The organism is Senegalia sp. (in: firmicutes) (assembly GCF_052088025.1).
GTDB lineage: Bacteria > Bacillota > Clostridia > Tissierellales > SIT17 > Anaeromonas.
Genome location: NZ_JBQCYD010000001.1, coordinates 1 through 57,671, shown reverse-complemented (window position 1 = coordinate 57,671; position 57,671 = coordinate 1). Strand labels below are relative to the sequence as shown.

Here is a 57,671-nt window from a genome sequence, read left to right as displayed (position 1 = left end):
GATTACTTAGAAGAAAGAACTCAAAACTTATATTATGAATTCACTTCAAATTCAAAAGAATATAATCCTAATTTATCAGAAACAGAAAATAGAGAAAAATTTAGAGAGATATATAAAACTCAAATTGATAATATAAAAAATGATATGATTGAAGATGATTTAAAAGAGTTTAATAATATAAAAGAAAGATTAAATAATAAAGATGGTTTAATATACTTTGCCAAATATGGCGAAGAAATTTTTAAAAACAGTAATAATATTACTAGCGATAGCTTTAAAAATTATCCTTCATATGTATTTATAGAGAATAATTATGTTAGTGGATATCCAGAACAATTTGAAGAAAATAATTCTAGAGGCTTGTATAATCTAACTCATTATATAGAAGATTCAAGTAGTAAAATATATTTAGGATTTACAGATAGTTACTTGCAACCACAAATTGATGAATGGCAAGAAGATAAAAAAGCAATTGAAGCTGTAGCAAATAAAGTATTAATATTACTTGTAATATTTTTAGTATCATTTATATATTTAATTTATTCTGCAGGTAGAAAACCAGAGGATGATGATATTCATCTTTCATTTATAGATAAAATATATACTGATATAAATATCATATTGGAATTTATACTTATTGCTCTATGGCCATTACTTGGTATATTACCCTTTAATAATATGTCAATGGCAATAAAATTGTTTATACCAGTTACAGCTCTAATATCAACTATAGGATTACTTTTATTATTGTCACTTATAAAACATATAAAAAATAAAACAATAATAAAACATTCTGTGATTTATATAATAGGACATAAATTATTTTCGTTTTTTAAAGATGTATATAATAATGGGAATGTAGCAGTGAAAGTAGTATTGCTTGTAATAGGATACCCTCTATTTGTAGTTGCAACATTCTTTATGTTTCCCATAACAATTGGATTAGCTGCATATTTAGCTCTTAGAAAAGTAAAGGAATTTAACTCTATAAAAGAAGGAGTTAAAAAGATTAAAGATGGAGATTTAGACCATAAGATTAATGTTTCAAGTAATGGAGAATTTAATTCACTTGCAAATGACATAAATAGTATAGCAGATGGATTAAATAGTGCAGTAGAAAATGAAGTAAAAAGTGAAAGATTAAAATCAGAGCTTATAAGTAATGTTTCCCATGATATAAGAACTCCTTTAACTTCTATCATAACTTATGTAGATTTATTAAAAAGAGAAGAGCATGATGAAAAGACAAATGAATATATAGATGTATTAGATAATAAGTCACAAAAGTTAAAAGTACTAACAGATGATTTATTTGAAGCATCAAAAGCAAATAGTGGTAATATTCCTGTGAATTTAGAAAAGATTAATTTAGTTTCACTTATAAGTCAAGGAATTGGAGAATTAGATGATAGAGTACAAGAATCAGATTTAGAGTTTAAATTAAATACTAAAACTAAAGATATATATGTATTAGCTGATGGGAAACTTTTGTGGCGTGCTATAGAAAATCTATTTTCAAATGTGTTTAAATATGCATTAAATGACTCTAGAGTTTATATAGATATACTAGAAAATAAAGAAAATGTATCTCTCACTATAAAAAACATATCAGCATATGAACTAAATATATCTCCAGATGAATTAATGGAGCGATTTAAAAGAGGAGATGAATCAAGAAATAGTCCAGGAAGTGGGCTAGGTCTATCAATAGCTAAAAGCTTAATAGAACTTCAAAATGGAGAATTTGACATAGAAATAGATGGAGATTTATTTAAAGTGACATTGAAATTAAATAAGTCTGAATAGATAAATTTATCAAAAATTCAATCTTTGATTAGAAAAAAATTGCTGGGGTAAGATAGTAAATAGAGACAATAAGAAAATAATTGAAGGGAGAATGTATATGAATAAAACAAAACTTGCTATAATTTATTACAGCATGACAGGAATAAACACTCAATTAGCAGAGTGGGCAAAAGAAGCTGGGGAAGATGCAGGAGCAGAAGTTAAACTTTTACAAGTAGAAGAACTTGCCTCAGAGGAAGCTATTGAAAAAAATCCAGTTTGGAAGGGTAATGTAGAAAAAACTAAAGATACACCTATAGCTACATCAGAAGATTTAGTTTGGGCAGATGCGATAGTATTTTCAACTCCAACTAGATTTGGAAATGTAGCAGCACAAATGAAGCAATTTTTAGATTTACAAGGTGGAGTATGGTCTAAAGGAAAACTAATCAATAAAGTAGTAACAGCTATGACTTCAGCACAAAATCCACATGGAGGTCAAGAAGCTACTATAAAGTCATTATACACTACTATGATGCACTGGGGTGCTATTATAGTACCACCGGGATATAGTGATGATTCTGTCTTTGCAGCAGGAGGAAATCCTTATGGTACATCAGTAACTCAAGGTCAAGATGGTAAGATGGTTGAAGATGTAGAAGCATCTGTAAAGCATCAAGTTAAAAGAACCTTAGAAGTTGCTAGTTGGATTAAAAATGGAAAAGAAAAATAAAATAAAGCAAAAAAAGATATGGATTTGAATTATCCATATCTTTTTTATGATGAAAAACACATATTTCAGGGTAAAATAAAATATAAACATAAAAAATTCAAAGGAGAATTAAATATGTCACAATATATCAAAAATTAAAACACCAAAGATAAGTATTGCTCCTATGGTAGATAGAACAGATAGGCATTTTAGATATTTCACTAGGTTATTAACTAAAAATACCTTATTATATACAGAAATGATAACAGCTCAAGCTATAATACATGGAGATAGGAATATGTTACTTGATTTTGATGAATTTGAAAGACCTTTGGCTTTACAAATTGCTGGGTGTGATTCAAAGAATATAGGTAAAGCAGTAAAGATAGCTGAAAAATGGAATTATGATGAAATAAATTTAAATGTAGGTTGTTCTTCAGATAGGGTATCTGGAAATGATATGGGAGCATATCTTATTGCATATCCTGAATTAGTAAGAGATATGGTTTGTCAAATGAGAAAAAATACTGATAAACCTATTACTGTAAAACATAGAATAGGCATAGATGGAAGCGGAATATTACCTGATAGCTTTGATAGAAAGATAATAGACAAATATGAAGATTTAACAAACTTTATAGATATAGTAGAAAAGGCCAAAGTAGATAGATTCATTGTACATGCTAGAATTGCAATATTAGCTGGACTTAGTCCTAAAGAAAATAGGGAAGTACCACCTATTAGATATGAAGATATATATAGGTTAAAAAAAGAATATCCATATTTAAATATAGATATAAATGGAGGAATTAAAACAGTAGAAGAAATACAAACCCATTTGAAGCATGTTGATGGTGTAATGATAGGAAGAGCAGCTTATGATAATCCATTTATGCTTACTGAAGTAGAGAAGTTTTTTAAAGGTGGAAAAGTGAATAATATCTCTAGAGGTGAAGTTATAGAAGAACTTATTAAATATATAGAAAAGTTAGATGAAAACATAAAAATTCAAAATGTATTAAAACATACAATGGGTTTATTTCACGGAGTTAAAGGAAGTAAAAAATGGAGACAAATTATAACACTACCTTGGGATAAAGATCCAGTTGACATCTTAAAAGAGGCTTTAGAAATATTACCACAAGAGCCACTTAATATAAAAAAGTATTAATAAATATTTAAAAGGTAATAATAATACTGAATTAGTTATAAAAAAATTAATTTAGTATAGGAGGTATTAGAGTGTTAGTAGGAAAGATGGCACCTGAGTTTAATCTTGAAGCATTTGTAAATGGGAGTACAAAAAATATATCTCTATCTGACTATAAGGATAAGTGGGTCATTTTATTTTTTTATTCTGGAGATTTTTCATTTGTTTGACCAACTGAATTATCGAGTCTAGCGGTTCGCTATGATGAATTTGTAAAATTAAATACAGAAATTTTAGCTATAAATGTTGATAGTGTCTATTCTCACAAGGTTTGGAATGAAGTTGAATTATCAAAAATGAGTGGAGTGGATATCCCGTATCCAATGCTGTCTGATGGAGTAGCAAATGTAGCAAAATCATATGATGTATTTGATGAACAAAATGGTAAAACTTTAAGAGGAACTTTTATAATTGGTCCCCAAGGAACTATACATGGGATGGAACTACTTACAAATTCCATAGGAAGATGTCCAGAAGAGATACTAAGACAACTAAAAGCTTTTCAAAATTATGTAGAAAGTGGGGAAATGGCTCCTTGTAATTGGAAACCTGGTGATAAAACACTCTCAGCAAATATAAATGATGCTGGTCAGGTATGGAAAAAATGGAAAGCTAAAAAATAATAATAAAACCAAGTTCAATTATGAACTTGGTTTTATTATTATTTTTATATTATAAACTCTCTTATTCTATCAGATACTATATCTGCAAACCATACTAAAACTATATAACATAGGAGTAAGAGTGTTACTTTTGTATAATGAAAGAAACTCATACTTAGTTTAAATTCTTGACCTAGCCCCCCTGCTCCTACAAAACCTACTACTATCGTAGTGCGAAGAATTACTTCCCATCTATATATAATATATGTTATAAATTTTTTCATTATAGATGGTATAATCCCATAAAATAATTGCTCTATACTATTTGCACCAGTAGTAGAAAGGTTTTTAATTGGATCTAACTTTAAATCTTCAATTGACTCTGCACACAGCTTTCCAAGTATACCAAAATTATGAAGGGCTAAAGCTATAGCACCAGGCAAGATTCCTGGTTTAAATATAAAAATAATAATCATTGCCCATATTAATTCAGGGATTGCTCGAGAAAATATATAAAATATTCTTATCACTGAAAATAATAATTTATTGTACCATCTACCGCCTATTCCTAAAGCACCACTTGCAACATTATGTGCTGCTGGAAACACAGTAATAAATACTAGTATAGATGCAAATCCTATAGCCAATATGCTCATTTTCAAAGTATCATAAGTTAATAAAAGAGCATCTTTTATATATGAAATATTTAAATAAGCTTTAGATTGGTTTATACCCAATAAATTTTTCAAAAAATCTTTTGCATAATTATAGTTTTCATAAGAAAAGTTTGAAAAATAGACTAATAATGCCACCAATGGCAACAGAAAAATCAGGTGATGATGGAAACTTAAGTAAGGGAATTATAGATTATTATGAAGAAAAGTCAGCAAGTGGTTATATTTCATTAATAATAATTGAACATAGCTATATTTCTAATGAAGGAAAGGCAAGTAAAAATCAACTGTCAATAGCAGATGATAATATGATTGATAGTTTAAAAGCATTATCACAAACAATTCAAAAAAATGGGTCAAAGGCTGTAATGCAAATTAATCATGCAGGCAGTGCATCAAAGCAAGAAGTAACAGGAGAAAAACCAGTAGGACCATCGGCTATAGCGCATCCAGGAAGAGAATTTATCCCCCATGAACTTAGCAAGGAAGAAATCAAAGAAATAGTAAATAAATTTAAAGATGCTGCAATTCGTGTAAAGAAAGCAGGTTTTGATGGAGTAGAAATTCATTCAGCTCATGGTTATCTTTTAAGTCAATTTTTTTCACCATTAACTAATAAAAGAGAAGATGAGTATGGGGGAGATGTTAAATCAAGAATTAAAATACACTTAGAAATAATAGATGAAGTAAGAAAAGCAGTAGGAGATGATTTCTTAGTATTACTTAGACTTGGAGCATCAGATTATACTGAGGGAGGAGTTACATTAAAAGACAGTTTACTAGCTTCAAAAGAATTTGAAAAGGCTGGTATAGATATACTAGATATCTCAGGTGGATTTAATGGATATAGTGTTGAGGATAAATTTAAGCAGGGATATTTTTCAGAACTTACACGTTCTATAAAAGGAAAAGTTGATATTCCTGTTATACTTACAGGTGGTATAACAAATGCTAATGCTGCAAATGAACTTTTAGAAAGTGATAAAGCAGACTTGATAGGTATAGGTAGGGCAATACTTAAGGATTCAAATTGGGCAAAAGATGCAATAGAATCTTTAAAATAAATATTTGTTTATAAAAATAAGATTGCGAAAACTCGCAATCTTATTTTAAATATTGATCAGAATTTTTAAGTTCTAAATTTTCATCTACTTTTAATTCTTGTCTTTGAGATTCAAATTCACTATATTCCATAGGACCATAGATTTTTTTGTTATTTGGATTTATAATCCAATATACTTCTTTTTTTTCTTTGCCTAATTGAATTATTTCAATTTGTTCAGCTAATATAAAATCGTCATTAGAAGATATTTTTGATACATTTTCAAGTATTAATTTTGGATCTTCATCATCAGGATTTTTAACCAAATCAAATCTATTAGCATCTGTCTTATATAAGAAAAAGTCATTTGATAGATCATATGAGTCTGTAGCTTCTTCTATTGGACCTGTTTCAGCGCATCCTGATAAAGTAAATGATATAAGTATAAAAATTATAAGTAAAAAGTTTTTATTTTTCAATTATATTCCCCCTCAAACTAATTATATCATTTAATATTAAAAATGTATTTTATGCAGCTACTTTTTTAGCAGAAAATTCTTCTCCTTCAGGAGCTTTTAAAATAAATGTTAATCCAGCACCTATTAGAGCCAGTATAGCTGCTATTAAGAATGTAGGTTTTAAACCACCAGCATTTGCAACTATTATTGGACCAACTAAAGCAGCTAATCCATAAGCTTGATAAACTAAACCATAATTAGCTCCTAGATTTTTTATTCCATAGTATTCTCCAGTAATTGTAGGGAATACTGCTAAAAATCCTCCAAAACAGAATGCAATACCAGATAAAGAAATAAAGAAAGTAAAGTAATTTAAGGTTACGACACTCATAGAAATCATAGCTACAGCATTTGCCGCTACAGAAGCTTCTAATCCAGCTAATTGCATTCCAATATCTTTAGCAAGTCCTATAACTAAAAGTCCACTCATACATGCAAATAAGTACATTACCATAATTAAATAAAATGATTTAGTTTTAATCATTTCTCCAACTGTGAAATTAGCCTCTTTGATTTCTAGATTATTTTTAGAAATCGATTCCTCTTTAACTTGAGGAAGTACTAAAAATTGAGAACCAATTAAACCTAAAACAAGATAAATACCACCTAAATATAAAAATGTTTCAGATACACCACTATTAGTTATAAAATATTGAATTACAGATTTAAAAACTAAACTACCAAGCCCAAAGGAACCGACAGCTATACCTGTAATAAATCCTCTTTTTTCTGGAAACCATTTAATACAAGTAGATAGTGGACAAACATAAGCAAAACCTACTCCAGCTCCGGCTATAACACCATAATAAATATATAACTGCATGAGAGATGTAGCAGTAGAAGCTAACATTAAGCCTGTAGCATATAGTATAACTCCTATAGTAGCTACTTTTTTTGGGCCTATTTTATCTTGTAAGCTACCTGAGAAAATAGTTGAAAAAGCAAATACAAAAACTGCTATTGAATAAGTAAGAACTACATCACCTTTTTCCCATCCAAACTTGTCCATAAGTGGCTGATTAAACAAACTCCATGTATAAATAGCACCTATACACATTTGCACTAATACTGCACCCAATACAACATACCAACGATTAATTGTTTTATTCATTTATTATTCTCCTATCTAACTTACTTTATTAATTTTCCAAGAACTATCAAACAATACATTAACTTTATTAACCTTCCAGTTTTCATCAACCCATAAACCAATAACTTCAACATCTTCATTCCAAGATTTCACATTTAAAACTGAAGCTTTGATTTGTTCTTTTTGAGTATATTCATTAGCCAGATTTCCACCACAATCGTAATGTCCAACTATAGCTATAAGATTCGAATAATGCTTTCCAGTTGAAACTTCCACCCTAGACTTGATTGATTCAATGATAGTAGTTTCTTCATTTTCAGCTAAGATTTTATTTGGACCAGCCTCCGTTACCATATCAACATAATCTGCACTATATTGATTTTTCAAATACTTGATAATAGGTTCTTGAGTTCTACCATCCATACAATTAATAGATGTTACAAATTTTGTGCTCTTATCCATAAATTCATCATTCCTTTCATATTTTTTAAAAATAATATATATAATTACATTAAACAGCAACATCCATTATATGTTTTATTTTTAAAATAGACAAGGGAAATTTATCATTATTTATCTAATTTAAGCCTTGTAAAACATTTTCATAATATAATGAGAATAAAAGATAACTATTAGTAGACAATACTATTAAATAGGATAAGTAGGTGATATTATAATGGGTTCAAACTTTTTTGACTTAACCATGGAATTAGTTATTGGATTTTTTGCACTATTGGCAATAACTAAATTTTTAGGGAAAACGCAGATAAGTCAGATAACACCTTTTGATTTTATATCATCTTTAGTATTAGGAGACCTTGTAAGCAATGCCATATATAATGATGATACGAAAATAGGATTTGTCTTATATGCGATCTTTTTATGGGCATCTTTAATATTTATTATAGAAAAGGTTACTCAAAAGTTTAGACGAACTAGAAAATTCTTTGATAGTGATCCAGCTATAATAATTAGGGATGGGCAGGTTGACTTTAATGTGGTTAAGAAACAACATCTAGATATAAATGAATTATTAGGAATGCTAAGACAAGAACAGGTTTTTTCTGTAAGAGAAGTAGAATATGCAATATTAGAATCCAGTGGATCACTTAGTATTTTAAAAAAATCCAAATATTCTAATCCAACAATTGAAGATTTAAATTTAACAGAGAAGCCTAGTTATCTTCCTGTTAGTCTCATATTAGATGGGGAAATTATGTATGATAATTTGAAAATTATAAATCATAATGAAAAGTGGTTAAAAAATCAAATACATGCTTTTGGAATGGAAAAAATTAAAGATGTTTTTTATGCAGAATGGAAACAAGATGAAGGTATGCATGTTGTAAAAAGGAACAATGGATTAAAATAAAACCTAAGCTCAAATAAAATGAGTTTAGGTTTTATCAATTATTTATAGGGTTATATTTTTTAGAATATTTATGGTAAAATTGTATTATTAATTATATTTTAGATGGAGGTCAATATGAATTTTACAGTAATAGATTTCGAGACAGCAAATAGTAAAAGGGCCAGTGCATGTTCAATTGGCATTGTTAAAGTAGTTGATGGGAAAATAGTTGAGAAAAACTCATGGTTAATTAAACCTAAGGAGTTAGATTTTAATTATATGAATATAGCAATACATGGTATAAGACCAGAGCATGTAAAAGATCAGCCGGAATTTAACAAATTGTATGATGAAACTTTTAAAAAGTACTTTGAGGATCAGTTAATCATCGCCCATAATGCAAGCTTTGATATGAGCGTGTTGAGAAAAACTCTTGATTTATATAATATGGAATACCCGTCCTTTGAATATGTATGTACAGTTAAAATAGCGCAGAAAACTTGGCCTGAATTATACAATCATAAATTAGACACTCTCTCAAATTTTTTAAAGTTTGAATTTAATCATCATGATGCTCTAGATGATTGTTTAGCATGTGCTAATGTTTTAATCAATGCATGTAAAAAAGAAAAGGTTAATTCTCCGTTACAATTAGTTGATAGATTAGGTATAAAGCAAGGAAAAATTTATCCAAGGGGCTATAGTCCTTGTAGTTTAAATAGAAAGGCATACAAAAGCTTTATTTAATAAAAGTATATTTCAAATAAAGCTAGAATATAGAGCTAATGAAACTAACAACATTATATAGATATAAATAAAACCAAGTTTAATTAAACTTGGTTTTATTGTCTCCATTTCATATATTTTTTTTCAATTAATGCAACTCCTTGATACATTAGGGCAGCTAGTAGGGCAAGTATCATTACACTCATCATAACTAAGTCTAACTTAAATACTTGACCACCATACACAATCAAATAACCTATACCAGCTTTAGATACTAAAAATTCTCCAACTATAACTCCTACCCAAGAAAGTCCTATATTTATTTTTAATGAACTTATCATAGCAGGAACGCTTGATGGAATTATAACCTTCTTTAATATTTGAAGTTTTGTTGCTCCAAATGTCTTAAGCATTTTTATCTTTTCAGCATCTACTTCCTTGAATCCACTATAGACATTCATTATAGTAACTACAAGTGAAACAGATATTGCAGTAACTATAATTCCAGAATATCCAGCTCCAACCCATAATATTATTATAGGAGCTAGGGCGGTTTTAGGTAAGCTATTTAATACAACTAGATATGGGTCTAATACCTTTGATATAAAATCTGACCACCATAATAGTATTGCTACAAGTATACCTAATATGGTGCCACCTAAAAATCCTATTATATTTTCCATTAAAGATATACCTATATGATGAAATAGTGAACCATCTTTAACATACTTTATAAACAAATTCCACATAGCAGAAGGATAGCTAGTTAGAAATGAATCAATAACATTAGTTCTTGCTAATATTTCCCATATTCCAAAAAAGAGCACAAATATTAAAACTTGAGCTAATTTTATATTTCTCTTTCTACTTTTTATAGAATTAATATATTTTTTATGTTCTTTTGATTTTTCTTTATTATCTAACATGAACATCTAGCTCCTTCCATATTTTATTGAAATAATCTTTAAATTCAGGAGCTTCTCTTGAGTTCATAGGGCTTCTTTCACAATCTGGACAGGTTAAATTTATATCTATTAAATCCTTTATCTTTCCTGGTCTATTTGTTAAAACTACAATTCTATCTGCCATGGATATAGCTTCTGCAATATCATGAGTAACCATAAAGGCAGTTTTACCTTCTTTTTTGAGTATTCCACCTATTTCATCAGATATGACAAGTCTGGTTTGATAATCAAGAGCAGAAAAGGGTTCATCTAAAAGTAAAAAATCTGGTTTTGTTGCAAGAGTTCTTATAAGAGCTGCACGTTGTCTCATCCCCCCTGATAATTGACTAGGGTAGCTATCTTTAAATTCTCCAAGTCCATAGGTATCTAAAAGTTTATCTACAAACTCTTTTCTTTCATTGGTAACTTTTTTTTGAATCTCAAGTCCTATGAGAGCATTATCTCTTATAGTTCTCCATTCAAAAAGATTATCCTTTTGAAACATATATCCAATATCATTTATTGATTCCTCTGATTTGTTTATCTTAACATTGCCATTAGAAGGAGATAGTAGTCCTGCTATTATTGAAAGTAAGGTTGATTTGCCACAACCACTTGGACCTACCAATACTACTATTTCACCTCTAAATATATCTAAAGATATATCATCTAGAGCTTTAATTTCTCCATCTAAAGAATGATAAGTCATACTTAAGTTTTTTATCTCCAAAACTTTATCATCTTTCATTACTTTTCCTCCTTACGATTTAACTGGATATATTATTGTATTCTTAAGTATTTATTTATGTGCTTTATAAAAAAAACTTTGGATTATGAGTATTTAGTGATATATTATATAAGATGAAACTAGTAGAATGAAAAGAGTAGTTTGGTAGAATAATAAGATTAAATAGAGAAAGTGTTAGGAGAAGATAATAAATGGAAAATAAATTTTCGAAATTAGGAATTAATAAAGAATTAACAGGTGTATTAGAAAAAAATAGAATAACCAAGCCTACACCAGTACAAGCACAAGCTATACCGCATATATTAAAGGGTAATGATGTTGTAGCTCAAGCTCAGACAGGTACAGGAAAGACTTTTGCATTTTTGCTTCCTATTATGCAAAATATCAATATAGACAAAGAACAAATTGAAGGATTAATCATAGCACCAACAAGAGAGCTGGCTATACAAATTACAAAAGAAGCTAAGATGCTAGCTGAAGTAAATGGATTAAATATTCTTGCTGCATATGGTGGCAAGGATGTAAATGCTCAAATTAAAAAATTAAAGGGAAATATAAATATAGTTATAGGAACTCCTGGAAGATTACTTGATCATTTAAGAAGAGGTACTATAAATTTAGGTAAACTTAAATACCTGGTATTAGATGAAGCAGACCAAATGCTACATATGGGATTTTTACCTGATATAGAAGATATAATATCAGCTACACCTAAAAGTAGAAATACATTATTATTTTCTGCAACCATACCTAAAGGTGTTCGTTCACTATCTAAAAAGTATGCTAAAGATCCTATTCAAATTGAAATAGAGAGTAAAAATGTAACTTTAGATAAGATAAAGCAAGTAGTAATAGAAACAACAGATAGAGAAAAACAAGATGCTTTAATAGAAGCTATAGAAAAATATAATCCTTTTTTATCTATAATTTTTTGCAGAACAAAAAGAAGAGCTAAAACACTTAATGAAGCATTACAGTCAAAAGGATATAATTCAGATGAAATCCATGGTGATTTATCGCAAGCTAAAAGAGAAAGAGTGATGAAGAATTTTAGAAATGCAAAATTACAATTTCTAATAGCGACAGATGTTGCAGCAAGAGGGCTTGATATTGACAATATAACACATGTATTCAACTATGACATACCACAAGACCCTGAAAGCTATATTCATCGTATAGGACGTACAGGAAGAGCTGGTGAAGAAGGAATAGCTATAACATTTGCATCACCTAAGGATAGAATTCCTTTAAATGATATCGAAAAAACCATAAAAACAAAAATAGATAAGAAAAGAACTGATAAAGAAAATAAAAAAGAACAAAGAAGTCATAAAAAAGATTATAAGAAAGACTATAAAAAAGATAAAAACAAGAAATATAAAGATGGTAAATCAAAAGGGAAATTTAAGAAAAATAAAAAATCTAATAAAAGAAGATAAGAAGCAGGATATTGTGTATATATGTAGAATATAATATTGTTACTTGAAAAAATATTTAATTTTTAATTATTAATGGAGGCGTGTAGTATGAGTAAAATTAAAGTGGGGATTCTTTTTGGTGGAAAATCAGCAGAGCATGAGGTTTCACTTCAATCTGCAAAAAATGTAATAGAAGCTATAGATAAAGAAAAATATGAAATAATTCTTATTGGAGTAGATAAGGATGGAAAATGGTATTTAGTTAATGATGATGAATTTTTATCTAATATGGATGATCCTTCAAAAATAAAACTAAATAAAAATAAAAATTTATTAGCCATAATTCCAGGAGAAAGAAAAAATCAAATAATAAATTTAAATGGATATGAAAGAATAGGAGATATAGATGTGATTTTTCCTATACTTCATGGGCCCTTTGGTGAAGATGGGACTATACAAGGTTTATTAAAATTATCAAATATTGCATATGTAGGAGCAGATGTACTAGGTTCTGCTGTGGGCATGGATAAGGATGTTATGAAAAGATTACTTAGAGATAGTTTTATAAATATAGCTGACTTCTTATCATATAATAATAAAGAAGAATATAACTATGAACTTGTAAAAGAAAGACTAGGTATGCCTGTATTTATAAAACCTGCTAACTTAGGTTCTTCAGTAGGGATAAGTAAGGCTCATACTGAAGAAGAATTTTATAAGGCTATGAAACTTGCTTTTGAATTTGATAATAAGGTTATAGTTGAAGAAGCTATTAAGGGTAGAGAAATTGAATGCTCAGTTTTAGGCAATAATAATCCTATATGCTCTCTACCTGGTGAGATACTTCCTGCAACTGAATTTTATTCATATGAATCTAAATATATAGATGAAAGTGGAGCAGCGCTACAAATTCCTGCTAAATTAAGTGATAAAGAAATAGAAGAGATTAGAGCATGCTCAATTAAAACTTATAAAACACTTTGTTGCACAGGTATGGCTCGTATAGATGTATTTTTAAAGGATAATGGAGAGATAATAGTTAATGAAATAAACACTATACCTGGTTTTACTAAAATAAGCATGTATCCTAAATTATGGGATATAAGTAATATAAAATACAGTGATTTAATAGATAAACTTATAGAACTAGCTATAGAAAGACATAAGGAAGAGAAAAAATTAAAAACTTCTTTATAAGAAAAAACTTACTAAGTTTAACTTAGTAAGTTTTTTTCTATTTCTTCTAATTTCATACCACGTGAACCTTTTAATAATATTATTGAATCTTCTTTTAAAACTTCTTTAATTTTAGAAATTAACTTAGATTTATCATCAAAAGAAAACACTTTTTTATCTAAAGTATTTTTTTTAGCTTGATTTCCAGTATGTTTAGCTAAATCCCCAAATGTAAATAAATAATCTATTTTACTAAAATCTATAAGTTCTCCAATTTCTTTGTGCATTTCAATTTCTTTTTTACCTAATTCCAACATATCTCCAAATACTATAATCTTTTGTTTGTAATTAGATAGAGAATATATTGTTTTAAGGGCTGCTTTTGAGCTATCAGGGTTAGAATTATATGAATCATTTAAAATGTCAAATCCATGTCCATGAATAAGTTCATTTCTCATAGCAGTAAGTTCTAAAGTATTTAAACCATCTTGAATATTTTTAAATGAAATATCAAGATGTCTAGATGCTGCTATAGCAGCACTTGTATTAAAAATTTGATGATTTCCAAGCATAGGCAAGAAAAATTCTTTAGAAATATCATTTTTTATAGTAAATCTTATTCCATTTTTATCAGTTGAAATTTCTTCTATTATATAATCATTTGATTTGTTATTTCCAAAGGTGATTATATCTTGACTTATATTTAATTTATCTACAGCAGATTTTAAATCAGGCTCATCACCAGGATATATAAAGAGGCCATCTCTTTTTAATCCTTTTAATATTTCAAGTTTTGCTTTTATAATATTTTCTTTTGTTTTTAAATCTTGAAGGTGAGCAGTACCTATGCTAGTTATAATGGCTAAATCAGGTGATGCAAGTTTCGTAAGTACTTCAATTTCCCCAAGAGAACTCATGCCCATTTCAATTACTGCTATTTCTGTATCTTCAGATAAGGATAAAAGAGTTAAGGGTACTCCTAATTCATTGTTTAAATTTCCCTTGGTTTTATAAGTCTTATATTTAGTTTTTAATATACTTGATAATATATCTTTTGTAGAAGTTTTACCATTTGAACCTGTTATACCAATAACTTTTAAATCTAGGCTATCCCTATATTCTTTAGATAATTTTTGAACAGCTTTTAATGTATCATCTACTAATATAAAAGGGAAGTCTATATCAGGAATAGGGTGATTTTTATCCCAAAGACTTGCTATAGCACCATTTTCTATTGCCTTAGCAATAAAGTCATGACCATCAAAATTTTCACCAATTATAGGGATGTATAATTCATCTCTTTTTATTGTTCTTGTGTCTTTAGATACACCATTAATTTTTAAATTATGATGTTTTTCTTTTAAACTTTTACTATCAATCATTTCTTCTATTTCTATTAATTTTTTATTTATCATTTTTGCCTCCTAAATACTATTTATACTATATACTATTTTAAACTAAAACTCCATATATTAAAAGTAGTATAAGATGAAAAAAGCCCTTGAAATTAATCAAGGACTTCTGACATATATTTTTCTATATCTTCAGATTTACCCATGGTTACTACTGTATGAGCAATTCTTTTTGCTTCTTCATATTTAAGTGAACGAATTAATTTTCTTGCAGGTAATATAGATATAGGACTCATACTAAATTCATCTAAACCCATGCCTAATAATATTGGAATTATCTTTTTATCTCCAGCCATCTCTCCACACATTCCTACCCAAATACCTTCTTTGTGACCATTATCTATTGTCATTTTTATAAGTCTTAATACACCTGGGTGGAAGAAGCTATATAAATGATGTATTTTTTCATTCATTCTATCTACTGCAGTTGTATATTGGATCAGATCATTTGTTCCGATACTAAAGAAATCTACATGCTTAGCTAAGATATCACTCATAATAGCAGCAGCAGGTATTTCTATCATTATTCCTACTTCAACATCTTTATCATATTCAATATTTTCAGCATCTAAATCTGATTTAACACCTTCTAAAACTTCCTTAGCTTCTAATAATTCTTCCAGAGATGAAATCATAGGGAACATTATTCTAAGTTTACCATATTTACTTGCACGCATAAGTGCTCTTAATTGAGTAATGAATATATCTTTTTTATCAAGACAAAGGCGTATAGCACGATAGCCTAAGAACGGATTCATTTCTTTTTCAAATTCAAGATATGCTAAATTCTTATCTCCACCAATATCTAATGTTCTTATAACTACTGGATTTGGATTCATTGCCTCTAAAACTTCTTTATATGATTCAAATTGTTCATCTTCAGTTGGAAGTTTATCTCTATTCATATAAATGAATTCAGTTCTATATAAGCCTACGCCTTCAGCGTCATTGTTTTCTAAACCTTCAATATCATTGGGAGTTCCTATATTTCCAGCGAGTTCTACTTTTCTGCCATCAGCACTTATACTTTCTTTTCCAATTAATTCTTTTAAATCTTTTTTCATATTGTCATAATTATCTTTTAAAGATTGATATTTTTCTTTTGTTTCTGTATCTGGATTTACCATTACTTCACCAGTGTCTCCATTAAATACTACAAAGTCCCCATTTTCAACTTTTTTAGTAATATCTTTAAGACCTACTATAGCTGGCACTTCAAGACTTCTTGCCATTATAGCAGAGTGTGAAGTTCTACCACCTATATCAGTTAAAAAACCAAGCACTTTTTCTTTATTCATAGTTGCAGTATCTGAAGGAGTTAAATCAGGAGCTATAATTATAACTTCTTCTTCTAAACCTGCTAAATCTACAACAGTTTTTCCTAAAATATGTCTTAGAACTCTACCAGATACATCTTTTATATCTGCAGCTCGTTCTTTCATATATTCATTATCCATTGCTTCAAAAATTCCTATAAACTGATTTATTACACCTTTAAAGGCAAATTCTGCATTCAAGTTTTCTGATTTAATCTTTGATTTTGTACTATTAATTAATTCTGGATCATCTAAAACCATAAGATGAGCTTCAAATATTTGAGCTTTTTCTTCACCTAATTCCTTTAAGGCTTTTTCCTTTACCTCTTGTAATTCCTTTTTAGATATTTCTAAAGCTTTATCAAAACGATTATTTTCTTCTTCAATCGAATTTATTTCTTTTTTTTCTATAACTAATTCCTCATGTTCATAAATAAGAGCTTTTCCTAAAGCTATTCCTGGTGAAGCACTTGTACCTGTATACATCAACAAAACACTCCTTTGTTAATTTTATAATCACTATTTAATAAATGATTTCATTATTAAAATTACCCTTAGATAATGTAATAATTCAAATTTTATTTTAAATATTTTAATAATACATTTCTTGCAATTGGACTAGCAGTAGAACCTCCTGTACCTCCATCATGTTCAAGAAATACCACTACAGCAATTCCTGGATTATCTGCTGGTGCAAATGAAACAAACCATGAATGATCTTTTTTACGATTGCCATCTTTATCATTACCAGTTTCAGCAGTTCCAGTTTTACCTGCTACTTGAATACCTCTAATACTTGCTTTTTTTCCTGTTCCATTTCCTACTACTGAAACCATCATATCACTTATATTATTTGCATTTTCAGGACTTGTAACTGTGGATAAAATTTCTGGTTCAATTTGCTTTATAATATTATTATCTGAATCAATTATTTCTTTTACAAGTCTTGGTTTCATCATCTCTCCATCATTAGCTATGGCTGATGCCATAAGTGCCATATTTAAAGGAGTTACAGATAATTCACCCTGACCCATAGAAGTTGCAGCAAGAGCAGCCTTATCTAAATTACTTTTAGAAAAACTTGATTTCTTAACATCTATATCAAAGGGGATTTTTTTATTAATCATGAATGATTCTGATTTTTTCTCTAAGGTCTTTTCTCCTAATTCTACACCTATTTGTGCAAAGGCTACATTACATGATTTAGTAAGGGATTCCTTTAAATCTACATTACCATGAGCACTAGCATTATAATCCCTTATTGGTTTTCCACCAATTGTAATTTCACCATCACAGTCAAAATTAGTACTGACATCATTTTCAAGTGCTGATGTTGCTGTTATAACTTTGAATATTGATCCGGGAGGGAATAGTCCTTGTGTTGCTTTATTTGTAAGTTGTCCATCTATCTGATTTTCCTTGTTTTCAAGTAAGTTACCTATAGAATTGGGATCAAAATCAGGAAAACTTACCATAGAAAGTATATCACCTGTTTGTGGATTCATAGCAACTATTGCACCCTTTTTACCATCTAATTGATTCTTAGTATAATTTTGTAATTCATGGTCTATTGTAAGAACTAGAGAATTACCTTTTGAATCCTTTTTAATAGGTAATCTATCCTTATTGACACCTGTCTTATCTAATATTTGAAAAAACACATTCTTTACATCATCTATTATATTACTTTCAGTAAGGGTGGATGCAAAAGTCTTTTCAAGACCAGTATTCCCATATCTATCATTATCATAGCCAATAATATGGCTATATAAACTACCATATTCATAATGTCTTGTTTGTTTTTTATCTTCATTTTTCGTACTATATGCAAGCTCTTTTTGATTTCTATCATATATAGAACCCCTTATAACATATGCATTGTCATCAGGTCTTTTATTATAGCTACTTGTCCTTATAGTATCTGCTTCAAAAATTTCAAAATAAGTTAAATATACAATCAATGATATAAAAAGTGCACTAAAAAGTAAAAGTACTCTAATTATTCTTTTTTGCTCTTTGTTCATCTATTGTCTCCTCCTCATCAGCATCAAAATGAATATATTCTGAGGCAACTTGTAAAATACCAAGGGATGCAAAACTCATGATAAGAGAACTACCACCATAACTTAAGAAGGGAAGTGTAATTCCTGTAAGCGGAATTAGTTTAGTAACTCCTCCAAGTATTATAAAGGCTTGAAATCCTAACATTGATGTAATCCCAAGAGATACAATTCTAAAAAAACCATCCCTTTGTTCAAGTGAAATTTTAATTCCCCTATATATCAATATGAGAAATAACATTATAACAGCTATTCCTGTAAGTATTCCCATTTCTTCAATTATAGCAGAGAATATAAAGTCAGTTTGTACCTCAGGTATAAAAGTAGGATAGCCCTTACCGAGACCAGTACCTAAAAATCCACCTTCAGATATAGCAAATAATGATTGTGTTATCTGATATCCTTTACCTGATATAGAACTCCAAGGATCTATCCACGTCTCAACTCTCACTCTAACATGACCAAATAAAAAATAACCCATAACACCCATCAATGAAGCGCCAAGCATATTTAATAATATAAACTTTCTATCATTTTCATACACATAAAATATAATTATGAATACGAGATAAAAGAGCATTGCAGAACCTAAATCCCTTTGAATAAATAAAAATCCGATATGTGCATAAACAATAGCAGAAAGTATATATTTATTTTCAAATTTATCCCTATTTGTAAAATAGGCTGCTAAGAAAAACACAAAAAGAATTTTTATAATTTCTACAGGTTGAAAACTATAGCCCTTAATTTTTATCCAGTTTGTAGCTCCATTTATATTGCTACCAAAGATTAAAGTGGATAGGAATAATACAAGGGACAGACCTATATATAAATACATAGCTTTATTCCAATAAGGTATCTTTTTAACTATAAAATATGTAGCATAAAAAACAAAAATACCTAACATGTACCATATTACTTGTTTGAAACCAAGTTCTGGATTTATTCTATAAATCATAATAATACCTAAACTCATCATCATACTAACTATTAATAATATATAATTATCTCCTGAAGATATTTTAAGCAATATTATATTTGATAAATATATAGTGAGAGTAAGACCTAATACTACACCTATAGATAATCTATCAAAACTCTTATTAAAAAGCATCACTAATGATAAACTAAACAAATTTAAAATTAGTAATAAATTATGTGGAGCTTTAAAACTAATTGAACGATTAAACATAAAAACACCTCGCTAAATATTACTTATTTTTCAATTACAAATAAAAAATTAAGTCTTCCAATTGTAATAGTATCTCCGCTAACTAGTTTTATGGCATTGTCTACCTTTTTGTTATTTACAAATGTTCCATTTGCACTATTTAAGTCTTCTAAAAAATAATCTGCTTTTTCTTTTATTATCTGAGCATGCTCTTTAGAAATATAGGGATCTTTTATAACTATTTTATTGTTATTTGACCTCCCTATTTTAACATTTGAAATTAAAGAATAAAATTCATCAACTTTAAAGGGAAGAGAATCTTTTCTGTTTATGAGCTTTAAGTATGTATCGCCTCTAATTTCTTTATTTTTAATTCCTCTTATATCAAGATATATAAGTCTTATTATCCAAAACATAAAAAGATAAATCAAAAGAATAAATATATATCTAAATACTGAAGATATACCTGACCAAACAATATCAAACATAGAATCACCTTCTTTATATATTTTATACTATTTTATCATATTACAAGAAGAATTGTTTAAATTAAAGGGTTAATATATGTTAAATATATTAAAAATAGATTACATGAAAGATATTTTCCTGTATAATAACAGTAAAAGGACCTGGAGGTATATCATGAATGATAAATATAAATTAACACTTAAAGTAATAGGACCTACAATTATAGCTATTATTTTTTCATTGTTATCATATAAAATATTAGACATTTATTTTTTTAGAGGAATTGAAGGAAGAGAAGTTTTTATAAAATATTCAGCTCTTTTTAGTATTATACCCATAGCCAGTATATTAGCTGGAATGCTTTCTAAAGCATTTTTAGACAAGCTATGGGTATCTATATTTAATGTTTTAGCAATATGGTTATTATTATTTACTTTATTTGATTTCAATATAATTTTATTGCCCTTTTTGCCTATTTATATAATTTGTGGACTTTTAGGAGCATTACTAGCTTTTTGATCTTGCACAAGATTATTAGCTACAGTTATTACTTCTTTGCAGTTTTTAGCATATCCATCTGCTCCAACAAATTCACATAAAGTATCATCAGTATTAAATGGTTGACCACCTACTAAAAATTTAATATTCTTCTTATTATTACTTAACCTTATATTTGTAATCATTGATTTAATACTATTGATATTATAATCCATAGTAGTAGAGATAGCTATTAAGTCAATATCCTTATCCTTTATCATCTTCATGATACTATCTATTGGCAAGTCAGTACCTAAGAAATATACAAACCAACCATCTTGTTCTAATACATCAGATATCATTCTAATTCCTATAGAATGTCTCTCTCCATGAGTTGATAAGAAGAGTGCATTTAAATCCTTAGGTCTAGCTGTTTTGTATTCAAAATAAATTTCAGACATTATTCTTTTAGTTGCTTCAGTAAAATAATGTTCTTCTCCTATTGAAATTTTATTTTTCTCCCACATATTGCCTACCTTTATTAAAGATTTTTGAATTATATTAAAATAAATATCTTCAAGTTTGACATTTGCTTTTACTAATTGTAATAATATATTTTTTGCTTTTAAAATATCTTCGCTTCTTAGTTCTATGAAATAACTATTAAATACTTTATTATAATCTATATCATTTTCAGTATTAAAACTAATAAGACTGGAATTTGTGATTTCTACACTTTCAGTTCTACCAACTAAGTAATCAATAGATACATTAAAAAAATCTGCAAAGCTTTTTAATATGTTAGGATTTGGAAAACGTGATCCGTTTTCATAATTAGCTATTGTAGTTTGTCCTATACCTAATTGACCTGCTAATTTTTTTTGAGTTAATTCATATTTTTTTCTGAGTTTCTTTATTCTTTTCCCAAATATATTCATTCTTTCATCTCCCATAAATATATAATACCACGAATTGTAATATTTATTCAATAAATCTATAATAAAATATTTTTATATGCTTATTTGTGGTATAATAATTATATAATATCACGTATTGCAATTAAAGTATATCGGAGGAGGTTTATTATGAAAGGGAAAGTAAACATAATAGGAGCAGGGCCAGGAGGTCTGAGCGCAGGTATGATACTTGCAAACAAAGGTTATGATGTAGAAATTTTTGAAAAACAAAACTTTATAGGTGGTAGAACATCTATTTTTAATATGGGTGATTATAGGTTTGATTTAGGTCCTACATTTTTAATGATGAAGGATGTATTAGAAGATGTCTTTAAAAAAACAGGAAGAAAAGTAAAGGATTATATAGATATAAAGGAAGTAGATCCATTATATAGAATAGTTTATGGTGATGGTAGAGAATTTTATCCATCTAGAAAACCAGATAAAATGATAAGTGAAATAGAAAGATTGTTTCCAGGTAATGTGGAAGGTTATAAGGTATTTATGAAAAAAGAAAAGAAAAAATATGATATATTATTTGAAGCATTAAAGGAAAGTTATATAAAACCTACTGATATGTTAAAAAAACCAGCTTTAAGATCCATTCCTTATATAGGTTTAAATAAAAATTTATTTGATGTACTTGGAAAATATTTCAATGAAGATGATCTTAAAATGGCATTTACTTTTCAAGCTAAATATCTTGGAATGTCACCTTGGGATTGTCCTGGTGGATATAGTATAATATCATATATTGAACATGCAACAGGGGTACATCATATTATGGGTGGTTTTGGTGAAATTGCAAATGCTATGTTAAGAGTTATAAAAGAAGAGGGCGGTAAACTACATTTAAATACTGAAGTTAAAAATTTATTAATTGAAGATGAAAAGGTAATAGGTATAGAGCTTTCTGATGGAAGTAAACGCTATAGCGATAATACTATTATAAATGCTGATTTTGGCTATTCTATGAATAATTTAGTTGACGATAAATACAAGAAAAAATATACAAGAGAAAAAATTAAAAAACAAGATTATTCTTGTTCAACCTATATGCTTTATTTAGGGGTGGACAAGGTATATGATGTATCACATAATAATATAATTTTTTCAAAAGATTATAAAAATAATGTTTATGAAATAGGAAATAGCAAAATCTTATCAGAAGATCCATCTATATATGTTCAAAATGCAGTAGTAACTGACAAATCTGTAGCTCCACAAGGAAAATCTACAATATATGTTTTAGTTCCTGTACCAAATAATACATCTAACATTGATTGGGATAGTGAAAAAGATAAATTCAGAGAAAAGGTATTAGATATATTAGAAACAAAAGGCGGATTTCCTGATTTAAGAAAACATATAGAAGCCCAAAGAATGATAACACCAAAGAATTGGGAAGAAGATATGAATGTTCATGAAGGTGCTGTATTTAATTTAGGGCACAATATAAAACAAATGTTATATTTTAGACCACATAATAAGTTTGAGGAGTTTGATAACTGTTATTTAGTAGGTGGAGGTACTCATCCTGGTAGTGGTTTACCAACTATATTTGAATCAGGAATTATAACTTCAGATTTACTTGAAGAATACAATAAAAATAAACCTAAAAAGTTACAAAAGGCATCAATGCTTTAAAGCATTGATGTTTTTATTTTAAATTTAAATTATATTTGTCTTCATAATGGAAATACTTTATAATATATTATAATAAAGCATTATGGAGGATACAATATGAAGATTGGAATATTTGATTCAGGAGTAGGAGGGATAACTGTCTTAAAGGAAGCTTTAAATCAGTTACCTGGTATGGAATATATATATTATGCAGATACAATTAATGTTCCATATGGAACAAAACCAAAAGAAAATGTGAAAAAATATATATTTAAAGTTGTAGAATTTTTAAATGACAAAAATATTGATGCACTTATAATAGCATGTAATACAGCTACAAGTATTGCCATAAAAGATTTAAGAGAGAGATATGATTTTCCAATAATAGGGATGGAACCTGCCTTAAAGCCTGCAATAGAAAGTTCAGATAATAGAAAAGTTATAGTTACAGCAACCAACTTGACTTTACAAGAGAAAAAATTTAATGATCTAGTGACAAAATTAAATTCTTGGAATATAGTAGAGCCATTGCCCCTACCTAAATTAGTAGAATATGCTGAAAGCTTTATTTTTGATAAAAATATAATACTACCCTATTTAAAAAAGCAATTTGAAAAGTTTAACTTAGAAGAATATGGAACTGTAGTTCTTGGATGTACTCATTTTCCATATTATAAAGAATATTTTAAAGAAGTACTTCCAAAAGATATAGATATAATAGATGGTAACTATGGTACTATCAAAAATTTAAAAAACATATTAAATATAAAAGAAAAAAAGGATCAAAAAGAAAGTAAAATAACTTTTTATATTTCTGGTAGGGAGGATAAAGAAGAACTTAAAAAGTATTTAAATATATTAAACAAATAGAGGTGTACTCATGACTGAAAAAGAAAAAATGATAGCTGGAGATATGTATGATGCTACAGATGAAGAATTATTTGAAGATCGAATGAGAGCAAAGATATTATGTAAAAAATATAATGATATGAAACCTTATCAATTAGATGAAAGAAAAGAAGTTCTTAAAAGACTTTTTGATACAGAAAATGATTCTTATATTGAGCCTAATTTTTTTTGTGACTATGGCTATAATATTGTCATAGGAAAGAATTTTTATGTAAATCATAATTGTGTTATATTAGATTCCTGTAAGGTTGAATTTGGCGATAATGTAATGATAGGACCTAATGTTGGAATATATACTGCAACTCACCCAACAGATCCTATAGAGAGAAATTCTGGGCTAGAGTTTGCTCGCCCTATAAAAATAGGTGAAAATGTATGGATAGGTGGAGGATCTACTATATATCCTGGAGTAACAGTTGGAGATAATGTTGTGATTGCTGGTGGTAGTGTTGTAACTAAGAGTGTGGAAGCTAATAAAGTAGTTGGAGGAAATCCAGCTAAAATAATAAAAGATATAAAATAAAGGTGGCTATTATAGCCACCTTTATTTTATACCAAAAACTTGATCAAACTCACCTTTTTTATGAAGTGCTACTATTTCATCACACCCACCGATAAATTTATTATCTACAAAAATTTGAGGTACAGTACTACTATTGGTTTCCTTCTTTAACTCTTCTAATTTTTCCATATTATTGCTTATTTCTATTTCTTCATATTCTACACCTTTATTATCCATTAATCTTTTAGCCCTTAGGCAAAATGGACAAGTACTAGTAGTGTAGATTTTAACATCTTTTGACATTTAAAAACCTCCTAAATTTTCATATATTTAATTTACCCAATAATTATAAGTTCAATTAATATAATTGACATTTAAGATTTAATGTATTACAATTAATTTGAAATATAATAAAAATCTGGGGAGCTAATTTAGCTGAGAGGAAATAAAATTCGACCCATTAGACCTGCACTGGATAATGCCAGCGAAGGGAGAATAATATTTGCACCTTAGATATTTACCCCTTCATATATATGGAGGGGTTTATTTTATTTAATAAATCAATTTAAAGGAGATGGTTTTGTGCCAATAGTAAATGTAGAACTTCAAGTATTACCAAGAGTAGAGGATGAAAGATTATATGATGTAGTTGATGAAGTTATAAAATACATTGATAATTCAGGAGTGAAATATCAAGTAGGACCTATGGGAACTACAATGGAAGGAGAATTTGATGATCTTATGGATATAGTAAAAGAAGCTCAAAATATATGTGTAAGAGAAGGTTCTTCTAGAGTATTATCAGTAGTAAAAATAGATTATAAAGCAGAAGGTGTGACAATGAATGAAAAGGTGGGGAAATATAGAAAGTAAGATAATACCTAGTGTTTTCTTTTTCTTTTTATTATTTATTTGGGAATTAGTAGTTAAAATTGGTGTGGTTAAGCAATATATTTTGCCTTCACCTACAGATATCATAAAGGTGTTTCCAAATATACATCCAGAAATATGGAAACATATATCTACAACAATTCAAGAAGCAGCACTTGGGTTTATAATAGCTATAATACTTGCTATAATCTTAGCTATTATTATGGATAATATAAAAATAATAAAAGAAGCAATTTATCCAATAATAATAGTATCTCAAACTGTACCAATAATTGCTTTAGCACCACTATTTGCTGCATGGTTTGGTTTTGGAAAACTGCCAAAAATAATGGTAGTAATTCTCGTATGTTTTTTCCCTATATTAGTTAGTTTAATTCATGGACTTGAATCTGTAGATAAGGATTTACTAAACTTGTTAAAATCCATGGGAGCAAGTAGATTTCAAATATTTAAAGAAGTAAAGTTTCCAGCATCCTTAGTTAGTTTTTTTTCTGGACTTAGAATAGCTGCAACATATAGTATTATGGGAGCAGTTATAGGAGAATGGCTAGGAGGAAAAGATGGGCTTGGAGTATATATGATAAGAGTAAGGCATTCATTTGCATTAGATAAGTTTTTTGCAGTTATAATAATAATAGTTATTCTTAGCATGATACTATTTAAAATTATTAATTTATTTCAAAAATATTTAATGCCTTGGGAAGAAGTCAATAAAAATTAATAAATGGAGTGAAAATAAATGAAAAAAGTGATTTCTATATTTATAATATTAATACTAGTATCATCAATTATAGTAGCTTGTTCAAATGATGAGACAAGCAATAAAAAGAATCAAGAGTTAGAAAAAGTAACTGTGATTTTAGATTGGGTACCAAATACTAATCATACAGGATTATATGTAGCAAAGAATAAAGGCTATTATGAAGAAGAAGGTTTGGATGTTGAAATAATTCAACCATCAGAAGGTGGGGCTGCAAATTTAATAGCTAATGAACAAGGGGAATTTGGAATTAGTTATCAAGAAGAAGTTACTTATGCAAGAACTTCAGAAAATCCTCTGCCTATAAAGGCTATTTCAGCTGTAATACAAAACAATACTTCTGGATTTGCATCGCCAAAAGACAAAAACATAGAAACTCCAAAAGATTTTGAAGATAAAAAGTATGGTGGCTGGGGTGCACCTATGGAAGAAGCAATGATAAAGGGGCTTATGGAAAAGGAAGAATCTGATTTTTCTAAAGTGGAAATGGTGAATATAGGTAGTCTAGATTTTTTTACTGCGGTAAAGGATCATGTAGATTTCACTTGGATTTTTTATGGTTGGGATGGTGTAGCAGCTAAAGAAAAAGGAATAGATTTGAATTTTATTAAACTTCAAGATTTTGATAAAGATTTAAATTTCTATACACCAGTTATAATTGCAAATGAAAAATTATTAGAAGATAAGCCAGAGCTTGCAAGGAAATTTCTAAAGGCTACAGAAAAAGGATATGAATTTTCAATAGAAAAACCAAAAGAAGCAGCAATGGAACTATTAAAAGACAATTCAGAAATAGATGAGAATATAGCAATAGAAAGCCAAAAATATTTAGCTGATGAATATAAAAAAGGTGTAGATAGATGGGGAGAAATGAAAGAAGATATCTGGAGCAACTATGCTAATTGGATGTATGAAAAGAAATTAATAGAAAGTGAACTTGAAGTAAAAGAGGCGTATACAAATGACTTCTTGCCAGAAAAATAAAGTTGAAATAAATAATATTTCCAAATCATTTGAAGATTTATTAATTGTAGATGACATTACATTAAATTTAAATGAAAAAGAATTTGTAACCATACTCGGACCAAGTGGTAGTGGAAAAAGCACTATTTTTAATATTATATCAGGACTCATGAAACCAGATGATGGCAATATTTATATAGAAGGTGAAGATTATACATCAAAAACTGGCAGGGTAAGTTATATGTATCAAAAAGATTTACTTATGCCTTGGAAAAAAATAATTGATAACGTATCTCTTCCCTTAGTATTAAAGGGAATGGATAAAAAACAAGCACGTAAAAAGGTAGCTGATTACTTTCATATATTTGGATTAGATGGATTTGAATATAAATATCCTCATCAATTATCAGGGGGTATGAAGCAACGCGCAGCACTCCTTCGCACATATATGTTTTCAGAAGATATAATTTTATTGGATGAGCCTTTTGGAGGGCTTGATGCTATAACTAAATCTAAAATGCAATTGTGGCTCTTAGATATACTAGATAAATTAGAAGCTTCAATATTTTTTATTACTCATGATGTAGAAGAGGCAATATTTCTATCAGATAGAATATATATATTATCTGAAAGACCAGCAAATGTAAAAGAAGAGATAATAATAGATTTACCAAAGCCAAGACATAAAGATATAGTCACTACAAATAAATTTAACGATATTAAAAAACATATACTTGACATATTATAATCAAGAGTCCTTTCAATCTTGCATATATATTGTTATAATATCAATATAACAAATATAATATAAGAGGTGGGCGATATGGGTATTTTTGATAGTTTATTAGGAAATGCATCAGAGGTTAATATAGAAAAAATAGAAGAAGAATTAATAGATATATTTGCAAATGGTGAGCATGTTGAAAGAGCATTTAATATCTTTAGAGATTTATTTGTATTTACAAATAAGAGACTTATATTAATAGACAAACAAGGAGTAAGTGGTAAAAAGACAGAATATCATTCTGTGCCATATAAAAACATCACTCACTTTAGTGTAGAAACAGCAGGACATTTTGACATGGATTCAGAACTTAAAATATGGATATCAGGTACATCTGAACCTATATCAAAACAATTTGGCAAAAATAACAATATTAATAATGTGCAAAAAATATTAGCCGGATATGTATTAAATTAAAATGAGAGCATAATTTCATGCTCTCATTTTAATAATATATCCACAAAATAATCTATATTATATTTTAACATTGTAAAAACTAAATTTGCTTTAGTTTTATTATCTAAGTCTATAAAATTATTTTCTAAATCATCTATTAAAGACCCGGGCATTTCTGTCTCAGTTCCATATAATAATGCTGCTCTTACAATATTGTTAGCTAGCTTTTTAGAAGTTTCACTTTTTTCTAATAAACTTTCTATTTCTTTTATAAATTCCTTTTGATTTTTAGGGACATATTTTTCAATAATTTTATCATTATTAGTTTTATAACTAATTTCAATATTCTCTTCATTTAAATTAATATCTAAAATATCTATTTCTTCTAATTTATTTATATTTAGATATAATGAATCATTAATATCTTTTAATCCAAAACTATTTAATAATGAATTTGGTAAAGGTAATTTACCTATTTTAAAATCTGCAACTTTAAAGTTTAATGTATTCCTATCTAAATCTAAAGATATATTTAAATCCATAATTAATATAAAAGGAGAATTTTTAAATGAAGCTTTAGTAACTATTTTTCCGTCTTTTAAATTTAAATAGACATTTTTTATCTCTTTATTTTTTTCCATATTAGAATTCAATCTGTCCACTAATCTTTTGGCTAATAATCCATTCACTTCTTCTTCCGTAAAACTAACAGTGTTTTTATTATAAATGTCTAAATTTGATTTAAATACCACTCTATCTATCAAAAATTCTTCATCTAATTTTTTAGTAGATTCTATATTTTCACCAGAAAAAGCTAATACACCTATTACTATAATTGATATTAAAATTATTAATAAAAGCAATTTTAAAAATTTCATCAAAACACCTCCAAATTATATATATTTAAATACCCAATATTTTATTATACAATAAGTTATTCTTACAATATAATGGTTAATACTATATAATAGAAGGTAAGATCCAATTATAAATATAAGAAAAATTGTAAAGGAGAATTTTTTATGGATAAAAAAGCAATATATTCAAAAAGTGAAGAAATAACTAATGCAATATCACATGGTATAGGTCTAGCATTTGCTATAGCATCCCTTACTATTTTAGTGGTGTTAGCTTCAATATATGGAGAAGTATGGCATGTAGTGAGTTTTGCTATATATGGTGCTACACTTGTAATATTATATTTATCATCTACTCTTTATCATAGTTTTCCAACAGGAAGAGTAAAGGAAATTTTTCAAATATGCGATCACGCGTCTATTTATTTACTTATAGCGGGAACTTATACGCCGCTTATGCTTATTCCATTAAGGGGTAAACTTGGATGGACTTTATTTGGTATAGTTTGGGGAATAGCTATTTTAGGTATAGCATTTAAGATATTTTTTGTAAAGAGATTTGCTATAGTCTCTCTATTATTATATTTAGGTATGGGATGGCTAATTGTTATAGCTATTAAACCTCTTATTAATTCTATAAGTTTAGAGAGTATCATTTTTTTAATAGCTGGTGGATTATCATATACTATTGGAACAATATTTTATGCAAATAAAAAGATAAAATTCAACCATGCTATATGGCATTTATTTGTACTAGGTGGAAGCATATGTCACTTCTTTACAATATTATTTTTATTACCGAGGTGAAATATATTAAAACAAATGAGGGATATAAATGGGAAGAATTAAAAATATATGGAATCCAGATAATTTCCAAGGTAAACATGAGAAAAAGGAATATTTTGAAGGTTGGTATTTTAAATTAGTTGATAAAGAAGAAGAAAATTTTCTTGCAATAATACCAGGTATTTCAATAAAAGATGATGGTAGTAGTCATAGTTTCATTCAAGTAAATGATGGAAATAATAATAAAGCCTACTATATAGAATACCTCTATAAAGACTTTACTTATGAAGAAGATAAATTTATTGTAAAAATAGGTGGTAATTTATTTAGTAAAGATAAGCTAATATTAGATATAGATACCAATGATTTAAAATTAAAAGGAAAATTAGAATTTAAAAATAATGTAGAATGGCCAGTTAAACTACTTTCACCGGGCGCTATGGGATGGTTCAGATTTATGCCTTTTATGGAATGTTATCATGGAGTAGTTAGTATGAATCATGATATTTATGGAAATATAAATATAAATTCAAAAACTATTAATTTTGATAAAGGAAAAGGCTATATAGAAAAAGATTGGGGCACATCCTTTCCAAAAACTTGGATATGGGCACAATCAAATCATTTTAGCAAAGAAAATAATTCTATATTTATATCTATTGCAAACATCCCTTTTATAGGAAGGGAATTTAATGGATTTTTAATGGGTTTATTACATGAAGGTAAGTTGTATAGATTTACTACTTATACAGGATCAAAAATAAATAAACTTAAATACATGGATGATAGTATAGAATTTACAGTTAGTGATTCTAAATATAGTTTACATGTAAAAATAATAAAGCATAATACCACTAGGTTGATATCACCTAAAAATGGGAATATGAATGGTACTGTTGAAGAAAGTCTAACTTCTTCCATAGAGATAGAATTAAAAAATAAAAAGAATAATACTATTATATTTAAAGATATTGGAAGAAATTCTGGTTTTGAAGTTAAGGGAAGATTAATATAAAGTGTCTTTAAATCATATCATAAGAGTAAAGAGTTAAAATGGGGTGTAAATCTTGAAATATGATATGCCAATAGATTTAAAAGAAATAATTAAAAATAGAATGATTATAAGAAATAATAAAGGCTGTTCTGGATCAGAGGTTTTTTTGTTAAGAGGTACAAGTGATAGTGAGGATTATTTTCTTAAAATTTCCAAAGAAGATAAATTTTCTTATCTTGAATCAGAGAAGATTAAACTTGATTGGCTAAAGGATAAATTGCCAGTTCCAAAAGTATATTACTTTAAAAAAATAGATGGTTATGAATATTTACTTTTATCTAAAATAAAAGGTAGTGATATATTAACACAAGAAATATTACAAAGACCATACTTTGTAGCTCAAAAAGTAGGTAAAGCTTTAAAACAGATACATAATATAGACATTTCAAATTGTGAATTTAATGAAACTATAAATGATAAATTAAAATTAATCAAAAACATGTATAATCACAAAAGGAATCTAAGAATATATAAATCTCTATTTCAATTTAAACCTATAGAAGAAGATTTAGTTTTTACACATGGAGATTATTGTTTCCCCAATATAATGATAGATAATGATGATATATCTGGATTTATTGATTTAGGTAGAAGTGGCATAGGCGATAGATATGTAGATATTTCGGTTATAATCAGATCAATAGTATTAAACTATAAAAACTATAACGTATTAAAGGTTTTTTTAGAAGAATATGGACTAAAGAATATAGATTATGAAAAATTAAAATACTATGCTGATATAGATAAATTAATAAATTAAGCTTTAAATAAAAGATCTGGGCTATCCTAGATCTTTTATGGTATAATAGAACTAACGTTCTTTTAAAATGGGGGAAAAATAAATGCAAGGCAAATCACATTTAGTAGTAGGATTAGCAGCTGGAGTTACAATTGCCTTAAACAGAGATATTGAAAGTATTTCCTTAGTGATATTTGGAACATCAATAGGAGCTTTAATGCCTGATATTGATCATCCAAAAAGCAAAATAAATCAAAAATTACTTCAACATAAAAATAATTCATATAAGATATTATTTTATACTTTAATAGGCTTGATTTTACTATATATTTATAGTTTAAACAATAATTTTACATTCTTAATAGGAGGAGTAATAACTATTTTAATAGGAGTATCTAAGCATAGGGGTTTTACTCATAGTTTATTGGGTATATTTCTTTTTATAAAGCTAGGCAGAAGTTTAGTACATGAATTTGGATATAATGATATATATTTAGGTTTTTACATTGGATATATATCACATTTGGCTGCTGATTTTTTCACTAAGGGAGGAATTGAAATACTTTATCCTTTTAGTGAAAACTTTTCTTTTCCTTTATCAATTAAAACTGGAGGTAAAGTAGAAAATTCGATAGTTATTATATTAATATTATATTCATTTTACTCTATACTTAAATACTTTAATTTTCTTTTATATTAAGTAGAATAAAAGGTGTATTTATAGTAGCATAATATTTAAAGAGGTGTGATATATTGGAAAAAAACATGAGGCCAAATAATGATTTAGAAAATCATAAGTTCTTTGAAATTTATGATGAATTACAGAATAAGATAGAAATATTATTTACTGATATTAATGGAGGAAAAAAAGTCAAGATCAGTAATTTAGATGATGAGATAGATGAGATTATAAAATATATATTAAACAATAATAATATATTATCATTATTAAAACAATCAGATAATAGTAAATATCTTATATATCATTCCATAAATGTTGGATTAATATCTTTAACCATAGGGATAGCATTAGGATATTCAAATAAAAGGTTAAAAGATTTATTAATATCAGGGCTATTTCACGATATAGGCATGATAAAGGTCCCTCAAAAGATAATTGATAAAGCAGGGCCCTTAAGTCAAGAAGAGTTTATTATAATAATAAATCATACAATAACTGGATATAAAATTTTAAAAGAAATTTCTAATATAAATCCAGAAATTACATATGGTGCACTTCATCATCATGAAAGAGAAGATGGAAGTGGTTATCCTTTAGGAATTAAATCTGATGAAATACATGAATTTGGCAAGATAATATCAATTGCAGATATATTTGATGCTATGACAACTGATAAGATATATAAAAAGAAAAAATCACCTTTTATGGCTGCAGAAGAGATACTTTATAATAGTGTTGGCATATTAGATAATGAAATTACTACAGATTTTTTAAACAATATTTCAAAACACTATATTGGAAGTAGAGTGAAATTAAATGATGGCAGTATAGGAGAGATTATAGAAATCAATAAGGCAATACCTACAAGACCCATTGTAAATATAAATGGAAAAGTAATTGACTTAATTGGAGATAATAATTATGAGATTATTGATATTATAAATTAAATTCTTGTGATATGAATCACAGATAACTTTTAGGGTATATAATATTATGGAATTAAGAAAAGAACAGGGAGGTTTTATGATGTCAATGTTTTGTTATCAATGTCAAGAAGCAGCAAAAAACGTAGGATGTACTGTTAAAGGGGTGTGTGGTAAGACAAGCAACGTAGCAAACTTACAAGATCTTTTAATATATTCATTAAAAGGAATCTCAGAAATAGTAATAAAAGGAAATTTAAATGTACCTGAGTTAGGCGAGGTTAACAATAAAATGTTAAATGGCTTATTTGTTACAATAACTAATGCTAACTTTGATGAAGATTCAATTGCTAAAGAAATAAATAAAATGATTGAAATTAGAGATGAATTAAGAAGCAAAGTAGAAATTAGTGATTTACATGATTCAGCTACATTTACTGTAGATGGAAAAGAGGACATGCTTAAAAAGGGCGAAGAAATAGGAGTACTTACTACAGAAAATGAAGATGTAAGATCTTTAAGAGAACTTATAACTTATGGATTAAAGGGAATGGCTGCATATACTGATCATGCTTTAAACTTAGGGAAAACTAATGAAGAAATATATGATTTTATATATAAAGCACTTCAAGCTACATTAGATGATAGTTTATCAGCAGATGATTTAGTAGCCTTAACTATAGAAACAGGGAACTATGGAGTAAAATCAATGGCATTACTTGATGAAGCTAACACTTCTTCATATGGTAATCCAGAAATAACAGAAGTTAATATTGGAACAAGAAATAACCCTGCTATATTAGTATCAGGACATGATTTAAAAGATTTTGAACAATTACTTGAGCAAACAAAAGATTCTGGAGTAGACATTTACACTCATAGTGAAATGCTACCAGCTAACTATTATCCAGAATTCAAAAAATATGATCATTTTGTAGGAAATTATGGTAACTCATGGTGGAAACAATTGACTGAATTTGAAAGCTTCAATGGTCCAATACTATTTACAACAAACTGTATAGTACCACCTAAAAAAGAAGAAATAAGAAAGAGAATATTTACCACAGGGGCATCAGGATATCCTGGATGTACTCATATAGAATCAGATGAAAATGGTAAGAAGGATTTCTCAGAAATAATAGAAATGGCTAAAAAATTAGATGCACCAACAGAAATAGAAACAGGTTCGATAGTAGGTGGATTTGCACATAATCAAGTTATGCAACTTGCAGATAAAGTTGTAGATGCAGTTAAGACAGGCGCTATAAAGAGATTCTTTGTAATGGCAGGCTGTGATGGAAGAATGAAATCAAGAGATTATTATACTGAGTTTGCAGATAAACTTCCAGAAGATACAGTTATTCTTACAGCAGGTTGTGCAAAATATAGATATAACAAATTACCACTTGGTGATATAGGAGGAATTCCTAGAGTACTTGATGCAGGACAATGTAATGATTCATACTCATTAGCAGTTATTGCAATGAAGCTTAAAGAAGTATTTGAATTAGAAGATATAAATGAATTACCAATATCATATAATATTGCATGGTATGAGCAAAAAGCTGTAATAGTATTATTAGCGTTACTTGCACTAGGTGTTAAAGATATTCACTTAGGACCAACATTACCAGCATTCCTTTCACCAAATGTGGCTAATGTATTAGTTGACAAATTTGGTATAGCTCCAAATGGAGAAGTTGAAAGTGACATTGCAATGTTCATGGGTGGAGAAAAAGAATTAGCATAATATAAATATAAAAGCAAAAAAAGTAGATATCATATGATATCTACTTTTTTTAATATTATTTTTTATAAATGTTATGTTCTAGGCTACCACTCTTATCTTCATATTCATATCCAAATGAATTATTAGCATTTTCTACGAAATTACTATTCCAAAGGGATCTTAAACTATAATAAATATCAGTATTTCCATTTACTTTTTCCCAATATTTTTTATGAAGACAATTTGTAACTTGCCACTCTATTTTCTCTTCACTAGAATTTGTAACATTATTTGCACTATCACATGGCATACCATCTAAAATATAATTATTTAATGCTTTGAAAATTTCCATTGCATCATTTACTGGATATTTTTCTTTTGCATCTAATCCACATTCCCTACCTTGCTTTTCATATTCTGATTCAATAATTACAATTGCTTCACCAGGGAATTTATCTAATACAGTAGTTACAAAATCTGCAAATCTTGTTTCAACAGTATTGATATTTTCTTGTAACCAGCCATGGATATTATCTGTATCTATAAGTTCTTCTAATGGTTTATCTTCTAAAAGAGCACCATATTTATCCAGAAAAACTTCATGTGTTTGTTCTATTTCAAGACCATATTTATTACTTAAACTACCTACAATATTTTTTTCTAATTCTTCATGCAATTTTATCTTACTAAATAACCAATGATGTATTGGACCTAAAAATCTACTCACAAAACTACCTCCTTTTATTATAACTATATACAATTATACCCTTAAGAAGGATAATCAATAAGTGATTTAAGTCACATTAGATCATTATTTTTGATAATACTAAACTAAAAATTGAAATCAAGAAAAATAATATACTACAAGCATAAAGTGCTTTTAGGCCAGTAGATGTAAATGATTTTATATTTACCTTTAATCCCATTGCTACCATTGCCATAAGAATAAAAAAGTTACTTAATTCTTTTAATATAAATATTAAATCAATATTTAAAGTGCCTATAGAAAAAGCTACAGGAATCAGCTTATATATATCATTAATTGTGAAAAATGCTCCTACTAATATAAAAAGTAATACATAAATAGGAAAACTGACTCTTTTTTTCTCACCAGACTTAGAAGTGTTAAAAATCATACTTAAAATAATTGCAACAGGTGCAAGTAATGTCACTCTTGCCATCTTCACAATAGTTCCTATTTCCATACTTATACTGTCAGCACCTCGCGCTCCAGCCCCAGCTAAAGCATGTGCAACACCTTGAAGGGAACTACCAGCCCATATGCCATATTCTATATCAGATAAAGGGATGACATAAGAAAGTGAAGAATATATAACTACACCAAGTGCTCCAAGAAGACTGATTATAGCAACAGATATAGCAGTATCTTCTTCATCTGCATCTATTACAGGACCCATAGCTACAATTGCAGAAGCACCACAAATAGATGAACCTACTCCTAAGAGGGTAGATAGTTTATTGTTTAAAGAAAAGTATTTACCAATTAAATGTGAAAGGATTAAAGCAGAAACTACTATAATTATAACTAAAATAAGTATCATAGGCCCAAGTTCTATAACAGCATTAAAATTCAATTTAACCCCTAAAAGCACAATACCCCATTTTAATATTTTTTTTAGTGAATAAGTGATGCCAGCTTCTAGATTTTCACCATATCCTATAGTATTAGTAATTATTATACCTAAGATTATTCCAATAGTTAATGTTTCTATAAATCCTAATAAATATGTATTTAAAAGCATTGAAACTATAGAAATAAAAATTACAAATACTAATCCTTGACAAATTTTTTTCATCAAAAAACCTCCCTAAAGTTTAATTATACTAAGTATCTTATAACAATAATATGTTTTTTTCAATTTAACTTTTTTATCTGTTATAATAGTTATAGTATATAAAGAATAAAAACAATTATATTATAGAGGTGAAACAAATGAGTATTAGCTTTATACATACAGCAGATGTACATATAGGTATGAAGTTTACAAGAGGTATTTTAGATTCATCTACTAGCAAAAACAAAAGAATGGAAATAATGGATACTTTTCTTAATATAGTAGAGAGATGTAAGCTTAAAAACACTGATTTTTTATTGATAGCTGGAGATTTATTTGAAGACGAGCTTTGCACTATAGCTGATTTGAAAATAATAAATGACAGTTTTAAAGAAATAAATAAAACAAAGGTAATAATGATAAGTGGAAACCATGATTATTTAAATGAAAAATCCTTATATAATTTAATTGATTGGAATGAAAATGTATATATAATGTCCAATGAAAAATTAGATAAATTAACATTTGAAGAATATAACACTGAAATATGGGGACTTAGCTGGTATGAAAAAGAGAAATCAAAAGAAAACTTTGAAAATATAAAGATAAATAAAGATAAAAATAATATATTATTATTACATGCTGATTTATTAGATAAGAATTCAAAGTACATGCCTATTGATAAAAAAATAGTTGAAAATTTAGGTTTTGATTACCTAGCATTAGGTCATATACATAAACACCAATGCATAGGAGGAAACATATGCTATCCAGGCACTCCAGAACCTTTAGATTTTGGTGAATTAGGAGAACATGGTATCATTGAAGGGGTAGTAGATAAAAATAGCTTAGATCTGAATTTCATACCTATTGCCAAAAGAAATTATCATAATTTATATTTAAATATAGATTCTCAAATGACTTATAATGATATATTAAATCAAATAATTGATATGGAAGATAAAGATAATTTTAAAAAGGATTTCTTTAGAATAATTCTAGAAGGATTTATAGATAAGGATATGAAATATAAGATAAAGGAACTAGAATATAAGTTAAAAGATGATTTTTATTTTTTAAAGATTATAGATAATACAAAAGAAGATTATGATTTAGAAAGTATGTTAAGAGAAAATAAAGATAATATTATTGGGAAATTTATAAAAGAAATGAAGGAAAAAGACTTAGGAGATGAAATAATAAATCAAGCATTGACTATAGGAATGGAAGAACTGTTAAAGGAGAAGGGTATGTAATGAATATAGAAGAATTAAATATTCTTTCTTTTGGAAAATTTAAAAATAAAAAGATGAAATTATCAAATGGATTGAATATAATCTATGGTGAAAATGAAGCAGGTAAAAGCACCATACATAAATTTATAGAAGCAATGCTCTTTAGTTTTTTTAAAACTTATACTAAAACTAAAAGATATAATGATCAATATGATAAATATTTTCCATGGAATGAAAATCAATATAGAGGGTCATTAAAATATTCATATAAGGGTGAGACATTTAATATAGAGCGTAATTTCATCAAAGGTAATGATGAGGTAAAAATATTTGATGATAAAACAGGTGAAGATATTAGTAATATGTATGAATATAATCCTATTACAAGACTTATAGAGCCAGCTAGTCTTCATTTTGGCATAAATAAATCCATATATATGAATACTGTAAGTATTCCTCAACTAAAAAGCCAAACAGATGAAAGTTTTTCTAAAGAAGTAAAAGATAAGCTAATAAATATGGGTGGTAGTTTAGATGATGATATATCGATAAAAAAAGTTATAGAAAGATTAGAAAAAAGAATAGATGATATAGGAACTAAAAACAGACTTAAAACTTCTCCATATGGTAAAATAGTTGAAGAGATAAATAATTTAAATATAAAAAGGAATAAAGCATATAAAATATTTGATGATACCAAGAAATTTCAAGAAGACTTGAAAAAACAAAAAAATATATTTAATAATTTTTTAAAAAAGAAAGAAAAATTAGAAGAAGATATCTATAAATACAAATGCAAGGAATTAAATGAAAAACATTCTAAGGTAAAAAAATTATTAGAAGAAGTTGATAAGCTTCATAAACAATCATATGTATTTAAAAGATTTAAAGATATTAAAATAGAAGATTATGGGGAAATAATAAAACATGAAAATAGCATAAACTCTATAAAAGAAAATATTGAAATAATAAAAAATAGTTTAATAGAGATTAATAAAAAAATGGATTTGATAAATGATCATTTAGAAGAAATAAAATTAAGATATAATGAAAAAGGTGATTATAAAAGACAATTAAAAGAAAATCAAAAACTTAAAAAATCCATAACAATAAATAAAATATTAGTTTTTTTATTTTCATTTTTTTTCATAGGCGGTTTGATTATTGCTTACTTATTTAGTGATATTTATTATTTAACTTCCATTATATTTTTTATTTTTAATATTTACTTTTTACTAAGGGTTAAAAATAAAAAATCAACTATTAATGACAATGAAAATTTAATTAAATCTTTAGAAATGGAGATAAAATCAAAGGAAGATGAATTAAGAGAAACTGAAAGATTTTTACAAAGTCAAAAACTAGAAAAAAACACTGAAATAGAAAGATTAAAGACAAAATTAAATGCTGAAAACTTGGGTATTAAATTGATATTAAATAAATATAAATTTGAAAATTCACAGGATCTAAAAGAAGGAATAGAAAAAAGAAAAAGATATGAAGATATTATAAAAGAAATTAATTATAAAAGAGAGATATTAAGCAGCATATTAATGAATAAAACATTTGAAGAATTAGAAGAAGAAGTCAAAGCATGTTCACAAATGAACATAGATAACATTGACTTAAATGATGAAAACTCCTTAGAAGAACTGAAGTCTTTAAATGATACTATAAGAAAAAAAGATAAAGAAATATCCAGTTTGGAACAAAAAATTGAAACCATGCACTCTTTATTTCCTCCAATACAAGAAATAGATGAGGATATTTCTATAAAAGAACAAGAAGCGTTAGAATATGAAAATCAACTTAAATCAATAGACATAGCTAAAAATACTATTGAAAGTATATCTAAAAATATTCACAGAGAATTTGCTCCTAAACTTAATGAAAATGTATCAAATATAATATCAGAAATTACAAATGAAAAATATAAAAATATAAAAATAACAGAAAACCTAGGATTAAAGGTAGTAGGTGAGGATAATAATCTTATAGATATGGATAGTCTTAGTTATGGTACTATAGATCAAATATACTTTTCGCTTAGATTTGGCATTATAGATATAATAAAAAACAATAAAAAGATACCATTAATATTAGATGATTGTTTTATACAATATGATGATAATAGGCTTAATTCTATTTTAGATTTTATATATAATGAGTCAAAGAAAAGACAAATAATATTATTTACTTGCCAAATGAGAGAAAAACAAATATTGAAAAATAAAAACTATGAGTTTAAATATATTGAAATTTAATAGAGGTGGTAAGATGGCTATATATGCAATTGCAGATTTACATTTAGATCCTATTGGAGATAAACCTATGGATATATTTGATTCTAAATGGAAAAATCATGAAAAAAATATTTTTGATAATTGGATAAAAAAAATAAATGAAGAAGATTTAATCCTATTAGCTGGTGATATAAGTTGGGGCCTTAAATTAAAAGAAGCTAAAATAGATCTTGAAAAAATAGAAAAACTTCCAGGACATAAAGTGATTTCTAAAGGAAATCATGATTATTGGTGGGAAACTAAAGCTAAATTAAATGCTTTAGATCTTAGAAATATTCATTTCTTATATAATGATGGTTTTAAATACAATGATATAGGTATTGCTGGTACTAGAGGTTGGATACCAAAAGATAGTGATGAATTCAAAGAAAAAGATAATAAGATATTTGATAGAGAAATGAATAGATTAGAATTATCTTTAAAGCAAATAAAAAATATGAAAAAAAAGATAGTAATGATACATTATCCGCCCTTTAATATATCAGGAAATACAAATGAATTTGTAGGTATAATGAAAGAACATAATGTAGATATATGTGTATATGGGCATCTTCATGGAGAAGGACATAAACATATAAAAGAAGGAATATTTGATGGAATAAGTTTCAAATGTATAGCAAGTGATTATATAAATTTTAATCCTATAAAAATTTTAGAATAGAGGTGACATTGTGACTAAAGAACTTGAAGTAAAGGTGCTTGGAATAAATAAAATAGAGATGATAGAAAAATTAGAAAAAATAGGTGCAAAAAAAATAAAAGAAGAAAACCAAAAAAACATAATACTAGATACTTTAGATAAAAGAATAGAAAATAAATATAATGGATACTTAAGAATAAGAACTAGTAAAAATAATATAAATAATGAATATAAAAAAAAGATAACATTAAAGACAATATTATCAGATGAAACATATAGAGAAAATAAAGAAATTGAAGTCAATATAGACAATGAAGATAATATGTTTGATATATTTAAAATGTTAGGGCTTGTTACTAATTACATAGGATATAAAGAAAGGATATCCTATCAATATGAAGATATTTTATTTGAAATAGATTCTTGGGATGAAGATACCTACCCAGATACTTATATGGAAATAGAAATACAAGGTAAAAAGGACTTAGATAAAGCTATAAGATTACTTGATTTAAATAAAAAATATATAACTACAAAGTCTATTACAGAACTTAGGCGTGATAAAGGTTTAGAATGATTTTTCACACTTTATTTATAAATGACATATTATAATTATATGGATTTTATAAATGAAAAGAGGTGAGAAATTTGAAAAAGATATTAGTTGCTTTAATTCCCATATATTTTTTAATAGATAAGAAATATATTAATTTTGATATAGAGAAATTTGATATAAAGAAATTGAAACTTGATAGAGATTATAGAAATCAAATAGAACTTATGGAAAGTGTGAAAAGGTATTTTCCAGAAAATCAACAAATTGTTTTATCAAAAGTAGAAGATGTATTTGATGTATTAAATAAGGTAAACAGAATAAGATCAGAAAGATATAATGGTTTAATTGAAAGTCAAATAAATTTATCGAGCATTGATAAAAAAGAAAAGATATTAGAAAATATTGGTGCATATAGTGATGGAAAGAGCAAAGAATTGATTTCAAAGGTTTTAAATACAAAGAGGAATATATATAAAGCAAAAGAAAATATACAAAGACATAGAAGTTTAACTAAGAACAAAGAAATAAATAAACTAGATTCTGCCATATCTTTCATGAATTGCTTTAAACCTGTACTTAGAAATGACATTAATAAAAAAGTAATTAAAGTTGAAAAAGTAATAAATACATTAAAAGCTCCTTAAAAACAAATAAAGAGGTCGGGTGTATTATCCGACCTCTTTATTATTCAGCTACTATATTTCTATCTCTAAATAAAAGTGAGATACAATATAATCCTGCAAGTCCTACTAACCCATATACTACTCTACTTAAAAAAGCTCCTTGGCCACCAAATAATGAAGCAACTAAATCAAACTGAAATAATGCAATTAAAGCCCAATTAAGTGCTCCTACAATTACAAGTATTAGAGCAAATCTATCCACTATAAAACCTCCTAATATACTAAATTTGTATATTAATAGTATTACTTAATTTTATAATATTATACATTTTTATATAAAAATAAGGATAATCAATTATTGATTATCCTTATTTTGCATTTGGCTCATAAAAGCCATTGCCATTTCAAGTCCCTTTACAAGTTCTTCATTAATTTTTTCCATTGATTCTTCTTCTTTTCCTTCTACTACAGTAATTCTTGCAATATTTTTACCTATTTCTAATTTCTTAAAATCATCACCTAAGATTGATTTTATGCCATCTAATATCATTTTCTTGCTTTCTTTTTCTCCTAAAAAAGATTCATATTGATTTTGAACTGCTAAGAGGATCCTTTTTTCTTCATCTAACTTGATATATTTTATAAATTGATTAATTGTATCCATATAAGCCCACCTTTTTATTATAATATAAAATTTTATTACAAATGACATGAAATTACAAGCAAATAAGTTCATATATATTTTAACAAAAAAACTCTTGACAATAACGAATACGTGTTCTATTCTTTTATTAGAGGAGTGGGATTAGAATTATGAAGAAAAAATTTAATTTAGAGGATATCAGTGATGATTTAGCAGCAGAAATGTGGGGACAAATTTCAAAAAAGCACATTTTAGTAGAAGGTGTTATTTATTATTATTGTAAAGATTATTCTGGAATTATATTTAATGATAAACAGTTCAGAATAGATTCTAAAATCAAAAAAAATATAAATCCTATGGTTATTATAGAAACTTATAATTATAGGGGGAAAAAATATGTTATAGAAAGAACAAATGTGAAGGAAAAAATCCCTGAAAAACTTAAAAATAAATTTGAAAATAAAAGATGTAATGACTCAATTTCAATATTTGCTTTGACAGAAGAATCTATTAAATTATTAAAATATTATCATAAAATAATACTTAAAAATATTTATGAAAAAAGAATAGAAGAAAAAACTAATAGATATAAATCTTTGAATGGTTTTATCAACAATGAAATTAAAGAAGCTATAAAATATTTAGCTTTAAATGAACCAGAATTTATAAAGAAAAAGGATAAAGAACTTGCAAAAGAAATAATAAAAGAAGAATTAAATAGAGAATTAAAAGAACTTAAGAGTTCAAAAAAATATTCTAACATAGAATTAGATTTAATCAAAGATAGATATATACAAAGGCGAGAGCTTATAAAATGATGTAGCTTAATAAAAATATTAAGCTACATCATTTTTTTCTTAAGTTAATCTTACAATAAAACGAACTTTAAAACCTATAATGAATTTGACATACGTGTTTTTATTTGTTAGCATTTATAGATGTCAGTTAAAATGAACGTTAAAATTGAATAAAAGGAGGAATTTAATGTCAGTAGTTGAAGTAAAAGATGTTTATAAAATATTTGGTAATAAACCTAAAAAAGCATTTCCATTGCTAGAAAAGGGGATGAGCAAAGAAGAAATTTTAAAGACAACTGGAAATACAGTAGGAATAAATGATGCTAGTTTTTCGGTTGAAAAAGATGAATTTTTTGTAATTATGGGTTTATCTGGTAGTGGGAAATCTACTTTGATAAGATGTCTAAATAGATTGATAGAACCTACACAGGGAGAAATTCTAATAGATGGCCAAGATATAGTTAAAGCAGATAAAGATAAGTTAAGAGAAATAAGAAGAAAAAAAATATCAATGGTATTTCAAAACTTTGGGTTATTTCCACATAGAAATATTCTTTCGAATGTAGAATATGGATTAGAAGTTCAAGATGTAGAAAAAGAAAAAAGGAAAGCTAAAGCAATAGAAGCTATAGAGCTTGTTGGTCTTAAAGGCTATGAAGAAAGCATGCCAGATGAATTAAGTGGAGGTATGAAACAAAGAGTAGGACTTGCCCGTGCCCTTGCAAATGATCCAGATATATTATTAATGGATGAAGCCTTTAGCGCACTTGATCCACTTATTAAAAAAGAAATGCAAGATGAACTTTTAGCACTGCAAGCAAAAATGCATAAAACTATCATTTTTATTACTCATGATTTAGATGAAGCACTAAAATTAGGTGATAGAATAGCAGTAATGAAAGATGGTGTAATAGTTCAAATAGGAACAAGTGAAGATATACTTACAAACCCTGCAAATGATTATGTGAAAGAATTTGTTCAAGATGTAGATAGATCAAGAGTTGTTACAGCTGAGGCTATAATGAGAAATCCAGAAGCTTTAGTATCTTCAAAAGATGGACCAAGAGCAGCTGTAAGAAAAATGAAAGAAAATGAATTTAGCAGCGTATATGTAACTGATAAAAACAAAAAATTACAAGGAATAGTTACAATAGGGGATGCTATAAAAGCTATAGAAAAAGAAGAAAAATCATTAGATAATATATTGATAAAAGAGGTACCTAAAGCTTCCCCTGATCAGCAAATAATTGATTTATTACCTATGGCCAAAAGCTCAGATTATCCAATTGCAGTAGTAGATGGTGAGAATGTATTACTTGGAATAATTGTAAGAGCATCAATAATACTTGGAATAGTAGGGGAGGAATCATAATATGTTTACATTTCATATAGGACCATATTTTGAAAAATTTGTTTTATGGTTACAAGATACTTTTGAATTTTTGTTTGATTTTATTAAAAATATTTTAGAAGGATCTATTGAAGGTTTAGAAAGTGCACTTAACTTTATACCAAGTATTTTATTGATTTTGATAATAGGATTAATAGCTTGGAAGGTAGCTGGCAAGGGCACTGCAATATTTTCAATATTGGGTCTATTACTAATAGATGCTATGGAATTATGGCCAGATACGATTTCTACGCTTGCTCTGGTACTTAGTTCAGTTATAATAACTTTAATAATAGGTATACCACTTGGAATACTTGCATCGAAAAATGATATAGTGGATAAAATATTAAGGCCTGTTTTAGACTTTATGCAAACTATGCCAGCATTTGTATATTTAATACCGGCAGTTTTATTTTTTAGCTTAGGTAAAGTACCTGGTGCCTTTGCTACTATAATATTTTCAATGCCACCAGTTGTAAGACTTACAAATTTAGCTATAAGACAAGTGCCAAAAGAAGTTGTAGAAGCTGCTATAGCATTTGGATCTACTTCAAAACAAATGCTATTTAAAGTACAGATACCTATAGCTATGCCAACAATTTTAGCTGGTATAAATCAAACTACACTTCTTGCTTTATCTATGGTTGTAATATCAGCAATGATAGGTTCTGGAGGACTTGGAAAAATAGTGCTTCGTGGAATACAAGAATATAAAATAGGACTTGGTTTTGAAGGTGGACTTGCAGTAGTTATTTTAGCTATGGTTTTAGATAGGATAACTCAAGGATTGGGAAGTTTAGGAAAAAATAAATAAATAAAAAAATAGGAGGTAATTATGAAAAAATTAGGAAGTATATTTTTAGTAATTTTATTAAGTATGACTGTAGTATTATCAGCATGTGGTGATGATGGTGATAATACAGCTAGCGATGGTTCAGGTGATGATAGCAAAGGGGAAGTTAAACTTGCAATGGTAAACTGGGCAGAAGGTGTAGCAATGACTAATTTAGCAGAAGCTATCTTAGAAGAGAAAATGGGTTATGATGTAGAATCAACTACAGCAGAACCAGGGCTTATATATACATCACTTGCAGAAGGTGATTATGATGCATTTTTAGATGGTTGGTTACCGTTAACTCATGGTGATTTTATGGATCAATTTGGTGATGATGTAGCAGATTTAGGTCCAAATTATGAAAATGCTAAAATTGGTCTTGTTGTACCGTCATATGTAGATGTTGATTCAATAGAAGAATTAAATGAGAATAAAGATTTATTTGAAGGACAAATAGTTGGAATTGACTCTGGAGCTGGAATAATGAAAGCTTCAGGAGAAGCTATAGAAGAATATGATTTAGATTTTGAGCTTCTAGAGAGTAGTGGACCAGTTATGACTACAGAATTATCATCTGCAATTAAAGATGAAAAACCTATTATAGTTACAGGTTGGACACCACATTGGAAATTTTCAAGATATGATCTTAAATTTTTAGAAGATCCTAAAAAAGTATATGGTGAAAGTGAAACAATTCATACTATAGCTAGAAAAAACATAAAAGAAGATATGCCAGAAGTTGCAACTTTTTTAGAAAATTTTAAAATGAATGATGACCAACTTGGTGGATTAATGGGCGAAATATCTGATAGTGATAAAGAACCATTAGAGGTAGCAAAAGAATGGATGAATGAAAATGAAGAATTAGTAAATGGTTGGATACCAGAGGAAAAATAATATATAAAAAACCCTAACTTTAACAAAAAAACACTTTCAAATAGATAATCTATTTGGAAGTGTTTTTAATTAATTAAATAATAATAACTTGATTTTTATTTATTTTTAAGTTATTCTTTATTTATAAAGCATTAAAATTTAGTGGAGGTGTCGAGTGTGAAAAAGTTTTTAATTACAGGAGCATTAGGACAAATAGGTTCTGAACTTGCTATGGAACTGAGAAAACGTTATGGTAATGAAAATGTAGTTGCTAGCGATTTAAGCAAAAGAGAATCTATAGTCGTTGAATCAGGACCTTTTGAAGTTTTAGATATAACAGATTCAGATAAATTAGATGAAATAGTAAAAAAGCATGAAATTAATTGGATAATAAATTTAGCAGCAATACTTTCAGCTGTTGGAGAAAAAAACCCATCATTAGCATGGGAAATTAATATGAATGGTTTATTTAATGTTCTTGAGGTTGCACGTGAAAATAACTGTGCTGTATTTACTCCAAGTTCTATAGCAGCTTTTGGACCAAACACTCCAAAGGATGATACACCACAAGATACTATTCAAAGACCAAACACTATGTATGGTGTTACAAAGGTATCAGGAGAGCTTTTATGTGATTATTATTATGAGAAATTTGGAGTAGACACAAGAGGAGTTCGCTTCCCGGGACTAATATCTTATTCTACACTTCCTGGTGGAGGAACTACTGATTATGCAGTTCATATATATTATGAAGCACTTAAAAAAGGCAAATTCACATGTCCTCTTGATGAAGATACTTATATGGATATGATGTATATGCCAGATGCTATAAATGCTATTATTGACTTAATAGAAGCTGATGCAAGCAAATTAAAGCATAGAAATGCATTTAATGTAACAGCTATGAGCTTTAATCCTGAAATGATAGCTAATGAAATTAAAAAACATATTTCTGAATTTACAATGGATTATGATGTAAATAATGATTTACAAAAAATCGCTAATTCTTGGCCAAATTCATTAGATGATAGTGCAGCAAAAAAGGAATGGGATTGGAATCCTAAATATGATTTAGAAGCAATGACAAAAGATATGTTAGATAAATTAAAAGAAAAGTTAAACATAGAAAAATAAAGGCTGAACTCAGCCTTTATTTTTTTATATAATATATTCCAGAAGTGTTTTTTCCACAATGACTTGATATAACACAGCCTGCTTCTATTAATAATATTTCTTTAAAATTCATATTTTTTTCTAGTTCTTCTTTAATATATACAGCATCAATTAAGGACATTGATTCTCCAACTATAATTCTATCTAAATCAATAGAATCTTTATTTTGATAGATACTATTTAAAACCAAATCAATAGCTTTTCTTTTTTTGCCACGTGGTTTTTGACCTAAAAGAATATTACCATCATTAACTTTTAAAATAGGTTTAATTTTAAGTAATCCTCCCACTAGAGATTGTATACTGCTACATCTCCCACCTTTATGCAAGTATTCAAAATCATCTACTATAAAAAAGGTTTTTACCTTAGGTATTATATTTTCTATTTCATTTACTATTTCTTTTGATTTCATACCTTTATTTATAAATTCATTTGCCTTTAATAAGAGAAGTCCTATACCAGCAGAAAGATTTTTAGAATCTATAATATTTATATCAGCATCTTCAAATTCATCTTTGGTAAGTTTTGCATTTAGAATTGTAGAAGATAATTCAGAGGATAATCCAATATATATTATAGAATCACCATTTTCTACAAATGGTTTAAAAGCATTGTAGAAATCTGAAGGAGAGGGTGCAGAGGTTTTAGGTAATTTATTTAACTTATCAACTCTTTTATATAAATTATGAGTATCCATATCTATTCCATCTTTATAAGAATCTTCACCAAACACTACATATAAGGGAATTATAGTGATATTTAATTCATCTAATAATTCCTTGGGTAAATCACAAGTACTATCAGAAAAAAGCTTAATATTATTCATTTTTTTCACCTTCCATAACTATAAATTATCAATAAAATTTATATTCTATTCAATATATCAATAATATGATATTATAATATTAACTTAGAAATGTAAAGGAGAAACAAAAATGAAGATAATAGCAGATAGTTGTTGTGATTTAAATGAAGAGCTAAAAAAAGATATAAATATAGAATTGGTACCCTTAACTATACAAATAAATTATGAAGAGATTATAGATGATAAAAATTTAAATACATATGAACTCATAGATAAAATGGAAAAAAGTTCAGATTATCCTAAAACAGCAAGTCCATCACCTGCACATTTTTTGAAAAAATACAATGAAAGTGAGAAAAGTTTTGTTGTAACATTGTCATCAGCACTTAGCAGTACTTATGATAGCGCAATGATGGCTAAAAACATGCTGTTAGATGAAGGGAAAGGTAAATTTGTTCATGTATTTGATTCTTTAAGTGCTTCAGTAGGAGAAACCTTAATATGTATAAAAATAAATGATTTAATTAAAAGTGGTATTGATGAAAATGAAATAATAAAGAGAACCAATGAATATATAAAAGAAATGAAAACTTTTTTTGTATTAGAATCCTTAGATAATCTTATAAAAGCAGGTAGAATGAGTAAGATGAAAGGTCATATTGCATCAGTCCTATCTATAAAGCCTATAATGGGTTCAACTGATGATGGCAACATAAGACTTGTTAAGAAGGTAAGGGGATCAAACAAAGCATTATTAAACCTTGTAGATGTAATAGGAGAAGAAGGAGAGCCTTCTAAATTCAGTGAAAAAATATTAGGCATATCTCATGTTAATGCATATGAAAAAGCTAAAAAATTAAAAGATGATATTTTAAAAAAATATAATTTTAAAGATGTAATAATAGTTGAAGCAAGGGGAATAAGTACAGTATATGCTAATAAAGGTGGTATAATAATTGCCTATTAATCTATAATTATATTTTAAATAATTTTATTTGGGTAAATACTATATTAAAGGAAATTAAAAAACAATATAAATAAAATCTATGACTAAGAGTAGTAAGTAAAAGCCCTTAATTTAGCGAGCTGATGATGGTGAAAGATCAGTATTAAGCATTTACTGAATGGACTTAGGAGTATAAGCTTGAATTTAAGTATGGCTTATCGGTTTCTACCGTTAAAAGAGTAAAGATGACTAATGGTCAATTAGAGTGGTACCGTGATTTAATCCATCGCCTCTATTATATATAATAGAGCGATGGATTTTTTATACAAAAAATAAAGCGAAAGAAGTGATTTTTATGAGTGGAAAAGAAGTAATATTTAGTGGAGTGCAGCCTTCTGGAGATTTGACACTTGGAAATTATCTAGGAGCTATAAGGAATTGGGTGGATTTACAAGATGAATATGATTGTTACTATTGTGTTGTAGATTTACATTCTATAACTGTACCTCAAGAACCAAAGGATTTAAGAAGAAGAACCTTAGAAGTCATGTCTTTGTATATGGCATGTGGAATTGACCCTAAGAAATCGACTATATTTATACAATCACATGTACCAGAACATGTTGAGTTATCATGGGTATTATCTACTATGACTTATCTTGGGGAATTAAATAGGATGACTCAATTTAAAGATAAAACTAAAAAAAATGAAAAGAATTTAAATGCTGGCTTATTTACCTATCCTGTGCTTATGGCATCAGATATTTTACTATATAATACTAATGCTGTACCAGTAGGAGATGATCAAAAGCAACATTTAGAGCTTGCACGTGATTTAGCAGATAGATTTAACAATAGATATAGTAATACATTTCAAGTACCAGAACCCCTCATATCAAAAGTTGGAGCTAGAATAATGGACTTACAAGATCCAGAAAAAAAGATGTCAAAATCAGCTGAAAATGAAAATGGATATATATTATTAAAAGATGATCCAGATACTATTAGAAGAAAAGTTAAAAGAAGTATAACTGACTCAATAAACAAAGTTAAATATAGTGACGATCAACCTGGAATCAAAAACTTACTTACAATTTATTCTAAATTAACTGGTGAAGAAATAAAAGATATTGAAAAGAGATATACGGATAAAGGGTATGGAGAGTTTAAGTCTGACCTAGCAGAAGTTATTGTCAATCATTTAAGCCCTATAAGAGAAAAATATTTAGAATATATGAATGACAAGGATTATTTAAAAGAAGTGTATAATGAGGGATGCGAAAAAGCAAGTAAAGTAGCTAGAAAAACACTTAGAAAAGTATATAAAAAGACTGGATTTATGGCAAGATAAAACAAAGGACTTCTTAATATTTAAATATTAAGAAGTCCTTTGTTTTTTTGTATCAAAATAAGGAGATTATAAATATACTAATAGTAGTTAGTTAGGAGGGATTTCCATGCCAATGTCTGCACGAGAATTGTTAGCAAGAATTATAAAATGTGAGGCAGGGGGGGAAGGAGATGCTGGAATGAAGGCTGTTGCTACGGTTGTTATGAATAGAGTACATGTAGCAAATGGAGAATATCAAAGAGTAAATCAAGGGAATTTAAGAAATGTAATATTTCAAGAAGGCCAATTTGACTGTGTAAGAAATGTGATAGGTGGAAGAAGAAATCCTCAAACGATTTGGGCTACTCCGCCAGAACAAGTTCACTATGATGTTGCAGATTGGGCTTTATCAGGCAATAAACAATGGAATATTGTTAATTCCCTATGGTATATGAATCCTTTTATCCCCGAATGTCCTAGTTACTTTCCAAGAAATAGATCTGGAGTTATAAATACTAGAATAAGAAAGCATTGTTTTTTTGATCCAACAGAATTATATAAAGAAACTTAAAATATCAAGGAGGTTTTTGTAAATGTATTCAAATAATTTTAATATGCCAAACTATAACAATATGCCAAATTCCAATATGCCTAATTATAACTATCCTGATAGGCCTAGAAATCCTAATATCCCAAGAGAACCTAATATGGATAGAGAAGATTTACCAGTACTTAAAGATGAAGAATATATGCAAGGATATTTAATGAATATAATAGGAGAATATGTCAGAATAGATTTTTTAATAGGTACTAATACTTTTATAGATAAAGAAGGTAGACTTCTTGATGTAGGTGTAGATTATGTAGTGTTACAGGAAGCTGAAAGTGATGATTATGTGATTGGAGACTTATATTCAATTAAATTTGTGAAGGTATTAAGATAAAAAGGTGTTTAACACCTTTTTTTTTGTTTTATTTGGGTATTATATATATAATAAAATAAATATTCATAAAGGATGGTAGTATGAATAAATTAGAAGAATATTATGGAAGAGCCTTTAGATCTGTATTATGGTTTTTAAATCCATTTAAAAAGAAAGTAATTACAACTGAATGTCAGGTGCATAGATTTATTAATTATCAATCTATGAAGCTGTTAGCTGATAATAATTATATGAAAGAATTTGAATTATATAATCATTATTTGGATGAATTAAATAGAGGTGTAGTTTGGGCAGATCAAGATTTTAAAAGTACAAGTCATTTTTATAGTCCTACTAAACATAGGGGAATGTTTGGCCATGAAGATGCAAAGAGTTTAACTAATAAATATTATAAAAAAGCTCTTTCATATTGGAAGAAGGATTATAAAAGTAGAGCTATGTTTTATTTAGGTGCAGCACTTCATATTACTCAAGATATGACTGTTGCCCAACATGTAAATATTCGTCTCTTGGATAGTCACAAGCAATATGAGACATTTGTAAAAACTACCTATGATATAGTAAAGGAGTTTCGAACAAGTGAAAAGCCAATAGAATTCAAACATTTAGATAGTTATATAATATTTAATGGTAAAATAGCTCTAAAAGAGTATGAGAAATATAAACATATTGAAAATAAAAGAGAAAAATATTATAAGCTTACAAAATGTTCCCTACCTATGGCCCAAAGAACTACAGCTGGGTTAATGTTGAAATTCTTAAAGGATGTAGATTATGATTTTAATAAAAATTCAAAATAAGGATGTGTATAATTAAATGAGAAAAGTGAAATTAAGAGAAGAGATAGATTCTAAGTACAAATGGGACATAGAATCTATGTATAAAAATAATGAAGAATGGGAAAAGGATTTTAAAAAGGTTAAAATTTTAATAGATGAATTAGCATTATTTAAAGGTAATGTAGTTACAAATGCTGATAATTTATATAGACTTTTAAGATTAAAAGATGAGCTTTCTAGAACTATGAGCAATGTTTATACTTTTGCAAAAATGAAACAAGATGAAGATACAAATAATCCTAAGTACCAAGAGTTTACAGATAGAGCAACTACACTAATGGTTAATATTTCAGAAAGCTCTTCTTTTATAGTTCCAGAGATATTAAAATTAGAAAAAAAGGATATATTAAGATTTAAAAAGGATATAATGGCTTTGAATGAATATTCACATTATTTAGATGAAATATTTAGACAGAAGGAACATATCTTATCAGAAAAAGAAGAAACTATAATAGCAGGCGTGGGGGATATTGCAAATGGTCCTGAAAATACATTTTCAATGCTTAATAATGCAGATTTAGAATTTCCAAGTATAAGGAATGAAGATGGGGAAGAAATTCAAATTACTCATGGCTCATTTATACCTTTAATGGAGAGTAAGGATAGAACTTTAAGGAGAAATGCATTTAAGGCCCTATATAAGACCTATAACGATTATAAAAATACATTTGCAAGTATTTTAAATACCAATATAAAGAAAAACATTTTTTATTCTAAAGTTAGAAAATACAATTCTTCTCTAGAAGCTGCATTAGATGGAGATAATATTCCTGTAAAGGTATATGATAATTTAATTGAGTCAGTAAATGAAAACTTATATAAGATGCATAAATATATTGAAATAAGAAAGAGAGCACTTGATTTAGGAGATATTCATTTTTATGATTTATATACACCCATAGTGAAAGATATAGATATGGATATAGAATATGAACAAGCAAAAGAAGAGATTTTAAAAGGATTAGCTCCTTTAAAAAGTGAATATTTAAGAGAAGTTGAAAATGGATTTAATTCAGGTTGGATAGATGTATATGAAAACAAAGGTAAAAGAAGTGGTGCTTATTCTTGGGGAACTTATGATTCTAAACCATTTATACTATTAAATTATCAAAACACATTAGATAATATGTTTACAATTGCACATGAAATAGGTCATTCTATGCATAGTTATTTTTCGAAAAAACAACCCTATGTATATTCAAATTATAGTATTTTTGTAGCTGAAGTAGCATCTACGGTAAATGAAGCCTTACTTATAAACCATATGATAGAAACAACTGTAGAACCTAGGAAAAAATTATATTTTTTAAATCATTTCTTAGAACAATTTAGAGGAACCATATATAGACAGACAATGTTTGCAGAATTTGAAAAGATAATACATGAAAAGACAGAAAGTGGAGAATCTCTTACAGCAGAATCTTTCAGTATTATTTATAAGGATTTAAATAAGAAATATTATGGTGAGCAAATAGTTATAGATGATGAAATAGCAATGGAATGGGCAAGGATACCTCATTTTTATTATGACTTTTATGTTTATCAATATGCAACTGGATTTTCAGCAGCAATTCAATTATCTCAAAAGATATTAAGTGGAGAAGAAGGTGCTATAGAGAGTTATTTAGAGTTTTTAAAAAGTGGAAGTTCAGATTATCCTGTAGAAGTACTTAAAAAAGCTGGTGTAGATATGACAACTAAAAACCCTATAGATGATGCACTGAAATTATTTGGAGAATTAGTAGATAAAATGGAAAGACTTATATAAATAAGGCTCCCAAGAGGGAGCCTTATTTATATATTATTATAAAAATTTATCTCTGACATTGCTCCAGAAATCTTTTTTACCAATATTTAATAGATTAATAGTCATATTAGAAAGTTTAAATATTATATGGGTTATATTTTCATATCTATGTTGATTTCCATCTACAGTAATAAGTAAAGAGTTTTCATCCCTATATTCTGGTGCTATTTGTATTTCCATGTCACTTGGAACAATTGAACTAGTGGTAAGAGAACGATAAACTTTGGAATTTATAGGTGATAGAGGTGTTAGTTGTAAAACATCTAGTGTAGTATATACAATACTTCCACCAGCTGAAAAATTATAAGCAGTACTTCCCATAGGAGTAGATACAATAACTCCATCACCACTGAATCTTTCCAGATAAGTATTATCTATAGAAATATTTAAATGTATAACCCTTGATTCTATTCCCTTTACTACAATTTCATTTACTCCTATAAGATTTATACAACTATTTCTTGTACACACCAAAGCTTCTACCAAGTATAATGAATCAACTATATAATCCTTAGAATCTAATTTATCCAAGAACTCATCTAAATTTGTAGGAGATATCTCTTGAAAAAAACCTAAATGTCCTGTATTTATTCCAACGAAAGGTATCTCAGGGAATGAATATTGATGTACTGCTGTTAAAAATGATCCATCACCTCCAACACAAATGTTTAATATAGCTTCATTATCATATTCTTTAGTAACCTCATAACCTCTATCAGTTAATTTTTGCTTTAATAAATTTGATGTATTTGATGATTCTTTATCATTATTATAGATTACATTTATTTTTTTGTTTTTATATGTAGAATTATCCATTTTTATTTACCCCCTTATGTGATGAGTGAAACTTTGATATATTTATTATATAATAAATTATGATAAAAGACTAAAAGGAATGATAATATGATTATACCCAAAGAAAACCATAGTATTATGAACATAAAAGTTAATTATAAAAAAATAAAGTTAAAAGATTTTTTAATGACTGAATTAGGATTATCTTCTAGATTATTTAAAAAACTCATTAAAGAGAAAAATATATTTGTAAATAACAAACCATTAAATGACATATATAATTTAGTTAAGGATGATATGATTACAATAAAATTTGAAGATGAAAAACCTGTATATAAAGCTCAAAAGATGGATCTAGATATAATATATGAAGATTTAGATTTAATTGCAATAAATAAAAATCCCTACATATTAGTCCATCCCACAAAAACACATATAGAAAATACCCTTACTAATGCTATAGCTTATTATTTTAAGTCTAATAATATAAATAAGAAGGTGAGATTAGTAAATCGTTTAGATATGGATACATCAGGAATATTAATTGTAGCAAAAAACCCTTATGGGCAGGCTCAAATGGCTAAGCAATTTAAAAATAATATTGAAAAGAAATATATAGCCATAGTTGATGGAATAATTAAAGAAGATAAAGGAAGGATAGATTTACCTATAATGAAAGAAGAAGGAGGAATAAAGCAGATAGTAGATGAAAGGGGTAAAAGAGCAATAACAGAGTTTAAAGTAATAAAAAGATTAAAGAACTCTACAATAGTTGAATTGAAAATAATCACAGGCAAAACTCACCAAATCAGGGTTCATTTAACTCATTTAGGTCATCCTATCATAGGGGATTCCTTATATGGAAGGGAAAGTTTCCTAATAAAAAGACAAGCACTTCATTCTTATTATTTAAAATTTAAAAGTATTAGAGACCAAAAAGAAATAGAGCTACAATCAGACTTACCTTATGATATGAAAGACTTGATAAAAAAATTAAATAATTAGCTAGAATATTCTAGCTAATTATTTAATTTAATTGAACCTATTCATTTGATTCTTTTTCATCATCACCTAAAATATCTAATAAACCTAGTAATTTACCTATATCTGGTTTATTTTTATTATTATCACTATCTTTACTAGATTGAGCAAGCAAAGGTCCTATAAGATCGATAATATTATCTAAACTATCATTTTCATTTTCAGAAGAATTTAGATTGGTTAGAACTTTAAGCATTCCTTTATACATATCTATATTAGTAGCTATAGAGATATATGGGCTTATTTTTTTATATTCTGTTTGTGGTAATTCTTCTTTTAATATGTAAGAGACTCTATTTGTTTTTTCTTTTGGATTCAATTCATTAGCAACTACAACAGGTGATACTGTGCTTGTTCTTTTGAAAAAATCCATGACTATAAAGGATTTGCTTATTCTATCATACATTGGTAAATATTTGTTTATTATGCTTATAAAATCTTGTGGCAAATAAGGAGCTACTTTGATTAAAATATCTACCTTATCTAATACTTTGCTTAAATTAATCTTAGATAAGCTTTTTAAATCTAAATTTAAAGCACCGTTTTTTTCTTTTTTTAAAATCTTTTGTAAAATAGGTATTAATAAAATTAATAATAAAGGATTATCTAATAAACTTTTAACCCTTTTTTCAATGGGGGAGAGCTCATTCACATTCTTACCTCCTTATAAAAAAATAGAATTCTGTATTATATCTTATGTAGGAGTTGGATATGTGTGACAAAAAAATAGTTTGATCTTTCTTTGTAATATTAAAAGATTATAAAACATATCTTTTAAATAGATATTTAGATAGTTGCAGAATGTGATTTTTAAAAATATCTGTGTTATCCACAAGAAAG

At 27.4% G+C, this 57,671-nt stretch carries 62 protein-coding genes, 1 riboswitch and 1 other annotated feature (1 of these 64 running past the window's edge); of the genes, 41 read left to right on the top strand and 21 right to left on the bottom strand.

Translation table 11 applies throughout. From position 1 onward, the window contains the following. The 4 genes from ACTHUW_RS00310 to ACTHUW_RS00295 form a co-directional block, all read left to right on the top strand. Positions 1–1,806, top strand: the 3' portion of a protein-coding gene (locus ACTHUW_RS00310; protein WP_442210614.1) for a histidine kinase dimerization/phospho-acceptor domain-containing protein. 276 nt of this gene lie to the left of the window's left edge; the window shows 1,806 of its 2,082 coding nt (coding positions 277–2,082); the start codon falls outside the window, past its left edge; its stop codon occupies positions 1,804–1,806. Between the two features lie 97 nt (positions 1,807–1,903). Further along, entirely contained in the window at positions 1,904–2,518 is a 615-nt protein-coding gene (gene wrbA / locus ACTHUW_RS00305) for an NAD(P)H:quinone oxidoreductase (RefSeq protein ID WP_442198386.1), read from the top strand. A 112-nt stretch (positions 2,519–2,630) separates the two neighbouring features. Next, positions 2,631–3,668 carry a tRNA dihydrouridine(20/20a) synthase DusA gene (gene dusA / locus ACTHUW_RS00300; RefSeq protein ID WP_442212299.1) on the top strand — a complete coding sequence of 346 codons (1,038 nt, stop codon included), beginning with the start codon at positions 2,631–2,633 and terminating at the stop codon, positions 3,666–3,668. Between the two features lie 86 nt (positions 3,669–3,754). Beyond that, on the top strand, positions 3,755–4,330 hold the full coding sequence (locus ACTHUW_RS00295) for a redoxin domain-containing protein (protein WP_442212297.1): 576 nt from the start codon (positions 3,755–3,757) through the stop codon (positions 4,328–4,330). A gap of 44 nt (positions 4,331–4,374) precedes the next feature. Here the strand turns inward: ACTHUW_RS00295 and ACTHUW_RS00290 are convergent, their stop codons facing one another. Next, positions 4,375–5,058 (bottom strand): PhnE/PtxC family ABC transporter permease, encoded by a 684-nt coding sequence (locus ACTHUW_RS00290; RefSeq protein ID WP_442212229.1) that lies wholly within the window; start codon positions 5,056–5,058, stop codon positions 4,375–4,377. 56 nt (positions 5,059–5,114) lie between these two features. On the opposite strand from ACTHUW_RS00290, the gene ACTHUW_RS00285 reads away from it, so the two are divergent. Next, complete coding sequence (locus ACTHUW_RS00285) at positions 5,115–6,047, top strand: NADH:flavin oxidoreductase (RefSeq protein ID WP_442212295.1); 933 nt, start codon at positions 5,115–5,117, stop codon at positions 6,045–6,047. 40 nt (positions 6,048–6,087) lie between these two features. On the opposite strand, the gene ACTHUW_RS00280 is transcribed toward ACTHUW_RS00285, so the two are convergent. Genes ACTHUW_RS00280 through ACTHUW_RS00270 form a run of 3 tightly spaced genes read right to left on the bottom strand, consistent with a single transcriptional unit; the run spans position 6,088 to position 8,095 of the window. Continuing rightward, positions 6,088–6,504, bottom strand: coding sequence for a DUF3997 domain-containing protein (locus ACTHUW_RS00280; RefSeq protein WP_442198687.1), 417 nt, complete (start codon positions 6,502–6,504; stop codon positions 6,088–6,090). A 49-nt stretch (positions 6,505–6,553) separates the two neighbouring features. Next, positions 6,554–7,654 carry an OFA family MFS transporter gene (locus ACTHUW_RS00275; RefSeq protein ID WP_442212227.1) on the bottom strand — a complete coding sequence of 367 codons (1,101 nt, stop codon included), beginning with the start codon at positions 7,652–7,654 and terminating at the stop codon, positions 6,554–6,556. 15 nt (positions 7,655–7,669) lie between these two features. Then, a complete protein-coding gene (locus ACTHUW_RS00270) occupies positions 7,670–8,095 on the bottom strand; it encodes a carbonic anhydrase (RefSeq protein ID WP_442199747.1) in 426 nt (141 codons plus the stop codon). A gap of 214 nt (positions 8,096–8,309) precedes the next feature. Between ACTHUW_RS00270 and ACTHUW_RS00265 the strand changes: the two genes are divergently transcribed. Together ACTHUW_RS00265 and ACTHUW_RS00260 are read left to right on the top strand one after the other, a co-directional pair. Further along, complete coding sequence (locus tag ACTHUW_RS00265; protein ID WP_442198684.1) at positions 8,310–9,005, top strand: DUF421 domain-containing protein; 696 nt, start codon at positions 8,310–8,312, stop codon at positions 9,003–9,005. Between the two features lie 114 nt (positions 9,006–9,119). Then, entirely contained in the window at positions 9,120–9,731 is a 612-nt protein-coding gene (locus ACTHUW_RS00260) for an exonuclease domain-containing protein (RefSeq protein WP_442199748.1), read from the top strand. Between the two features lie 95 nt (positions 9,732–9,826). On the opposite strand, the gene ACTHUW_RS00255 is transcribed toward ACTHUW_RS00260, so the two are convergent. Together ACTHUW_RS00255 and ACTHUW_RS00250 are read right to left on the bottom strand one after the other, a co-directional pair. Further along, the gene (locus ACTHUW_RS00255) at positions 9,827–10,642 is read right to left on the bottom strand and encodes an ABC transporter permease (RefSeq protein ID WP_442197034.1); all 816 of its coding nucleotides are present in this window, start codon (positions 10,640–10,642) and stop codon (positions 9,827–9,829) included. Next, on the bottom strand, positions 10,626–11,402 hold the full coding sequence (locus ACTHUW_RS00250) for an ABC transporter ATP-binding protein (RefSeq protein ID WP_442212225.1): 777 nt from the start codon (positions 11,400–11,402) through the stop codon (positions 10,626–10,628). Before ACTHUW_RS00250 ends, ACTHUW_RS00255 begins: the two co-directional genes overlap by 17 nt. Positions 11,403–11,593: 191 nt before the next feature. On the opposite strand from ACTHUW_RS00250, the gene ACTHUW_RS00245 reads away from it, so the two are divergent. Together ACTHUW_RS00245 and ddlA are read left to right on the top strand one after the other, a co-directional pair. Then, the gene (locus ACTHUW_RS00245) at positions 11,594–12,841 is read left to right on the top strand and encodes a DEAD/DEAH box helicase (protein WP_442197032.1); all 1,248 of its coding nucleotides are present in this window, start codon (positions 11,594–11,596) and stop codon (positions 12,839–12,841) included. Positions 12,842–12,928: 87 nt separating this feature from the next. After that, a complete protein-coding gene (gene ddlA / locus ACTHUW_RS00240; RefSeq protein ID WP_442210881.1) occupies positions 12,929–14,017 on the top strand; it encodes a D-alanine--D-alanine ligase in 1,089 nt (362 codons plus the stop codon). A gap of 17 nt (positions 14,018–14,034) precedes the next feature. Here ddlA and ACTHUW_RS00235 read toward each other — a convergent pair whose 3' ends face one another. From ACTHUW_RS00235 to ACTHUW_RS00215, 5 genes are all read right to left on the bottom strand, one after another. Then, positions 14,035–15,411 carry a UDP-N-acetylmuramoyl-tripeptide--D-alanyl-D-alanine ligase gene (locus ACTHUW_RS00235; protein ID WP_442197030.1) on the bottom strand — a complete coding sequence of 459 codons (1,377 nt, stop codon included), beginning with the start codon at positions 15,409–15,411 and terminating at the stop codon, positions 14,035–14,037. Positions 15,412–15,503: 92 nt separating this feature from the next. Next, positions 15,504–17,210: a phosphoenolpyruvate--protein phosphotransferase gene (gene ptsP, locus ACTHUW_RS00230; protein WP_442210879.1), complete on the bottom strand. Its 1,707-nt coding sequence runs from the start codon at positions 17,208–17,210 to the stop codon at positions 15,504–15,506. A 92-nt stretch (positions 17,211–17,302) separates the two neighbouring features. Next, positions 17,303–18,748 (bottom strand): peptidoglycan D,D-transpeptidase FtsI family protein, encoded by a 1,446-nt coding sequence (locus ACTHUW_RS00225; RefSeq protein WP_442199283.1) that lies wholly within the window; start codon positions 18,746–18,748, stop codon positions 17,303–17,305. Beyond that, on the bottom strand, positions 18,720–19,976 hold the full coding sequence (locus ACTHUW_RS00220; RefSeq protein WP_442197027.1) for an FtsW/RodA/SpoVE family cell cycle protein: 1,257 nt from the start codon (positions 19,974–19,976) through the stop codon (positions 18,720–18,722). The genes ACTHUW_RS00225 and ACTHUW_RS00220 overlap by 29 nt, the downstream gene beginning before the upstream one ends. A gap of 23 nt (positions 19,977–19,999) precedes the next feature. Then, complete coding sequence (locus ACTHUW_RS00215; protein ID WP_442197026.1) at positions 20,000–20,443, bottom strand: FHA domain-containing protein; 444 nt, start codon at positions 20,441–20,443, stop codon at positions 20,000–20,002. Between the two features lie 154 nt (positions 20,444–20,597). Here ACTHUW_RS00215 and ACTHUW_RS00210 point away from each other — a divergent pair, with 154 nt between their 5' ends. Then, on the top strand, positions 20,598–20,942 hold the full coding sequence (locus ACTHUW_RS00210; RefSeq protein ID WP_442197025.1) for a hypothetical protein: 345 nt from the start codon (positions 20,598–20,600) through the stop codon (positions 20,940–20,942). On the opposite strand, the gene ACTHUW_RS00205 is transcribed toward ACTHUW_RS00210, so the two are convergent. Continuing rightward, entirely contained in the window at positions 20,900–21,838 is a 939-nt protein-coding gene (locus ACTHUW_RS00205; protein ID WP_442197024.1) for a cobalamin-dependent protein, read from the bottom strand. The two genes, ACTHUW_RS00210 and ACTHUW_RS00205, sit on opposite strands and share 43 nt — an antisense overlap. A gap of 147 nt (positions 21,839–21,985) precedes the next feature. Here ACTHUW_RS00205 and ACTHUW_RS00200 point away from each other — a divergent pair, with 147 nt between their 5' ends. The 3 genes from ACTHUW_RS00200 (at position 21,986) to ACTHUW_RS00190 (ending at position 24,914) form a co-directional block, all read left to right on the top strand. Then, complete coding sequence (locus tag ACTHUW_RS00200; protein WP_442197023.1) at positions 21,986–23,503, top strand: phytoene desaturase family protein; 1,518 nt, start codon at positions 21,986–21,988, stop codon at positions 23,501–23,503. Between the two features lie 96 nt (positions 23,504–23,599). After that, on the top strand, positions 23,600–24,352 hold the full coding sequence (gene murI / locus ACTHUW_RS00195) for a glutamate racemase (RefSeq protein ID WP_442197022.1): 753 nt from the start codon (positions 23,600–23,602) through the stop codon (positions 24,350–24,352). A 10-nt stretch (positions 24,353–24,362) separates the two neighbouring features. After that, complete coding sequence (locus ACTHUW_RS00190) at positions 24,363–24,914, top strand: sugar O-acetyltransferase (RefSeq protein WP_442197021.1); 552 nt, start codon at positions 24,363–24,365, stop codon at positions 24,912–24,914. Positions 24,915–24,935: 21 nt separating this feature from the next. Here the strand turns inward: ACTHUW_RS00190 and grxC are convergent, their stop codons facing one another. Then, positions 24,936–25,196 carry a glutaredoxin 3 gene (gene grxC, locus ACTHUW_RS00185; protein WP_442197020.1) on the bottom strand — a complete coding sequence of 87 codons (261 nt, stop codon included), beginning with the start codon at positions 25,194–25,196 and terminating at the stop codon, positions 24,936–24,938. A 106-nt stretch (positions 25,197–25,302) separates the two neighbouring features. Further along, positions 25,303–25,403: riboswitch (TPP riboswitch) on the top strand. Between the two features lie 72 nt (positions 25,404–25,475). On the opposite strand from grxC, the gene ACTHUW_RS00180 reads away from it, so the two are divergent. From ACTHUW_RS00180 to ACTHUW_RS00160, 5 genes are all read left to right on the top strand, one after another. Next, a complete protein-coding gene (locus tag ACTHUW_RS00180) occupies positions 25,476–25,766 on the top strand; it encodes an MTH1187 family thiamine-binding protein (RefSeq protein WP_442197019.1) in 291 nt (96 codons plus the stop codon). Beyond that, positions 25,738–26,505, top strand: coding sequence for an ABC transporter permease (locus ACTHUW_RS00175; RefSeq protein WP_442197018.1), 768 nt, complete (start codon positions 25,738–25,740; stop codon positions 26,503–26,505). The genes ACTHUW_RS00180 and ACTHUW_RS00175 overlap by 29 nt, the downstream gene beginning before the upstream one ends. Before the next feature lie 18 nt (positions 26,506–26,523). After that, the gene (locus ACTHUW_RS00170) at positions 26,524–27,528 is read left to right on the top strand and encodes an ABC transporter substrate-binding protein (protein ID WP_442197017.1); all 1,005 of its coding nucleotides are present in this window, start codon (positions 26,524–26,526) and stop codon (positions 27,526–27,528) included. Further along, positions 27,506–28,255 (top strand): ABC transporter ATP-binding protein, encoded by a 750-nt coding sequence (locus ACTHUW_RS00165; RefSeq protein ID WP_442197016.1) that lies wholly within the window; start codon positions 27,506–27,508, stop codon positions 28,253–28,255. The genes ACTHUW_RS00170 and ACTHUW_RS00165 overlap by 23 nt, the downstream gene beginning before the upstream one ends. Before the next feature lie 75 nt (positions 28,256–28,330). Continuing rightward, entirely contained in the window at positions 28,331–28,708 is a 378-nt protein-coding gene (locus ACTHUW_RS00160; protein ID WP_442197015.1) for a PH domain-containing protein, read from the top strand. A 23-nt stretch (positions 28,709–28,731) separates the two neighbouring features. Here the strand turns inward: ACTHUW_RS00160 and ACTHUW_RS00155 are convergent, their stop codons facing one another. Beyond that, positions 28,732–29,565 (bottom strand): hypothetical protein, encoded by an 834-nt coding sequence (locus ACTHUW_RS00155; protein ID WP_442210768.1) that lies wholly within the window; start codon positions 29,563–29,565, stop codon positions 28,732–28,734. 144 nt (positions 29,566–29,709) lie between these two features. On the opposite strand from ACTHUW_RS00155, the gene trhA reads away from it, so the two are divergent. The 6 genes from trhA (at position 29,710) to hcp (ending at position 35,478) form a co-directional block, all read left to right on the top strand. After that, entirely contained in the window at positions 29,710–30,351 is a 642-nt protein-coding gene (gene trhA / locus ACTHUW_RS00150; protein ID WP_442197013.1) for a PAQR family membrane homeostasis protein TrhA, read from the top strand. A gap of 28 nt (positions 30,352–30,379) precedes the next feature. After that, a complete protein-coding gene (locus ACTHUW_RS00145; protein WP_442210766.1) occupies positions 30,380–31,345 on the top strand; it encodes a tocopherol cyclase family protein in 966 nt (321 codons plus the stop codon). A 52-nt stretch (positions 31,346–31,397) separates the two neighbouring features. Further along, positions 31,398–32,144, top strand: coding sequence for an APH(3') family aminoglycoside O-phosphotransferase (locus ACTHUW_RS00140; protein WP_442212222.1), 747 nt, complete (start codon positions 31,398–31,400; stop codon positions 32,142–32,144). Positions 32,145–32,226: 82 nt separating this feature from the next. Then, on the top strand, positions 32,227–32,823 hold the full coding sequence (locus ACTHUW_RS00135) for a metal-dependent hydrolase (protein WP_442210765.1): 597 nt from the start codon (positions 32,227–32,229) through the stop codon (positions 32,821–32,823). A 53-nt stretch (positions 32,824–32,876) separates the two neighbouring features. Continuing rightward, positions 32,877–33,752: an HD-GYP domain-containing protein gene (locus ACTHUW_RS00130; RefSeq protein ID WP_442199228.1), complete on the top strand. Its 876-nt coding sequence runs from the start codon at positions 32,877–32,879 to the stop codon at positions 33,750–33,752. Between the two features lie 79 nt (positions 33,753–33,831). After that, complete coding sequence (hcp, locus tag ACTHUW_RS00125) at positions 33,832–35,478, top strand: hydroxylamine reductase (protein ID WP_442197008.1); 1,647 nt, start codon at positions 33,832–33,834, stop codon at positions 35,476–35,478. A gap of 55 nt (positions 35,479–35,533) precedes the next feature. On the opposite strand, the gene ACTHUW_RS00120 is transcribed toward hcp, so the two are convergent. Then, positions 35,534–36,184 (bottom strand): hypothetical protein, encoded by a 651-nt coding sequence (locus ACTHUW_RS00120; protein ID WP_442197007.1) that lies wholly within the window; start codon positions 36,182–36,184, stop codon positions 35,534–35,536. Between the two features lie 76 nt (positions 36,185–36,260). Next, a complete protein-coding gene (locus ACTHUW_RS00115) occupies positions 36,261–37,274 on the bottom strand; it encodes a YeiH family protein (RefSeq protein WP_442197006.1) in 1,014 nt (337 codons plus the stop codon). A gap of 137 nt (positions 37,275–37,411) precedes the next feature. Between ACTHUW_RS00115 and ACTHUW_RS00110 the strand changes: the two genes are divergently transcribed. The 5 genes from ACTHUW_RS00110 (at position 37,412) to ACTHUW_RS00090 (ending at position 42,631) form a co-directional block, all read left to right on the top strand. Further along, positions 37,412–38,509, top strand: a complete 1,098-nt coding sequence (locus ACTHUW_RS00110; RefSeq protein ID WP_442210763.1) for a metallophosphoesterase family protein — start codon at positions 37,412–37,414, stop codon at positions 38,507–38,509. Beyond that, complete coding sequence (locus ACTHUW_RS00105; RefSeq protein WP_442197004.1) at positions 38,509–40,752, top strand: ATP-binding protein; 2,244 nt, start codon at positions 38,509–38,511, stop codon at positions 40,750–40,752. The genes ACTHUW_RS00110 and ACTHUW_RS00105 overlap by 1 nt, the downstream gene beginning before the upstream one ends. 13 nt (positions 40,753–40,765) lie before the next feature. Continuing rightward, positions 40,766–41,452 carry a metallophosphoesterase gene (locus ACTHUW_RS00100; protein ID WP_442197003.1) on the top strand — a complete coding sequence of 229 codons (687 nt, stop codon included), beginning with the start codon at positions 40,766–40,768 and terminating at the stop codon, positions 41,450–41,452. A 10-nt stretch (positions 41,453–41,462) separates the two neighbouring features. Further along, positions 41,463–42,008 carry a class IV adenylate cyclase gene (locus tag ACTHUW_RS00095; RefSeq protein WP_442197002.1) on the top strand — a complete coding sequence of 182 codons (546 nt, stop codon included), beginning with the start codon at positions 41,463–41,465 and terminating at the stop codon, positions 42,006–42,008. A 71-nt stretch (positions 42,009–42,079) separates the two neighbouring features. Continuing rightward, the gene (locus ACTHUW_RS00090; RefSeq protein ID WP_442197001.1) at positions 42,080–42,631 is read left to right on the top strand and encodes a hypothetical protein; all 552 of its coding nucleotides are present in this window, start codon (positions 42,080–42,082) and stop codon (positions 42,629–42,631) included. Between the two features lie 40 nt (positions 42,632–42,671). Here ACTHUW_RS00090 and ACTHUW_RS00085 read toward each other — a convergent pair whose 3' ends face one another. Together ACTHUW_RS00085 and ACTHUW_RS00080 are read right to left on the bottom strand one after the other, a co-directional pair. After that, positions 42,672–42,872, bottom strand: coding sequence for a DUF378 domain-containing protein (locus ACTHUW_RS00085; RefSeq protein WP_442197000.1), 201 nt, complete (start codon positions 42,870–42,872; stop codon positions 42,672–42,674). Positions 42,873–42,965: 93 nt separating this feature from the next. Then, complete coding sequence (locus ACTHUW_RS00080) at positions 42,966–43,274, bottom strand: hypothetical protein (RefSeq protein ID WP_442196999.1); 309 nt, start codon at positions 43,272–43,274, stop codon at positions 42,966–42,968. Between the two features lie 149 nt (positions 43,275–43,423). Between ACTHUW_RS00080 and ACTHUW_RS00075 the strand changes: the two genes are divergently transcribed. The 5 genes from ACTHUW_RS00075 to ACTHUW_RS00055 all read left to right on the top strand — a co-directional run bounded on the left by ACTHUW_RS00075 (position 43,424) and on the right by ACTHUW_RS00055 (position 48,285). Next, a complete protein-coding gene (locus ACTHUW_RS00075) occupies positions 43,424–44,071 on the top strand; it encodes a hypothetical protein (protein WP_442196998.1) in 648 nt (215 codons plus the stop codon). Positions 44,072–44,237: 166 nt separating this feature from the next. Continuing rightward, entirely contained in the window at positions 44,238–45,422 is a 1,185-nt protein-coding gene (locus ACTHUW_RS00070) for a quaternary amine ABC transporter ATP-binding protein (RefSeq protein ID WP_442196997.1), read from the top strand. Between the two features lies 1 nt (position 45,423). Beyond that, complete coding sequence (locus ACTHUW_RS00065; protein ID WP_442196996.1) at positions 45,424–46,254, top strand: ABC transporter permease; 831 nt, start codon at positions 45,424–45,426, stop codon at positions 46,252–46,254. 21 nt (positions 46,255–46,275) lie between these two features. After that, complete coding sequence (locus ACTHUW_RS00060) at positions 46,276–47,172, top strand: glycine betaine ABC transporter substrate-binding protein (protein ID WP_442196995.1); 897 nt, start codon at positions 46,276–46,278, stop codon at positions 47,170–47,172. Between the two features lie 156 nt (positions 47,173–47,328). Next, positions 47,329–48,285: an L-threonine 3-dehydrogenase gene (locus tag ACTHUW_RS00055; RefSeq protein ID WP_442196994.1), complete on the top strand. Its 957-nt coding sequence runs from the start codon at positions 47,329–47,331 to the stop codon at positions 48,283–48,285. Between the two features lie 16 nt (positions 48,286–48,301). Here ACTHUW_RS00055 and ACTHUW_RS00050 read toward each other — a convergent pair whose 3' ends face one another. Next, positions 48,302–49,150, bottom strand: a complete 849-nt coding sequence (locus tag ACTHUW_RS00050; RefSeq protein WP_442196993.1) for a DegV family protein — start codon at positions 49,148–49,150, stop codon at positions 48,302–48,304. A 109-nt stretch (positions 49,151–49,259) separates the two neighbouring features. Here ACTHUW_RS00050 and ACTHUW_RS00045 point away from each other — a divergent pair, with 109 nt between their 5' ends. The 6 genes from ACTHUW_RS00045 (at position 49,260) to pepF (ending at position 54,956) form a co-directional block, all read left to right on the top strand. After that, a complete protein-coding gene (locus ACTHUW_RS00045; RefSeq protein WP_442196992.1) occupies positions 49,260–50,096 on the top strand; it encodes a DegV family protein in 837 nt (278 codons plus the stop codon). A gap of 70 nt (positions 50,097–50,166) precedes the next feature. Beyond that, positions 50,167–50,372 (top strand) — a binding site (T-box leader). A 58-nt stretch (positions 50,373–50,430) separates the two neighbouring features. Beyond that, positions 50,431–51,426 carry a tryptophan--tRNA ligase gene (trpS, locus tag ACTHUW_RS00040; protein WP_442196991.1) on the top strand — a complete coding sequence of 332 codons (996 nt, stop codon included), beginning with the start codon at positions 50,431–50,433 and terminating at the stop codon, positions 51,424–51,426. 106 nt (positions 51,427–51,532) lie between these two features. After that, a complete protein-coding gene (locus ACTHUW_RS00035; RefSeq protein ID WP_442196990.1) occupies positions 51,533–51,976 on the top strand; it encodes a cell wall hydrolase in 444 nt (147 codons plus the stop codon). 22 nt (positions 51,977–51,998) lie between these two features. Then, positions 51,999–52,349, top strand: a complete 351-nt coding sequence (locus tag ACTHUW_RS00030; RefSeq protein ID WP_442196989.1) for a hypothetical protein — start codon at positions 51,999–52,001, stop codon at positions 52,347–52,349. A gap of 80 nt (positions 52,350–52,429) precedes the next feature. After that, positions 52,430–53,149: a zinc dependent phospholipase C family protein gene (locus ACTHUW_RS00025; protein WP_442196988.1), complete on the top strand. Its 720-nt coding sequence runs from the start codon at positions 52,430–52,432 to the stop codon at positions 53,147–53,149. A 16-nt stretch (positions 53,150–53,165) separates the two neighbouring features. Further along, complete coding sequence (gene pepF, locus ACTHUW_RS00020; protein ID WP_442196987.1) at positions 53,166–54,956, top strand: oligoendopeptidase F; 1,791 nt, start codon at positions 53,166–53,168, stop codon at positions 54,954–54,956. A gap of 36 nt (positions 54,957–54,992) precedes the next feature. Here pepF and ACTHUW_RS00015 read toward each other — a convergent pair whose 3' ends face one another. Next, positions 54,993–55,811 carry an NAD(+)/NADH kinase gene (locus ACTHUW_RS00015; RefSeq protein WP_442196986.1) on the bottom strand — a complete coding sequence of 273 codons (819 nt, stop codon included), beginning with the start codon at positions 55,809–55,811 and terminating at the stop codon, positions 54,993–54,995. An 87-nt stretch (positions 55,812–55,898) separates the two neighbouring features. On the opposite strand from ACTHUW_RS00015, the gene ACTHUW_RS00010 reads away from it, so the two are divergent. Further along, positions 55,899–56,795: an RluA family pseudouridine synthase gene (locus tag ACTHUW_RS00010; protein WP_442196985.1), complete on the top strand. Its 897-nt coding sequence runs from the start codon at positions 55,899–55,901 to the stop codon at positions 56,793–56,795. A 37-nt stretch (positions 56,796–56,832) separates the two neighbouring features. Here the strand turns inward: ACTHUW_RS00010 and ACTHUW_RS00005 are convergent, their stop codons facing one another. Continuing rightward, positions 56,833–57,483, bottom strand: coding sequence for a hypothetical protein (locus ACTHUW_RS00005; protein ID WP_442212220.1), 651 nt, complete (start codon positions 57,481–57,483; stop codon positions 56,833–56,835). Between the last annotated feature and the right edge of the window lie 188 nt (positions 57,484–57,671).

Coding starts and splice junctions, on each gene's coding strand:
- wrbA (WP_442198386.1), top strand. CDS start 1,904: ATGAATAAAACAAAACTTGCTATAATTTATTACAGCATGACAGGAATA.
- ACTHUW_RS00285 (WP_442212295.1), top strand. CDS start 5,115: ATGCCACCAATGGCAACAGAAAAATCAGGTGATGATGGAAACTTAAGT.
- ACTHUW_RS00275 (WP_442212227.1), bottom strand. CDS start 7,654: ATGAATAAAACAATTAATCGTTGGTATGTTGTATTGGGTGCAGTATTA.
- ACTHUW_RS00270 (WP_442199747.1), bottom strand. CDS start 8,095: ATGGATAAGAGCACAAAATTTGTAACATCTATTAATTGTATGGATGGT.
- ACTHUW_RS00265 (WP_442198684.1), top strand. CDS start 8,310: ATGGGTTCAAACTTTTTTGACTTAACCATGGAATTAGTTATTGGATTT.
- ACTHUW_RS00260 (WP_442199748.1), top strand. CDS start 9,120: ATGAATTTTACAGTAATAGATTTCGAGACAGCAAATAGTAAAAGGGCC.
- ACTHUW_RS00255 (WP_442197034.1), bottom strand. CDS start 10,642: ATGTTCATGTTAGATAATAAAGAAAAATCAAAAGAACATAAAAAATAT.
- ACTHUW_RS00250 (WP_442212225.1), bottom strand. CDS start 11,402: ATGAAAGATGATAAAGTTTTGGAGATAAAAAACTTAAGTATGACTTAT.
- ACTHUW_RS00245 (WP_442197032.1), top strand. CDS start 11,594: ATGGAAAATAAATTTTCGAAATTAGGAATTAATAAAGAATTAACAGGT.
- ddlA (WP_442210881.1), top strand. CDS start 12,929: ATGAGTAAAATTAAAGTGGGGATTCTTTTTGGTGGAAAATCAGCAGAG.
- ACTHUW_RS00235 (WP_442197030.1), bottom strand. CDS start 15,411: ATGATAAATAAAAAATTAATAGAAATAGAAGAAATGATTGATAGTAAA.
- ptsP (WP_442210879.1), bottom strand. CDS start 17,210: ATGTATACAGGTACAAGTGCTTCACCAGGAATAGCTTTAGGAAAAGCT.
- ACTHUW_RS00225 (WP_442199283.1), bottom strand. CDS start 18,748: ATGAACAAAGAGCAAAAAAGAATAATTAGAGTACTTTTACTTTTTAGT.
- ACTHUW_RS00220 (WP_442197027.1), bottom strand. CDS start 19,976: ATGTTTAATCGTTCAATTAGTTTTAAAGCTCCACATAATTTATTACTA.
- ACTHUW_RS00215 (WP_442197026.1), bottom strand. CDS start 20,443: ATGTTTGATATTGTTTGGTCAGGTATATCTTCAGTATTTAGATATATA.
- ACTHUW_RS00210 (WP_442197025.1), top strand. CDS start 20,598: ATGAATGATAAATATAAATTAACACTTAAAGTAATAGGACCTACAATT.
- ACTHUW_RS00205 (WP_442197024.1), bottom strand. CDS start 21,838: ATGAATATATTTGGGAAAAGAATAAAGAAACTCAGAAAAAAATATGAA.
- ACTHUW_RS00200 (WP_442197023.1), top strand. CDS start 21,986: ATGAAAGGGAAAGTAAACATAATAGGAGCAGGGCCAGGAGGTCTGAGC.
- murI (WP_442197022.1), top strand. CDS start 23,600: ATGAAGATTGGAATATTTGATTCAGGAGTAGGAGGGATAACTGTCTTA.
- ACTHUW_RS00190 (WP_442197021.1), top strand. CDS start 24,363: ATGACTGAAAAAGAAAAAATGATAGCTGGAGATATGTATGATGCTACA.
- grxC (WP_442197020.1), bottom strand. CDS start 25,196: ATGTCAAAAGATGTTAAAATCTACACTACTAGTACTTGTCCATTTTGC.
- ACTHUW_RS00175 (WP_442197018.1), top strand. CDS start 25,738: ATGAAAAGGTGGGGAAATATAGAAAGTAAGATAATACCTAGTGTTTTC.
- ACTHUW_RS00170 (WP_442197017.1), top strand. CDS start 26,524: ATGAAAAAAGTGATTTCTATATTTATAATATTAATACTAGTATCATCA.
- ACTHUW_RS00165 (WP_442197016.1), top strand. CDS start 27,506: ATGACTTCTTGCCAGAAAAATAAAGTTGAAATAAATAATATTTCCAAA.
- ACTHUW_RS00160 (WP_442197015.1), top strand. CDS start 28,331: ATGGGTATTTTTGATAGTTTATTAGGAAATGCATCAGAGGTTAATATA.
- ACTHUW_RS00155 (WP_442210768.1), bottom strand. CDS start 29,565: ATGAAATTTTTAAAATTGCTTTTATTAATAATTTTAATATCAATTATA.
- trhA (WP_442197013.1), top strand. CDS start 29,710: ATGGATAAAAAAGCAATATATTCAAAAAGTGAAGAAATAACTAATGCA.
- ACTHUW_RS00145 (WP_442210766.1), top strand. CDS start 30,380: ATGGGAAGAATTAAAAATATATGGAATCCAGATAATTTCCAAGGTAAA.
- ACTHUW_RS00135 (WP_442210765.1), top strand. CDS start 32,227: ATGCAAGGCAAATCACATTTAGTAGTAGGATTAGCAGCTGGAGTTACA.
- hcp (WP_442197008.1), top strand. CDS start 33,832: ATGTCAATGTTTTGTTATCAATGTCAAGAAGCAGCAAAAAACGTAGGA.
- ACTHUW_RS00115 (WP_442197006.1), bottom strand. CDS start 37,274: ATGAAAAAAATTTGTCAAGGATTAGTATTTGTAATTTTTATTTCTATA.
- ACTHUW_RS00110 (WP_442210763.1), top strand. CDS start 37,412: ATGAGTATTAGCTTTATACATACAGCAGATGTACATATAGGTATGAAG.
- ACTHUW_RS00105 (WP_442197004.1), top strand. CDS start 38,509: ATGAATATAGAAGAATTAAATATTCTTTCTTTTGGAAAATTTAAAAAT.
- ACTHUW_RS00100 (WP_442197003.1), top strand. CDS start 40,766: ATGGCTATATATGCAATTGCAGATTTACATTTAGATCCTATTGGAGAT.
- ACTHUW_RS00080 (WP_442196999.1), bottom strand. CDS start 43,274: ATGGATACAATTAATCAATTTATAAAATATATCAAGTTAGATGAAGAA.
- ACTHUW_RS00075 (WP_442196998.1), top strand. CDS start 43,424: ATGAAGAAAAAATTTAATTTAGAGGATATCAGTGATGATTTAGCAGCA.
- ACTHUW_RS00070 (WP_442196997.1), top strand. CDS start 44,238: ATGTCAGTAGTTGAAGTAAAAGATGTTTATAAAATATTTGGTAATAAA.
- ACTHUW_RS00065 (WP_442196996.1), top strand. CDS start 45,424: ATGTTTACATTTCATATAGGACCATATTTTGAAAAATTTGTTTTATGG.
- ACTHUW_RS00060 (WP_442196995.1), top strand. CDS start 46,276: ATGAAAAAATTAGGAAGTATATTTTTAGTAATTTTATTAAGTATGACT.
- ACTHUW_RS00050 (WP_442196993.1), bottom strand. CDS start 49,150: ATGAATAATATTAAGCTTTTTTCTGATAGTACTTGTGATTTACCCAAG.
- ACTHUW_RS00045 (WP_442196992.1), top strand. CDS start 49,260: ATGAAGATAATAGCAGATAGTTGTTGTGATTTAAATGAAGAGCTAAAA.
- trpS (WP_442196991.1), top strand. CDS start 50,431: ATGAGTGGAAAAGAAGTAATATTTAGTGGAGTGCAGCCTTCTGGAGAT.
- ACTHUW_RS00035 (WP_442196990.1), top strand. CDS start 51,533: ATGCCAATGTCTGCACGAGAATTGTTAGCAAGAATTATAAAATGTGAG.
- ACTHUW_RS00030 (WP_442196989.1), top strand. CDS start 51,999: ATGTATTCAAATAATTTTAATATGCCAAACTATAACAATATGCCAAAT.
- ACTHUW_RS00025 (WP_442196988.1), top strand. CDS start 52,430: ATGAATAAATTAGAAGAATATTATGGAAGAGCCTTTAGATCTGTATTA.
- pepF (WP_442196987.1), top strand. CDS start 53,166: ATGAGAAAAGTGAAATTAAGAGAAGAGATAGATTCTAAGTACAAATGG.
- ACTHUW_RS00015 (WP_442196986.1), bottom strand. CDS start 55,811: ATGGATAATTCTACATATAAAAACAAAAAAATAAATGTAATCTATAAT.
- ACTHUW_RS00010 (WP_442196985.1), top strand. CDS start 55,899: ATGATTATACCCAAAGAAAACCATAGTATTATGAACATAAAAGTTAAT.